The organism is Nostoc sp. (assembly GCF_036917355.1).
GTDB lineage: Bacteria > Cyanobacteriota > Cyanobacteriia > Cyanobacteriales > Nostocaceae > Nostoc.
In genome coordinates this window covers 1-57,671 of record NZ_JBALDP010000045.1, presented here as the reverse complement: position 1 = coordinate 57,671, position 57,671 = coordinate 1, and the positions used below count along the sequence as shown (strand labels likewise).

Annotated in this window: 35 protein-coding genes and 1 pseudogene; 9 read left to right on the top strand and 27 right to left on the bottom strand. The window is 40.8% G+C overall.

The window, feature by feature from the left end; all coding sequences use genetic code 11:
• Nucleotides 1-402: 402 nt before the first annotated feature.
• Both V7K53_RS12970 and recR read left to right on the top strand, forming a co-directional pair.
• Nucleotides 403-1,440, top strand: a complete 1,038-nt coding sequence (locus V7K53_RS12970) for an aldo/keto reductase (RefSeq protein WP_335197993.1) — start codon at nt 403-405, stop codon at nt 1,438-1,440.
• A 210-nt stretch (nt 1,441-1,650) separates the two neighbouring features.
• Nucleotides 1,651-2,208, top strand: a complete 558-nt coding sequence (gene recR, locus V7K53_RS12965; protein WP_292731513.1) for a recombination mediator RecR — start codon at nt 1,651-1,653, stop codon at nt 2,206-2,208.
• 32 nt (nt 2,209-2,240) lie between these two features.
• Here recR and V7K53_RS12960 read toward each other — a convergent pair whose 3' ends face one another.
• From V7K53_RS12960 to V7K53_RS12950, 3 genes are all read right to left on the bottom strand, one after another.
• A complete protein-coding gene (locus V7K53_RS12960) occupies nt 2,241-2,813 on the bottom strand; it encodes a prolyl hydroxylase family protein (RefSeq protein ID WP_335197899.1) in 573 nt (190 codons plus the stop codon).
• Nucleotides 2,814-2,910: 97 nt separating this feature from the next.
• Nucleotides 2,911-6,153, bottom strand: a complete 3,243-nt coding sequence (locus V7K53_RS12955) for a hybrid sensor histidine kinase/response regulator (RefSeq protein ID WP_335197898.1) — start codon at nt 6,151-6,153, stop codon at nt 2,911-2,913.
• A 252-nt stretch (nt 6,154-6,405) separates the two neighbouring features.
• The gene (locus tag V7K53_RS12950) at nt 6,406-8,352 is read right to left on the bottom strand and encodes an amino acid transporter (RefSeq protein WP_335197897.1); all 1,947 of its coding nucleotides are present in this window, start codon (nt 8,350-8,352) and stop codon (nt 6,406-6,408) included.
• Nucleotides 8,353-9,001: 649 nt separating this feature from the next.
• On the opposite strand from V7K53_RS12950, the gene V7K53_RS12945 reads away from it, so the two are divergent.
• The gene (locus V7K53_RS12945; protein WP_335197896.1) at nt 9,002-9,880 is read left to right on the top strand and encodes an Rpn family recombination-promoting nuclease/putative transposase; all 879 of its coding nucleotides are present in this window, start codon (nt 9,002-9,004) and stop codon (nt 9,878-9,880) included.
• 67 nt (nt 9,881-9,947) lie between these two features.
• On the opposite strand, the gene V7K53_RS12940 is transcribed toward V7K53_RS12945, so the two are convergent.
• Entirely contained in the window at nt 9,948-11,024 is a 1,077-nt protein-coding gene (locus V7K53_RS12940; protein ID WP_292775495.1) for a PIN/TRAM domain-containing protein, read from the bottom strand.
• 382 nt (nt 11,025-11,406) lie between these two features.
• Here V7K53_RS12940 and hemW point away from each other — a divergent pair, with 382 nt between their 5' ends.
• Complete coding sequence (gene hemW, locus V7K53_RS12935; protein WP_335197895.1) at nt 11,407-12,588, top strand: radical SAM family heme chaperone HemW; 1,182 nt, start codon at nt 11,407-11,409, stop codon at nt 12,586-12,588.
• Between the two features lie 10 nt (nt 12,589-12,598).
• Nucleotides 12,599-13,486: a UTP--glucose-1-phosphate uridylyltransferase gene (locus V7K53_RS12930; RefSeq protein WP_335197894.1), complete on the top strand. Its 888-nt coding sequence runs from the start codon at nt 12,599-12,601 to the stop codon at nt 13,484-13,486.
• Nucleotides 13,487-13,687: 201 nt separating this feature from the next.
• On the opposite strand, the gene V7K53_RS12925 is transcribed toward V7K53_RS12930, so the two are convergent.
• Complete coding sequence (locus V7K53_RS12925) at nt 13,688-15,085, bottom strand: hypothetical protein (protein WP_335197893.1); 1,398 nt, start codon at nt 15,083-15,085, stop codon at nt 13,688-13,690.
• 604 nt (nt 15,086-15,689) lie between these two features.
• Between V7K53_RS12925 and V7K53_RS12920 the strand changes: the two genes are divergently transcribed.
• A complete protein-coding gene (locus V7K53_RS12920) occupies nt 15,690-16,814 on the top strand; it encodes a THUMP domain-containing class I SAM-dependent RNA methyltransferase (protein ID WP_335197892.1) in 1,125 nt (374 codons plus the stop codon).
• Nucleotides 16,815-17,053: 239 nt separating this feature from the next.
• Nucleotides 17,054-17,320, top strand: coding sequence for a hypothetical protein (locus tag V7K53_RS12915; RefSeq protein WP_069072185.1), 267 nt, complete (start codon nt 17,054-17,056; stop codon nt 17,318-17,320).
• Between the two features lie 293 nt (nt 17,321-17,613).
• Here the strand turns inward: V7K53_RS12915 and V7K53_RS12910 are convergent, their stop codons facing one another.
• The 10 genes from V7K53_RS12910 to V7K53_RS12865 all read right to left on the bottom strand — a co-directional run bounded on the left by V7K53_RS12910 (nt 17,614) and on the right by V7K53_RS12865 (nt 33,615).
• On the bottom strand, nt 17,614-18,840 hold the full coding sequence (locus V7K53_RS12910) for a hybrid sensor histidine kinase/response regulator (RefSeq protein ID WP_335197891.1): 1,227 nt from the start codon (nt 18,838-18,840) through the stop codon (nt 17,614-17,616).
• Nucleotides 18,841-18,899: 59 nt separating this feature from the next.
• Nucleotides 18,900-19,136 (bottom strand): hypothetical protein, encoded by a 237-nt coding sequence (locus V7K53_RS12905; RefSeq protein WP_335197890.1) that lies wholly within the window; start codon nt 19,134-19,136, stop codon nt 18,900-18,902.
• A 101-nt stretch (nt 19,137-19,237) separates the two neighbouring features.
• A complete protein-coding gene (locus V7K53_RS12900; RefSeq protein ID WP_335197889.1) occupies nt 19,238-20,857 on the bottom strand; it encodes an NAD(P)/FAD-dependent oxidoreductase in 1,620 nt (539 codons plus the stop codon).
• Nucleotides 20,858-21,069: 212 nt separating this feature from the next.
• Nucleotides 21,070-22,110, bottom strand: coding sequence for a S66 peptidase family protein (locus V7K53_RS12895; protein WP_335197992.1), 1,041 nt, complete (start codon nt 22,108-22,110; stop codon nt 21,070-21,072).
• 332 nt (nt 22,111-22,442) lie between these two features.
• Nucleotides 22,443-24,440 carry a GAF domain-containing sensor histidine kinase gene (locus V7K53_RS12890; protein ID WP_335197888.1) on the bottom strand — a complete coding sequence of 666 codons (1,998 nt, stop codon included), beginning with the start codon at nt 24,438-24,440 and terminating at the stop codon, nt 22,443-22,445.
• A 200-nt stretch (nt 24,441-24,640) separates the two neighbouring features.
• The gene (locus V7K53_RS12885; protein ID WP_335197887.1) at nt 24,641-27,028 is read right to left on the bottom strand and encodes a dynamin-like GTPase family protein; all 2,388 of its coding nucleotides are present in this window, start codon (nt 27,026-27,028) and stop codon (nt 24,641-24,643) included.
• Between the two features lie 577 nt (nt 27,029-27,605).
• A complete protein-coding gene (locus V7K53_RS12880) occupies nt 27,606-28,589 on the bottom strand; it encodes a polysaccharide deacetylase family protein (protein ID WP_335197886.1) in 984 nt (327 codons plus the stop codon).
• 470 nt (nt 28,590-29,059) lie between these two features.
• Nucleotides 29,060-29,944 carry an aspartoacylase gene (locus tag V7K53_RS12875; RefSeq protein ID WP_335197885.1) on the bottom strand — a complete coding sequence of 295 codons (885 nt, stop codon included), beginning with the start codon at nt 29,942-29,944 and terminating at the stop codon, nt 29,060-29,062.
• A complete protein-coding gene (locus tag V7K53_RS12870; RefSeq protein WP_335197884.1) occupies nt 29,941-30,996 on the bottom strand; it encodes a glutathione S-transferase family protein in 1,056 nt (351 codons plus the stop codon). Before V7K53_RS12870 ends, V7K53_RS12875 begins: the two co-directional genes overlap by 4 nt.
• Before the next feature lie 162 nt (nt 30,997-31,158).
• The gene (locus V7K53_RS12865) at nt 31,159-33,615 is read right to left on the bottom strand and encodes a BsuBI/PstI family type II restriction endonuclease (protein ID WP_335197883.1); all 2,457 of its coding nucleotides are present in this window, start codon (nt 33,613-33,615) and stop codon (nt 31,159-31,161) included.
• Nucleotides 33,616-33,858: 243 nt separating this feature from the next.
• On the opposite strand from V7K53_RS12865, the gene V7K53_RS12860 reads away from it, so the two are divergent.
• On the top strand, nt 33,859-34,836 hold the full coding sequence (locus V7K53_RS12860) for a 2-hydroxyacid dehydrogenase (RefSeq protein WP_335197882.1): 978 nt from the start codon (nt 33,859-33,861) through the stop codon (nt 34,834-34,836).
• A gap of 50 nt (nt 34,837-34,886) precedes the next feature.
• Here V7K53_RS12860 and V7K53_RS12855 read toward each other — a convergent pair whose 3' ends face one another.
• The 3 genes from V7K53_RS12855 to V7K53_RS12845 all read right to left on the bottom strand — a co-directional run bounded on the left by V7K53_RS12855 (nt 34,887) and on the right by V7K53_RS12845 (nt 42,715).
• Nucleotides 34,887-36,614 (bottom strand): ShlB/FhaC/HecB family hemolysin secretion/activation protein, encoded by a 1,728-nt coding sequence (locus tag V7K53_RS12855; protein ID WP_335197881.1) that lies wholly within the window; start codon nt 36,612-36,614, stop codon nt 34,887-34,889.
• 313 nt (nt 36,615-36,927) lie between these two features.
• On the bottom strand, nt 36,928-37,293 hold the full coding sequence (locus V7K53_RS12850; protein ID WP_335197880.1) for a hypothetical protein: 366 nt from the start codon (nt 37,291-37,293) through the stop codon (nt 36,928-36,930).
• Nucleotides 37,294-37,540: 247 nt separating this feature from the next.
• A complete protein-coding gene (locus V7K53_RS12845) occupies nt 37,541-42,715 on the bottom strand; it encodes a two-partner secretion domain-containing protein (protein WP_335197879.1) in 5,175 nt (1,724 codons plus the stop codon).
• Between the two features lie 445 nt (nt 42,716-43,160).
• Here V7K53_RS12845 and V7K53_RS12840 point away from each other — a divergent pair, with 445 nt between their 5' ends.
• Complete coding sequence (locus V7K53_RS12840; protein WP_335197877.1) at nt 43,161-46,061, top strand: CHAT domain-containing protein; 2,901 nt, start codon at nt 43,161-43,163, stop codon at nt 46,059-46,061.
• An 81-nt stretch (nt 46,062-46,142) separates the two neighbouring features.
• On the opposite strand, the gene V7K53_RS12835 is transcribed toward V7K53_RS12840, so the two are convergent.
• The 9 genes and pseudogenes from V7K53_RS12835 to kdpA all read right to left on the bottom strand — a co-directional run bounded on the left by V7K53_RS12835 (nt 46,143) and on the right by kdpA (nt 57,275).
• On the bottom strand, nt 46,143-47,906 hold the full coding sequence (locus tag V7K53_RS12835) for an iron uptake porin (RefSeq protein ID WP_335197876.1): 1,764 nt from the start codon (nt 47,904-47,906) through the stop codon (nt 46,143-46,145).
• 609 nt (nt 47,907-48,515) lie between these two features.
• A pseudogene (locus V7K53_RS12830) lies at nt 48,516-48,998 on the bottom strand (chorismate-binding protein); the annotation flags it as partial.
• Between the two features lie 359 nt (nt 48,999-49,357).
• Nucleotides 49,358-50,818 (bottom strand): hypothetical protein, encoded by a 1,461-nt coding sequence (locus tag V7K53_RS12825; RefSeq protein WP_335197875.1) that lies wholly within the window; start codon nt 50,816-50,818, stop codon nt 49,358-49,360.
• Between the two features lie 108 nt (nt 50,819-50,926).
• Nucleotides 50,927-51,325: a hypothetical protein gene (locus V7K53_RS12820; RefSeq protein ID WP_335197874.1), complete on the bottom strand. Its 399-nt coding sequence runs from the start codon at nt 51,323-51,325 to the stop codon at nt 50,927-50,929.
• 135 nt (nt 51,326-51,460) lie between these two features.
• Entirely contained in the window at nt 51,461-51,826 is a 366-nt protein-coding gene (locus V7K53_RS12815; RefSeq protein ID WP_335197873.1) for a potassium transporter TrkA, read from the bottom strand.
• A gap of 293 nt (nt 51,827-52,119) precedes the next feature.
• Entirely contained in the window at nt 52,120-52,758 is a 639-nt protein-coding gene (gene kdpC, locus V7K53_RS12810) for a K(+)-transporting ATPase subunit C (protein WP_335197871.1), read from the bottom strand.
• Nucleotides 52,758-53,027 (bottom strand): potassium-transporting ATPase subunit F, encoded by a 270-nt coding sequence (locus tag V7K53_RS12805; RefSeq protein ID WP_335197869.1) that lies wholly within the window; start codon nt 53,025-53,027, stop codon nt 52,758-52,760. The genes kdpC and V7K53_RS12805 overlap by 1 nt, the downstream gene beginning before the upstream one ends.
• Nucleotides 53,028-53,033: 6 nt before the next feature.
• Nucleotides 53,034-55,175, bottom strand: a complete 2,142-nt coding sequence (gene kdpB, locus V7K53_RS12800; RefSeq protein WP_335197867.1) for a potassium-transporting ATPase subunit KdpB — start codon at nt 55,173-55,175, stop codon at nt 53,034-53,036.
• 354 nt (nt 55,176-55,529) lie between these two features.
• Nucleotides 55,530-57,275 (bottom strand): potassium-transporting ATPase subunit KdpA, encoded by a 1,746-nt coding sequence (kdpA, locus tag V7K53_RS12795; RefSeq protein ID WP_335197865.1) that lies wholly within the window; start codon nt 57,273-57,275, stop codon nt 55,530-55,532.
• Between the last annotated feature and the right edge of the window lie 396 nt (nt 57,276-57,671).

The window sequence follows — 57,671 nt, the reverse complement described above, 5'->3', positions numbered from 1 at the left end:
AAATAATTCTCAATTAAAACTTCCCTACTAAGGTATTGTGTTTGAGTTGACATTTGAACTACTGAAACAATATCAGGAATACAATTACTAGGAATCATATTTGATTTTTGAAAAAATTCGGTACACTTTAATCTTCTGAAATCCTCTTGCCTATTGCCTATTGCCTACTAAGCCAAGTGATTTCAGTAATCAAACCGGATTCCTATATCAGATTCTTCTTCTGCTACCGATGTCTCCAATGCTTCCTCTGCTCACACAACGATAAAATATTTTTCTATTACCTTCCCTCTATCAAAAATCTATCTCTATCTCACTGCCTTTATCCTTCAACAGTTAGAAGCAACGAATTTTGCTCCATGCAAAGCTATGAAAGTTCTCATACTGTGGTCAAAGGATAAATTTGTGGATATTAGCAGACGTAATTTACTAAAGGTAGTTTCTGCTTCTGGTTTAGGTGGAGCCGGAGTATTTGCTTTACAAGGTTTAACCAAACAAGTTTTAGCGCAAAATCAGTCTACCCCACTCCAGATTAAAAAAGGGGAAATGCTTTACAGGCAACTAGGACGCACCAAAGAACAAATATCTGTAATTGGTCTAGGTGGTCATCATATTGGTAGACCAAAAGATGAACAAGAGGGTATTAATCTGATCCGTACTGCGCTCGATCGCGGGATTAATTTTATGGACAATAGCTGGGATTACCATAATGGAGGTAGCGAAATTCGCATGGGTAAAGCTCTGCAAAATGGTTATCGTCAAAAAGCTTTTCTGATGACTAAAATCGACGGTCGCACAAAGGCGGCTGCTGCTAAACAAATTGATGAATCTTTAAAACGTTTGCAAACAGACCACATTGATTTGTTGCAGCATCATGAAGTCATTCGCATGGAAGACCCAGACCGGATTTTTGCTCCTGGTGGTGCGATGGAAGCAGTGGTGGAAGCACAAAAAGCTGGCAAGATTCGCTACATAGGCTTTACTGGACATAAAGACCCTTTAGTACACCTGAGAATGTTGGAAGTTGCCAATCAAAACAACTTCCGTTTTGATGCAGTGCAGATGCCGTTAAATGTGATGGATGCCCATTTCCGCAGTTTTGAGAGGCAAGTTTTACCCAGACTGGTTCAAGACGGAATTGCTGTACTGGGGATGAAATCAATGGGCGACCAAAACATTCTCAAAAGCAATATAGTCAAACCGATCGAATGTCTGCATTACGCGATGAATCTGCCAACTTCAACGGTGATTACAGGCATTGAAAGTATGCCCATCTTAAACCAGGCTTTCGAGGCAGTACGTACTTTTACACCCATGAGTCAGGAACAAGTTAGAGCATTACTGAATCGGACTCGCCAAGCTGCTCTCAAAGGTCAGTATGAACTGTTTAAAACTACTAACCAATTTGATAGTACAGCCAAAAATCCTGAGTGGTTAGGATGAGTTTTAGCTAGGGCGTGTTTGAAAACTAAGGTTCACAGCAAAGGACACAAAACTGGTAAAGTTGCTGCAAAATCCAGAACTTAGCGATCGCGAGTTAGAAGTGTTGCGCCTGATGGAAGTACTCAAAAAATGTCATCATAGTTAAAGTGAAAACATTCTGGAGACAAGACAACGGTTTACGCACGCCCTTTAGCACGGTTAATTGAACAATTGCAACGCCTACCGGGAGTTGGCCCCAAAAGTGCCCAACGACTGGCTTTGCATATTTTGAAGCGACCAGAAGCAGAAGTAGAAGCTTTGGCGCAAGCTTTAGTTGAGGCAAAAAAACAGATAGGCTTATGTTCTGTTTGCTTTCACTTATCTGCTGAACCTGTTTGTGAAATTTGCCGCAATGCCAACCGTGACAATAGCACTATCTGTGTTGTTGCAGATCCTCGTGATGTAATTGCGTTAGAAAAAACCCGCGAATACAAAGGCAAATATCACGTTTTGGGCGGGGTAATTTCGCCAATTGATGGAATTGGCCCAGATCAGTTGAATATACTAGCTTTACAGCGCCGGGTGAGTCAGCAAAAACCTCAAGAAGTAATTCTCGCAATTAGTCCGAGTGTAGAAGGGGAGACAACAACCCTGTATATCGGTCAGCTATTGAAACCATTTACCAAGGTGACACGGATTGCTTTTGGTTTACCTGTAGGTGGGGATTTGGAGTACGCAGATGAAGTTACTTTGGCGAGGGCGTTGGAAGGCCGTCGGGAGTTAGATTAAATTTTGTTGATTTTACTGGTTAATCATCTCGACTATTGACTGTACATAACATCCGATCGCAAAACGTACTTTCGCCCTTGGATAATAGTAGCGCCCTCATGTACTAGTTCGTGAACAAAACACAAAGCCATACCTGTTACTGGAAGCACAGCTAAATTAAATAAATCTACGTAGTATTCAGGAAGATAAAAACGAGTTTCGCCACCTTCAAACCCTTCATTCAGATAAATCATAAAAGTCAATAAACTTTCCTCACCGTTAGTTCGGCGATAAGGACCATCATGGTGAGGTGCAAACCTCTGACCTGGATCGTAGCGATAGAAACGAAAACGCTCATTCAGCCCAACTGGATGCCATCTACCAATGGTCTTGGGGATATAATTTGACACACGCTGCCATAAATCAAAAGCACGCTCCCCGTCATCTAGCATAACGCGCTGATTATTGCGGATGTCGGGACGCATTTTAAAACCTCGGTGGGTAGTAATAGGAGCATCTGTATAGCCGATATTTTCTGTTAAAGTAATATACTCAGCGCATTCTGCTGGCGAAAGAATATTTTCCAGCGTGAAAATTTGGTTGCGAAGCAAATCTTTCTTGGTCATGGTTAAGCTGATTGAGATTTAAGCCTGATGATAGTGTATTCCTTATAACTCAGTACGGTTCAGTTGAGCCTAAAATCTAATGAGCAGAAATAGAGTTTTAGCGATGATTTTGCCCTAGCAAATCTGCAATTGAGGTGAGTAATTCGGTTGGTTGTACTGGTTTGGCAATGTGTTTCTGAAAACCAGCTGCTAAAACTCGATCGCGATCGCTTTCTCCAGCATAGGCGGTAAGAGCGATCGCCGGAATCTCCCCGCCCTCCTCTTTAGGCATGGCTCTGAGCATCTTAATCAAGCTGTAGCCATCCATTTCTGGCATTCCTAAATCACTGATTAATAAATTAGGTACAGCCTGTGCTATAACCCTTAGCGCCTCTTTTACCGATGCTGCGGCAGTTATCAACGCCCCATTCTGTTGTAGCAAGAAGTGCAGAAACTCTCGTGTGTCAACATCATCATCGACAATTAATACTCGTAGTCCACGCAGAACTGACGAGTTAAATTTCTCCCCTGCTCCTCCTGCTTTCTCTGCACCGTCACTCTCCTTCATCACGGGCAGTCTGACACTAAAAACTGCTCCCTGTCCAATTCCTGGACTGTCTGCTTTTACAGTACCACCATGCAACTCTACTAAGTGACGAACTATTGCCAATCCCAGTCCCAGTCCGCCGAATGTCCTGGTTGTGCTGCTATCGGCTTGACGAAAATATTCAAATACGTGGGGTAGAAACTCAGGGGAAATACCTTGACCTGTATCTTTAACTTGAATTAGTGCAGAGTGGAAAGTTAATTCACGACTCAATGATAAACTGACTTCGACTGAACCACGAGAGGGAGTAAACTTGACTGCGTTTGAGAGTAAATTCCCTACAACTTGCTGTAAGCGATTATAATCGCCTAACACTTTACCAACATTGGGGTCAACCTGTACTTTAATCTGGATAGATTTAGTTTCGGCAATTAATCGGACTGTTTCTAATGCAGCATCAATTACAGCTACTAGGTTAACAGTGGCAAAAGTCAGGTTCAACTTACCGCGAATAATTCGGGAGACATCCAGCAACTCATCAATTAATTGAATCTGCAATTGAGCATTTCTTTCGATGGTTTCTAAAGCACGATTTGTAGTCACTTCATCAAATTTGCGGCTTTTGAGTAGCGATGACCACCCTAAAATCGGGTTGAGGGGCGATCGCAATTCGTGGGAGAGAATAGCGAGAAATTCATCTTTATTCCGGTTTGCCTGTTTAAGTTCCTCTGCTTGTTGCCTGAGTGCCTTTTCTAATTGCTTTCTGGGGGTTAGGTCTAGAATAAAACAGATCCAAGACGCTGGATCTCGCTCCACCAAAGCACCACCAATTAGTATGGGAATGCGGGAACCATCCTTACGAATGTATTCTTTTTCAAAGGGAGTAAATAGCCCAACCGTTAAAAGTTGCTCTATCCCTTGCCGATCGAGAGCGTGATATTCAGGTGGGGTGATGTGTTGTCTGCGTATCTTACCTGCTAATAGTTCCTCTCGCGTATAACCCACCATTTCTAAAAAAGCCTCGTTCGCCTCAGTAATGTAATCAGGAGTGGCGAACATAATGCCAATAATGTTGGAATCAACTAACCGCCTTAATTGAGTTTCGCGCTGGCGCAAATCATTTTCTACCTGTTTGCGTTGGGTAATATCCTGGGTGGTACCCATCATTCGTACTGGCTTACCCTCGGCATCATAAAAGACGCGACCTTTAGCAGCAATCCAATGAATACTACCATCAGACCAAGGGATGCGGTATTCGATGTCACACTCAACATTTTCCTCAAGAGAGCGGGCGATCGCTTCATGAATGCATTGGCGGTCTTCTGGATGTACGCAGTTGAGGAAAATCTCAAAGTCGATTTCGGCTTCTAGGGACACTCCAAATAGCTGGCGACATTTATCTGTCCAAATTACCTCGTTGGTGGTGATATTCCAAAACCACATACCTAGTTCAGCAGCATTAGTGGCCAACCGAATCCGTTCTTCACTCTCGCGCAGATTTGTTTCAATTTTTTGACGTTCCCATAGGGCAGCTTGCTGTTCGGTAATATCAGTACTCGCACCAACTACCCTAACGACTTGAGCATTTTCATCCCGGACTGCAAACCCCTGATCTACCACCCACAAATAGCGGCCATCCTGGTGACGCACTCGATATTCGATGCGATAACGGTTTCCATTGGCCATACTAGCCATGAATTGGTCGTTAACTCTTTGTTGGTCATCGGGATGGATGCGTTCTTGCCACCATTGGAAAGTAGGTTCAGTTTCTTGTTGGGTGTAGCCAAAAACCTGGGTTAGACCTTGAGTTCTTTCCACAGTATTTCTGCCAATCTCCCAATCATAGATTAGGCAATTAACCGCCGCTGCTGCTAGCTCAAACCTTTCATTACTTTGCCGCAAGGAAATTTCTATGTGTCGTCGCTCTGTAATATCAAAAGCGATCCCCAAAAGATATTGCGGCAATCCATCAACAGTTCTGCTGTACACAGTGTCATAGCTACAAAACCAGCGCCACTCTCCATTAGCGTGTAGAATTCGGTATTCAAAGCTGAGAACTTCGCCCTGATGAGTATAATTAAATTTTTCAAGATAGCTAGGGAGTCGAGCCAAATCTTCAGGGTGTAGAAGTTGAGTAAATAACTCCTTTCCCATTGCCTGGATTTCTACTGGTGTGTAGCCCCAACCTTGAGCAATTTCGTAATTAACGTAAGCATTTCGCTGCTCAATTAGGTCATAAATGTAGAGTATTCCCGGAAGAGTGCCAGCAATTTGTTGAAACAGACGTTGACTATCCCACAATATCTGAAATTCATCTGCATCAACTTGTTGAGTATTTTGTTCACAACTACAGTCATCCTCGAACTGAGCGTGCTTAGATGCCGTAATATCCGAAAAAGTTGTCACGATCGCATAGAGATTGCTTGCTTCAGTTTGAAACAGAGGTTGCGAGGACAACAATAGCCAGACTAGCTCACCATTTGGCTTATAAAAGCCACACACCACATTTAAGCAAGGTTTACCTGTATTTTGAGTAACGCTCGCAGGGTGAGCTTTACTGAGTAAAGGAGAGCCATCTTCATGAATAAATTGCCACTTGGGATCGAGCAAGTTTTGCCCCACAAGCTGTTCTGCCGTTAGTCCCAAAATGCGATCGCTAGCGGCACTGCAAGCCTGGATAGTGCCATCAGGCAAATGAAGCACCATTCCTTCTTCTCCACTGGCGACTAGCGAAGATTTTGACTTTTTACTAACTTGCCGATGCAGCAGCTTGTGATTAGCCAGCTGGTTGTGGAACTTTTCCGCGTCTGGCATTCTAAAAAGTTAAATAATTTTAAAGTTAATCTCAGATTGAGCGACTCATATTTACATAAATTTTAAGACAATTTCTTCAAACTTGAGGTAAAAGCTGCGATCGCTACTTCTATCATCGAAACAGTGCTGAGTGCTGAGTAACCAGTGCTGAGTAAAAAAAGTAATAATCGCACTCAGCACTCTTAAATCTTATAGACTTAGGGAACTTACGCAGAAAATTAAACTCAGAACTCAGCACTCAGCACTCCTGAATCAACCCCCAACATGAATACCAGGTCGCATTTCGGGATTCTTTTCAGCCCGCCGCAGTACTTCACGGGTAACTACAGCAATGTCACCTTCGCCAAACAAGATAAAACGCAATAGGTATTGTATGGGATTTCCCTCAACCCAACCGAAGTAAGCATGGGGAATCTTACCCGTTTGGTCGCGAATGTAAAGTAGTAAAGCTGCGATCGCATTCGGTACTGCTGCACTTTCAGCCCGGAGGATGCGATAGTCACCAACTTGTACCCCTTTTACTACGATCACATCCGCAAATTCCGAAGCATCGGATACATGAATTTCTAGAAACAGAATTGGATCGTTGGCTGGAATATGGTTGTCTTCGCGTACCTCTTTCTCTTTCATAAAATACTCTAGGACATCACCCTTATTCAACCGATTTGCAATCAGTCGTATTGTTCCCCGGCTATCTTCAGCAAAGAATTGGCTAGCAAGTTCGTCAACTTCAATTCGCTCTGCTCGAAGTTCCGTTGAACGCCAAACACGAGAAACCAGCGAGGTAAAAATGATCGCACCGATGAAAAACCCAGCAATCCTAATCCCTTCTGGTCTTTCGATGATATTAACAATGGTGGTATATAAAAATAACAGTGTAATGATGCCAAAAACGAATCTGGCCCGCTTCTGTCGGTGACGGTGGGCTGATAAGGTGACGGCAAAGGCAGCTGAGGTGATCAACACCAGCACACCAGTTGCGTAAGCCCCACCTTGGGCTTCTACACTTGCTTTGAAGATAATTGTGACAACAAAAGCGATTGTTGTGTAGACCAACACCAAAGGTCGGGTTACTCGTGCCCAGTTAGGTGCCATGCCATAGCGTGGTAGGTAGCGAGGCACGATATTCAACAGCCCTGCCATTGCAGATGCACCTGCAAACCACAAAATAGAAATAGTACTTAAATCGTAAATTGTGCCAAAGGCATTGCCTAAATACAAATGTGCTAAATAAGCAAGGGCCCGTCCATTGGCTTTGCCCCCCGATGCAAATTCTGCGGTTGGAATCAGTAGAGTGGTTATAAAGCTGGTGGTAAGCAGAAAGAAGCTCATAATCAGAGCAGCAGTGGTGAGCAACTTGCGTGTATTCCGAATCCGCCCTTTAGGATGCTGCGGAGTGCTGTTACTGCTACCTTTAACCAGGGGCATAACGGTAACACCAGTCTCAAAACCTGACAATCCCAGCGCGAGTTTGGGAAAGATAAGGAGAGAGATGCCGATTAGCATCAAAGGGTTAGAATGGCGTGCAAAAAGTGCAGTTTGCCAATTAGCGATCGCTTCTGTGTGAGTTAATATCTGATACACACCGACGCCAACGACAATGAAGTTTAACAGCAGATAAGCTCCCACCAAAACTACTGCAATCCCAATAGCTTCTCGGAAACCTCTCAAGAAAACTGCACCTAGTAATGCAACTAATATCAGGGTAACTGCGATCGTTTGATTGTGAAGCCAAATTGGTGTCAGCGGATTTTCGATGATATGGGCTGTGGCATCAGCTGCTGACAAGGTAATGGTAATAATAAAGTCAGTTGCCACAAAGCCAAGTAAGCACAGTACAAGTAATTTGCCTTGCCACCAGGGAAGTAAACGCTCTAACATTGCGATCGACCCTTCACCATGAGGGCTTTCGGCAGCAATGCGCCGATAAATTGGCAGCGCTCCAAAAAGTGTCAGCAAAACCAGAATCAGGGTAGCTATAGGAGAAAGAGCGCCAGCTGCCAGTGCTGCAATCCCTGGTTGATAGCCAAGGGTCGAGAAATAATCTACACCAGTCAAGCACATCACCTGCCACCAAGAATGTTGGCGATGTACTTCTTCTTTGCGGTAAGGCCCTTTTTTTTCTCGTCGGTCTTCTTCAAGCAACCAGTGGATTAACTGACTGCCGAGCCGTTTTGTTGAAACAATTGATTTAGCCATCAAATACGGTTGTGTTGCAAAAGTCGGCTTTGTGATTTTTTTAAGCCTTCGTGGTTTATTAAAATTTTTAACTACAAAGGCATAGCACTATTATTGTATGTTAAGCATCCTGTCCGATTTACAAAATATATAGTAGCTGTTCGTAGTCGTCTACCATATCGAGATCGGTTGCAGGTTTTGGTATAGGAATAATCAGTACTGCAACCGTATATTTTGGTATTAACACTTTTGCACTCTTAGTACCTTTAAGCCGTATAAATTCTAAAAAAAACGACGCTGCGAAACTTGGTATGTACGCAATCAACAAATCAGCCCTAAAATAAAAGTCACTTTTAGTTATATGATGTTTGTGTAAATGACCATAAAATAATTAGCCTGCTAATCTATAACTCTGTTTGTGTAGCCATAGACTTTAGTTTGATGGAATTATGGACATATAGTCCTACACAATATACTTCTTGGCATTTGTCGGGTAAAGGGTAAAGGGTAAGGGGGAAAGGAATAACAAAAAACCTTTAACCTTTAACCTTTCCCCTTTACCCACGAGAGTGCAAAAGTTACTTTTGCCAAGAGGTCTAATATACAAACAATGTATTAGATAGGTTTCCAGCATTATGCGAACCCATCTGCACCAACTACACTAATTCAGATGTTTGACAATATCTGCAAATTCTTAGTTGAGAACTTCTCCAGTGACTTCGCTACATGGTTATTAGGCGAATCTATTAATTTAACAGAACTAAGTCCAAAAGAATTATCTCTCGAACCCATTCGGGCTGATGCTCTAATTCTGTTGCAGTCGGAGCAAAGCATATTGCATTTGGAATTTCAAACCCAAGTCGATGCGGAAATTCCTTTTCGGATGATTGACTATCGATTGCGAGTATATCGCCGCTTTCCAGACAAAGCAATGCATCAAGTCGTAATTTACCTCAAGCAGACAAATTCAAATTTGGTGCAACAAAATACATTTACAATTGCTGGGACACGACATGAATTTGCAGTTATCAGACTTTGGGAACAACCTACAGAATTATTTTTGAGAACACCTGGACTTTTACCATTAGCTGTGTTAAGCAGTACAATCGATCCAGAAGTTATACTTAACGAAGTGGCACGGGAAATTAACGGTATTACAGAATTAAGAACTCAAAGTAATATTGCTGCTTCTACAGCGATTTTAGCTGGTTTAGTATTAGATAAAGAGGTTATTAAACGAGTTTTGAGGTCAGATATTATGCGGGAGTCAGCGATTTATCAGGACATTCTAGAAGAAGGCAAGGCTGAAGGCAAGGCTGAAGGTAAGGCCGAAGGTAAGGCCGAAGGTAAGGCCGAAGGTAAGGCCGAAGGTAAGGCCGAAGGTAAGGCCGAAGGTAAGGCCGAAGGTAAGGCTGAAGCGTTACTCGAAGTGGCAAGAAATCTATTTAGTACTGGTATGCCATTAGAACAGATCGGCAGAGTCACAGGGTTATCAATTGAGCAGTTACAGTATTTACAGGTAAGTGAGTCTCGTGAGTCCAATCAATAAATAATCGGTGCAGTCAACCTGCACCGATTAGCAAGTGTCACTCGAATTGAACAAACATCCCATTGTTTCACGCCAATGCTGAAGCTTGGGGTTTGGCAAAAATCATTCTTCCTGCTGTAGTTTGTAAAGCACTGGTAACTACTACTCGCAGTTCACCACCCACATAACTGCTACCTTCTTCAACAACTACCATTGTGCCGTCATCTAGATAGCCAATGCCTTGACTGGGTTCTTTGCCTTCCTTGAGGATTTTTAAATCCAGGTTGTCGCCTGGTAAATAACTGGGACGGACGGCATTCACTAAATCGTTCACATTCAAAACAGGTACTTTCTGAACACTGGCAACTTTAGACAAGTTGTAGTCGTTGGTTAGCAGTGTACCGCTGATTTCTTGTGCAAAGCGTACTAACTTGGCATCCACCGTGGGAATATCTTCGTAGTCAACTGCATTAATCAGGATGCGATCGGGATAATCTTCCTTAATACGGTTGAGAATTTCTAGTCCTCGTCTTCCCCGTACCCGCTTTTGGTCTTTGCTAGCATCCGCGACTTGTTGGAGTTCTTGCAATACAAATTGCGGTACGAGAATTTGCCCTTCTAAAAACCCTGTTTCTAGTAAGGCTTCAATACGACCATCAATAATACAGCTAGTATCTAAAACTTTGGTATTAGCTGGTTTTAATGTTCCTTCCACTACCATTGATTCAACGGTGTTGGGATTAATGAACCGCAATAAACCTCGCCCGTGGGTGTCTGCCAAATTCATGCCAGTAACGGAGAGGATAATACTACCAACAACTGCCACCAATGGCTTAATAAATCCAAAATCTGCCGGGATCGGGAGCAAAAATAGTGGGGCTAGCATCAGGTTGGCTAGTAATAGCCCAATCACTAAGCCGATCGCACGAGTTAAAATCACTTCTAGAGGCATTTCTTTGACTTGTGATTCTAGGCGACGATATGTCGTCTGGAAACTCAGCCCGATCGCACCACCAATAATAGCGGCAAAGACGGCAACAACTAAGCGTAAAGCTTCTAGATTCGTTACCTGATCTAGCGCCCCATTGGGTAGTAGTTCAATGCTGTAGAACCCTATTCCCGACGCTGCTAAGATAAATGAGAAAATAATAATGGCGTCAAGCATGGTTGTCTTGTTTTCCTGCAACTGTGTTAACCGATAAAGTTAAGTATTTTTTATTTCATCGGTAAGATAAACTAATCAATATTGACTTACACTAAGGGTTTAGGCTGACAATATCTGCAATTATTATAACTAAAGGCTTTTATCTTAATATTTTTCATTGTTTTGTTGTAAAAAGACAAAAACTTGTAAATAAACTAATTATTTTGTAAGAATTCAGAATCCAGAATTAAGAAGACTTTGATACCTAAGTTTAATAAAATCAAGAAGTTATTACACGCTTGATTTTACAATTATTCTGGCTCCTGACTCCTGACTCCTAAATTCTTAACTCATTTTCATTGCCTCTAATTCGCAGTTGCATTAACTTAAAACTTTTCTCAAAATGAGTCAAACATTTAGTATTTCTGGAATTGCGAGTTCTGCTTATGTGCATATTCCCTTTTGCAGGCGGCGATGTTTTTATTGTGATTTCCCGGTATCTGTTGTGGGCGATCGCTTGCGGGGCGAAACATCTGGTACTATCTCCCAATATGTTGAGGTGCTATGTCAAGAAATTGCCATTACACCAGCATTAGGTCAACCTCTGAAGACAATTTTCTTCGGTGGTGGTACTCCTTCGTTGCTCTCAATAGAGCAGCTACAACGGATAGTAACAGAACTACAGAAGCATTTTGGGATTGCGTCTGGGGCAGAGATTTCTATGGAAATTGACCCAGGCACCTTTGATTTAGCCCACATAGCAGGCTATCGCAGTGCAGGCACAAACCGGGTAAGTTTGGGCGTACAAGCCTTTCAATCAGAATTATTGCAAAGGGCGGGGCGATCGCACTCAGTTGAAGATATTTTTGCAGCTGTGGAACTAATCCACCAAGTCGAGATTCCCGTATTTAGCTTAGACTTAATTTCTGGATTGCCGCATCAGTCTTTGGATCAATGGCAAGATTCCTTAGAAAAGACGGTGGCGATCGCACCCACTCACATTTCCATTTACGATCTTACCATCGAACCAGGTACAGCCTTTGGTCGTTACTACAAACCTGGCGATACTCCTTTGCCCACGGATGAAGCCACAGTCAAAATGTACCAGATGGGGCAGCAAGTTTTAACTAGTGCTGGTTATGAGCATTATGAAATTTCTAATTATGCTCAACCTGGTCATCAATGTCAGCATAATCGAGTGTATTGGGAAAACCGCCCTTATTATGGTTTTGGTATGGGTGCGGCGAGTTATGTTGAGGGGAAACGATTCACCCGTCCGCGTAAAACTAAAGAGTATTACCAGTGGGTACAAGCTGGCGGTGTAATTGATTGTGATGTAACTCCCCCAAAGGAAGTATTGTTAGAAACGTTAATGTTGGGGTTGCGTTTGGCGGAGGGTTTGAGTTTGGCGGCGTTGGCGGAAGCATTTGGCGAAGAAAAGGTAGAGGCGATTTGTGGGTGTTTGCAATTGTATTTTGAGAAAGGTTGGGTGGAAATTGCAGAGGGAAGGTTGCGTTTGATTGATCCCCAAGGATTTTTGTTTTCTAATGTGGTGTTGGCGGAATTGTTTGAGAAATTGGGGTGACGAACTGCTTATGCAAAAAAATAAAGTTAGAAAAGCTGTGATTCCGGTAGCTGGTTTCGGTACTCGTTTGTTTCCAGCTACTAAAGTTGTCAAAAAAGAACTTTTCCCGATTATCGATCGAGATGGTAGGGCAAAACCTGTGATTCTCGCAATTATTGAAGAGGCAATTAGTGCTGGAATTACAGAAGTCGGGATTGTGGTGCAGCCAGATGACAAAGAAATATTTGCAGATTTCTTGAAAAACCCACCCAAAAAAGAACTTTTAGAGAAACTTTCACCACAAAATCAAGAATATAGCCGATATCTCGAAGATTTAGGTAATAGAATTACCATTTTGTTACAAGAGGAGCAATTAGGCTACGGTCATGCGGTATTTTGTGCCAAGGATTGGGTACAAAATGAGCCATTTTTGCTCATGTTGGGCGACCACATTTATGCATCTGACATTGAAAAATCTTGTGCGCGTCAAGTTTTAGATGTTTACGAACAAGTTAATCAAAACGTTATTGGCTTAACTACAATGCCAGCAGAAATTATTCATAAAGCTGGATGTATAACAGGAGTTTGGCAAGAGCTAAACTCGATTTTGTCAGTTACTCAACTCCATGAAAAACCGACTATTGAGTATGCACAACAGCATTTACGTGTAGAGGGAATGTCAGAAAATGATTTTTTAGGTATATTTGGCTTATATTTACTAACGCCGAAAATTTTTGACTTTATAGCAGAGCATATCAACCAAAATTTCCGAGAACGAGGTGAATTTCAGTTAACATCTTGTCTGGAAAAATTGCGTGAGGAAGAGGGAATGACAGGATATGTTGTTAAAGGCAAGTGTTTTGATACAGGTTTGCCAGATGCTTATCGGCAGACAATGATTGATTTTAGAAAAATATAGATTAATCTCAGTTCAATTCGTTTGTCTGGGAGGCTCTCGCTTTTTAAAATGGTTCAAATAGATAGTAGTCTATTGAGGTAAGCAGAGGCATCTTGAAACTATACCGTTTAATTTGCTCCTGGCGATCGCCTCCTTTTTTTGTGAAAGCAGTTTTTAGGTAGATGAGTTACAAAATGCAGGACTCTAAATCAGACACAAACCTTAAAAAACTACCTCAAAACTAGCGGTAGTTAGAGCAGGAAAAGAGGTAGCATCCAATTGTGCAAATTTACCCCCGGAATTAATCTCAGCAAAGTTATCCGCCGAACCATTAGGGTTATAAAAGAGACTACCATTTGCGCTATTATAAACGATCGCTGCACTACTACTTGCAGCTAAAGTATCGTTCGTCACTGTGGCAAAGTCTGCGGAATTTAATTTAGTCGGAAAGACTGAGTTACTTAGAGCAGTAAAGGTAGATTTAGATAGTAGGATCTTGTCTTGCTTAGGAGTGAAGTCACTAATAATATCAACTCCGAGTTCCCTAATATCAAACTTTGATCCTGTTGCAAATGCAAACTTATCTGAACCAGCGCCTCCTTTTAAGAAGTCGTCCCCACTATCTCCCTGTAGATAATCGTTGCCTTTGTTCCCGATCAGAATATCTTTTCCACTACTGCCAAAAAGAATATCATTACCCTTACCCCCTAGAAGGTTGTCGTCACCACTACCCCCATCTATTGTATCTGCACCATCTCCACCAATCAGGATGTCAGAACCTGCCCCCCCATCAATGTAATGATTACCAATAACACAAGAAAGTGAAATACTGTCATCACCATTCCCAGCAAAAACAACCTTGTCGCCAGCCGAAAAATTCCTCGAACTAAAGGTATCGTCTCCATTGGTTGTAACGACATTAGTACCGATCGCATTTCTGGATCGAGCAACTGCCTCTTTTATGAGATCAGCAAGATTCTCACTTTTAGAACCAAGAGTCAGTACACCACCTCGACCAAGCTGCGTAACTAGTGTCTTGTAATCGACTGAAAGATTACTAGTAGTTAGAAAAATTGGAATAATGTTATTTGCTTCTAGCGCAGTTTTTACTTGTCCGATCTCTGGATAATCTTCATTAGGATCGATTACACCATCTCCATTATTGGCAATAGTATCACTTGGAATAACCGCTGCGCGATCGCCGGCAACGTGATAAGTACTATCGGTGGCTATTATAACAACACGAAACGAACCTACTCTGTAACCAAGACTGCCACCGCTATCTAAAGCTGTGTACAAGAGTGCATCTAATTGTGATTCTGACCCATCATTGCCACCAAAAGCTTCAAAGTCAAAGATTTTGTCTTTAATTGTTGTGACATTATTTGTCAAAGCTACTTCTGGTTTATATACATAGTCAGCGTAACCTCCAAAAGGCGGTATTGGCTTATCTTTGAAGGAAGCAATACCAAATTTAAGGTCATCACCAAATATCTTTGCTAACTTCGGGTTGCTTAAGCGATTTACCGTCACAGGAAGTACGGCTTTAAGCTGGACTAATTCCTCATTGGATGATGATGTTAAGTCTTGTAGCAGAACAATATCAGATACTAAACTCATAGTTTTTCCCTCTGACTACTTTTATTAATGGGTTGTATTGGAAAGTGGCTGAATACTATTTAAGCTTGATATTAGCAAGGTTAATTGATTTAAGATAGTACTTAAACTGAAGAAAATATAATCTCTTTCAAAAAATATTTACTGCGTCCTGACTCAGGCTTGATTTAGTTTTTATGGGGCTTGTAGTGAGTTACCGAAGAAAGGCAGGAGGAAGAAAATATATTTTTTACCCTCTGCCACTTTCTTTTAGAGCAAGTAAATTTATTTATGTTTGTGTAGGGTGTGGTATACAAAAAAGAAGAAAATATGTATTTTGAGGTGCGTAGCAAATAGACATCTCCAGAAATTAAATATGCGTTACCCAGAAACCTTGTAGAGACGTAGCAGTGCTACGTCTCTACGTTCTATTTTCGGAGATGTCTAATATTTACTGCCTCCTTATTGAAACGAAAATTTAAGGGGTTTACCTCCTGCCTAATGCCCCCTGTCTCTACCCTACTTAAGGTTATAATCGCAGACTTAACGAGAGAGAATGTCACAAGATATGAGTTAAGCTAAAGTGCGTCAATGGGTGAGCAGTGAAGATAATGCTTTGGATTAGAGGATGAATCAGTATTTTGCAACGGTTGCTCGCGGATTAGAAACCCTTGCGGCTCAGGAGTTAGAGCAACTGGGTGCCCATTCCGTAGAGCCGGGGTTTTGCGGTGTAGCCTTTGAGGGCGATCGCACTTTACTTTATCGCGTCAATCTTTGGGCTAGGCTGCCGTTCCGAATCTTGGTGAATATCAATGAGTTTCCATGCCTTGATGCCAAGGATCTCTATCGCGGTATCCAGACTATCGATTGGCAAAACTATCTGACGCCAGATATGACGCTGGCGGTGAATGTCACGGGCAAAAACCAGCACCTCAACCACAGCCACTTCACATCTCTTCAGGTCAAAAATGCGATCGTCGATCAGCAGCAAGAAAATCTGGGCGAGCGTTCAAATGTAGAGCTTCATGACCCAGATGTGCGGGTTAATGTTCATATTGAACGCGACTTTTGTACCGTCAAACTCGACAGTTCTGGAAATAGTCTGCATCGCCGAGGCTACCGTCCTGCGGTGGGAGTAGCCCCCCTGAAGGAATCTCTGGCTGCTGCCCTGATTCAACTTTCGGGTTGGCAACCAAACCAGATGTTCTACGATCCTCTGTGTGGATCTGGCACTTTACCCCTGGAAGCTAGCTTAAAGGCACTGAATATCGCACCAGGGCTGTTTCGCGATAGCTTTGGATTTGAAAATTGGCTCGATTTTGATCTGCCCCTTTTAGAAAAGCTGCTCCAAGAAGCTAAGGACAGTCAACTAGATACCCTGACTGCACCTATTTGGGGAAGCGATCGCGATGAAAATATAATTGAGCAAGCGATTAACAATGCTCAAAACTGCGGCGTTGATAACCATGTATGGTTTTCTCAAATGGAGCTTGCTGATGTTGTCGCCCCTGCAGACAGTGGGATTTTATTCTGCAATCCACCCTATGGCGAACGACTGGGGCGAGATAGCGATCTAGGTGCATTTTACAAACTTTTGGGCGATGTATTGAAACAACGCTTCAAAGGCTGGACTGCATTTGTACTCAGTGGCAACAAGGAACTGTCTCAATCGATTGGACTAAAATCGTCCCAGCGAATTGCCGTGTACAACGGAGCGCTGCCTTGTCAGTTAATGAAATATGAGTTGTATTAAGACAAAGACGCGATAAATCGTTGTCTCTACAAAAGACCGATTATTTGTAGAGACGGCGATTCATCGCGTCTTACCTGTGATATTTTTAATACTCTTTAACAAATTTAAATTTAGCCAAAAAAAGCTTGAAACCAATTATTAGTCTATATTCTGGCAGTTATGATGACAACGTTTAAAAAAAGTGGCAGTATAATCGGTGACTGACAACCTGCAATTTATTTATAGCTAAGGGGCTATTTATGTCAGATCAATTCACGTTTACTGTTACCAATGACACCGAACAGGCAATTACAGAGTTGTGGGTATCTCTCGATGATGAAGATTGGGCTTCATTTACCTTGAGTGATTCAGGGATTCCATCGGGTGAAACAGTAACAATTGCTTGGGCTGAATATACGAACGATTCGCCCTGTGAATGGTATATCTCTGCTGTCTTTGAAGATGAATCAGAAAGTGAGTCAGCCCTATTTAACTTCTGCGAAGAACCAGCTTTAACGTTCGGCTAAATTTCCCATTGCGATCGCCTATGGCGGGCGTTTACGCCATCGCGCTTAATACATGATTGCATATCGATTCCAGCCATAAAAACAAAAGCCCTACCTCGAAATGTATCTAGGTGGGGCTTGATATTAGAATTGATATTGGCATGAATAACACACAGAATGAAATAGAATAAAGCTGAAAGAAAGGTATAAAACGTATTTTACTCCTGAATTCTTCTGTATAAGACTAGGCTTTTCCAGGTGACTTGTAAAATCTATTTGCTTTCTCTGCGCGTGGAGAGCAATATAATGTTTGCTTAAGATGATAAATCTGACAGGCTTAACGGTAATAAGACAGTGAATCTTGTGCAATCTTCAATATTGGTAACTTCTATTGTGCCTTGGAGACATTCTATAAGCTTCTTAACTAATGTCAAGCCCAATCCTGTCCCGCCAATTTTCCAGAAATCGTTGTAAGGAATTCGGTAAAATGGCTCAAATATTCGAGATTGCTCTTTTTTAGGGATTATTACGCCAGAGTTGCTAATTGTAATTTGAAAGAAGGGTACTTGAGAATTAATTGTCATACCAGATAGATCGTCTTTATCGATTGCATTTTTTGTCATGTAGATAGTCTGGACGGTTAATCTAATCTCTTCATCAGGAGGAGAATATTTGCAGGCATTGTTGAGTAATTCGGAGATAATTTTGCTAACAACACCTAAGTCTGAAACCATAGGTGGTAAATCTTGAGGAATATTAACCTGGAAAATCTGTTTTTGAGAACGAGCAAGTTCTCGAAAATACAAGGTTAGATGAGGAAGCCAGTCTTGAAGTTGAAATGAAGTTAATTCTAATGGATATGCATCTGTATCAATCATTTGCAAAGACAGCAAAGTGTTGACCAAATCTAGCCCTTTTTCACACTGTTGATGTAGAATAGTTACGTAGCCAGCTACAGACTCAAATGGAGAAAGTAGCTCTGAATTTAAAATGCCCTCTCGCTCCAGAATATTTTCTAGCACGGAGATTGTCATTTTGATATTCGATAAGGGCATTCGCATTTCATGAGAGGCGGTTGCTAGAAAATTATTTTTCAACTGGTTGAGCCGTTGAGATTGTGACAATTGCTCCCGTTGATAGCGATTGAGTGCTGTTTGAATAGCAACATAAAGTTGTTGTTCCTTGACAGGTTTGAGGATGTAACCAAAAGCAAATGTCATGTTAGCTCGTTCCACAGTGCTTTTGTCAGAATGTCCGGTAATATAAACGACAGGGACTTGAAAACGATTCCAGATTAGCTCCGCCGCCTGAATACCGTCCATCTCACCCCGCAACTGGATATCCATTAAAACCAAGTTTGGGAGCAGTTCACCAGCTTTCTCAATGGCCGTTTCTGCCGTATCGATAATATCTAAAACAGTGTATCCCAGCAGTTCTAAAGTTTCTTGTAAATTCATTGACAGGATATACTCATCTTCAACAACCAGAATCCGAACTTTTTCTGTTATCTGGGTGTTTGATAAAATGCTGCTAATATTCATAAAGCTACTTTTTATAAAAGAAATTTTGAAGCGTTTGCAAGTAATAAACTGAATTGATTTTATGTATGGCAAGTGTAAACATCATCAGGATTAATTACCACGATATAATCCACAGATATTGAATAAAGTTTCTGTTTTGAACTAAGTAAGGCTGTTCTTTGATTGATGATTCCCAGGGTTAAAGTTTCATGAGTATAGCGAGAAGATGAAACAAGAACATTTGTGGCGTGAAGTATTTCGAGACTACCAGGCTGTGAAACGTTCCAGAATTTAGTTTTTCCTACACCTATTGTCATCAATTCACAGCAAATAAATTTTGTATGTCAAATGGATGTTGTTTCTTAAGATGCGATCGCCTTTCCCCTTTTAGAAACAACCATCCATAAAACGTATCTTCTCAGATTTTGTGATTTACGGTTTGCAATATACTTAAAGCCACCGCCTCCGCTACCTTGATACCATCGATACCAGCCGAGAGGATTCCCCCGGCGTATCCCGCGCCTTCACCAGCTGGATAAAGACCGATTGTATTTAAACTCTGATAATCTTCTTTGCGTTTAATCCGAATCGGTGATGATGTGCGGGTTTCTACCCCAGTCAACACGGCATCATCCATTGCAAATCCTTTAATTTGTTTGTCAAAAGCGGGAAGTGCTTCACGGATGGCTGCGATCGCATAATCTGGTAAACTCTCACTCAAATCGCCCAAGTGTACCCCAGGTGTATAAGACGGTTTAACAGTGCCCAATGCTGTCGAGGGGCGATGGTTGAGAAAGTCTCCCACCAACTGTCCTGGAGCTTCATAAGTCCCGCCGCCCAATTCAAAAGCCCGTTCTTCCAAGCGCCGTTGGAAGTCGATTCCTGCCAAGGCATTGCCCGGATAATCTTCGGGGGTGATGCCCACAACGATCGCACTGTTGGCATTGCGCTCATTGCGAGAGTATTGGCTCATCCCATTGGTGACAAGTCGCCCCGGTTCTGATGCAGCGGCAACTACCAAACCTCCCGGACACATACAAAAACTATAGACAGAACGACCATTTTGGCAGTGGTGAACCAGTTTGTAATCGGCAGCACCTAAAAGCTTATGACCAGCTTGAGCGCCAAAACGACATTGGTCGATGAGAGTCTGGGGATGTTCGATCCGAAAGCCGATGGAAAAAGGTTTCGGCTCTATGTAAACCCCGCGTTCAAATAGCATTTGGAAGGTATCGCGGGCGCTGTGCCCTACCGCCAGAACTACATAATCGCTGGCGATATATTCCCCACTAGCGAGGGTGACTCCCCGCACCTGTCCATTTTCGATGTTAATATCTTCCACTAGGCTTTGAAAGCGAATTTCGCCACCGAGGGATTCGATTTTGGCACGCATACTTTGGACGATTCCGACTAGTTTAAAAGTGCCGATATGCGGTTTGTTGATATAGAGAATTTCTGGTGAGGCTCCCGCATTGACAAGTTCGGTTAGTACCTTGCGCCCATAGTGCTGAGGATCTTTGACTTGACTGTAGAGTTTGCCATCGGAAAATGTACCCGCCCCACCTTCGCCAAACTGGGCATTGGATTCTGGGTTGAAGTCTGATTTTTTCTTCCAAAAACCAAAAGTATCAGCAGTGCGATCGCGAACTTTTTTGCCACGTTCTAAAATGATGGGGCGGAAACCCATTTGTGCCAGCATCAAACCTGTAAACAAGCCACAAGGCCCAGTACCAATGACGATGGGGCGAATTGTCAAATTACTCGGTGCTTTTGCCACTGGGCGATAACTCATGTCTGGCGTAGCCATTACATGAGGATCTTTTTTCAGGCGCTTGAGTAGATGGCTTTCCTGAGTCGTTTCTACATCCAGAATATAAACAAGAGCGATCTCTCCTTTCTTACGGGCATCGTAGCTACGCTTGAAGATGGAATAACCGATCAATTCTTCGTCTGAAATTTGCAGCTTTTTGAGGATGGCAGCCTCGATCTCATCTTCAGGATGATCGAGCGGGAGCTTTATTTCTGTTAGGCGTAACATAGCGAGGAGAAATGCATACTGTCTATCAAAATTTTAATCAAAATCAGTGAATTTGAGATTTTAGATTTTAGATCGAAGATTCAAAATCCAAAAGTTAAAAAGGTCTAAAGGCGAATTTATCTCTAAGAGTTGCGCCCAAATTGATACTCGCTCTGCAATAAGCAAGCTACGCAAAATTAATCTAAAATCTAAAACTATTTGACTTTTGACTTTTAACTTTTGACTTCCCCAAAGGGGCTGACTGCCGCTTCTAACATTCGTATTGTCCCAAGTTCAGCATCTATTTCCACTTCTACACCGATTGGCAAGGTAAATTTATCCTTAATATGACCAATCATTGAACCGTACCAAGCAGGAATACCTAAAGGAAGTATGTGTTGTTGCAATACTTGCATTAACGTAAATGACGGTTCATCTCCAAGACTACATTTAGTGCATTGTCCAAAGATAAAGCCAGTAATTTGATTCAGTATGCCAGCAGTTTTTAACTGCGTTAGCATCCTATCTATACGATAAACATCCTCGCCAACTTCTTCCACAAACAGAATGCTTTTGTTCCAGGAAGGTAGGTAAGGTGAACCTACCATTGCTGATAGTACTGATAAGTTTCCACCCACAAGTTTACCTCTCGCCTTTCCCGGTGCTATTATCTCCAACCGTACTTCGCTAGGGTTGAGATTTTGCATAGTCACAACTTCACCATCAAATAGGATGCGCTTGAAGTAATCCACTGTAAACTGATTCCAGGTAGACGTAGCAACTGGCCCATGAAAAGTAACCATTTGACTACGGGCATTAATTGCCAACAACAGGGTAGTAATATCGCTATACCCGATGATAATTTTTGGATGGGAACGGATCAGCGAATAGTTGAGTAAGGGTAAAATGCGATTGCAGCCCCAACCACCACGCATAGGAATAATTGCTTTTATGGTGCGATCGCTAAACATCAAGTTTATATCATCAGCGCGATCGTCGTCTTTTCCCGCTAAATAGCCGTAACGATCTAATATATGTTTCCCCAGCTTGACTTTTAACCCTAACTGTGAAATTGATTTCTGCGCTGCTTCGATGTCTTTAGCGTCAACGATACCCGCAGGGGCTATCAATCCTACGGTATCACCAGGTTGCAGGCGGGGCGGCTTGCGGATGGTGTTTAGGGATGGCTTACCTTGGACGGTAAGTGTTGGTATCTGGGTAGCTAAGGTGGCAAGTCCACAGGTTGTAAGAAATTCTCGACGTTTGATAGTCATAACCATAAACTAATACCATTTTGGATTTTAGACTTCGGCTACGCTCAGTCGAACGATTTTAGATTTTGGATTATGAAACATCCATTGGACAAGTGTTTCAGTTTTCCATCTGTCGCAATCATTTTTCAAATTGGTATAACCACTCTAGACGCAAAAAAGACAGGGCGAAGAGAAATAGAGAAGATTTTTGCTTCAGTTTTCGGATATTTTTTTATTTGGAATTCCATAATACCCAGTATCTAGTTTTGTTGTACAGAGTCGTTATGGTAAGTTTAAATCATTAGTCTTCTTGCATAAATCAAAAGTCAGAACCCCAAAGAGCCAAAGCGATGTTATTGCTGACTACTTAAAATCTGAATAGGAATTTCAATTTGGAATTCCGTTCCCTGACCTAATGCAGAGAAACAACTGAGCTTACCCTGGTGCTTTTCAACAACAATCTGATAACTGATTGATAAACCTAAACCAGTTCCTCGACCAACAGGTTTAGTAGTGAAGAAAGGATCGAAAATATGTTCCTGAATTTCTGAATTCATCCCAAAACCATTATCTTTGATACTAATCAAAACCATCTCTTTGTCTATGAGTGAAGTTTTAATTTGAATAGTTGGTGTCTGATTTGTAGACTGCCAATGTTTCAGATTCTCCTTTAAGGCATAAATCGCGTTATTGAGAATATTCATAAAAACCTGATTTAGCTGGTTGGCATAACACTTAGCTTTCGGGAGTTTACCATACTCTTTAACTATCTGGATATCAGGTAAATTATTAGGTAGTGTCAACTGATGATTCAGAATCATTAATGTATTATCTATACCTTCATGAATATCTACAGACTTCATTTTTGCTTCATCTAGTCGTGAGAAGTTTCGTAAGCCAAGAACAATTTCTGTGATTCGCTCACTACCTACAGTCATAGATGCCATTAGCTTAGGTAGATCGTCACACAAGTACTCTAAATCAATAGTTTTTATTTTGGCTGCTATGGTGGGATTTAACTGGGGATATTGCTCTTGATAAACTGCAATTAAATCTAGTAAATCATTGATATATCGATTTGCATATTCGAGATTACCAGCAATAAAACTAATGGGATTATTAATTTCATGGGCAACACCTGCTACCATTTGTCCTAAACTCGACATTTTTTCACTGTGAACTAGTTGAGCTTGTGTCTGTTGTAAGTCAAGTAAAGCTTTTCTTAATTCAGATGTTCGTTCTGCAACTTTTCGTTCTAACTCGTTGTTAGCCATTTGCAAAGCTTCTGCGGCTCTGACGGTTTCTGTTGCAATACTGGCAATATGGGTGGCTGTTTTGAGAATTTCTAAATGATGCGGAGTAGGATGACAAGGAAATTTATGAGATATAGCAAATGTTCCTAAAACTTCACCAGTTTGTGAAGTAAAAGGTGATGACCAACAAGCTCTAATATTGTAACTTAGAGCAAAATCTCGAAAATCAGCCCATAAAACATCATTGGCAATATCAGTTGCAAATACTGAATCTCCTCTATAAGCAGCAGTACCACAAGAACCACAACATTCACCAATCATCAAACCATCAACACCTTTAGCATATTCTTGGGGTAAAGTTGGTGCCGCTCCTCCCCGCAGTCGGTGATTTTCTCGATCTACAACTAAAATTGAGCAATATGCTTCTGGTAATTCTTGCTCTAGCAAAATACAAAGGTTATTAAAAATTTCATATAGGTTAACCCCAAATGTCACTTGTTCTAAAATTTGGCTTTGGGTGTACATTAACGCTTCTGAACGCTTGCGTTCAATCGCTGTTGCTAAAATATGAGTTATGGATTGTAAAAAATGAATATCGTCTGGAGAAAAATTCCTCGCCTCGGTAGCATATACTTCTAGCAAACCTAAAGGTTTACTCGCACCAGGAATTAGCACACTCAATCCAGCAACACTATCTGAAGGAGAAGGAATAGTTAATTCATCTATTTGACAATAGGATGTGTTGATCTGAATAATTGGCTGAGTATTCTCCAATAACTTCTGTACTTGCTGATTAGTTATGATATTAATCTCAGAAGAGTCTGTTTGTAACGAGTTCTCTCCAATGCTAGCTACTTTACGTAAAGAATGACTATCTGAAAGTACTTGCCAAATTCGACTATATTTTATATCTAATATTTGAGCTACTAAAACAACTGTATCTTGGAACAAATATGACAATTCAATCCCTGATAGTGCTTTTTGTCCTAGTGCATTCACTGCGGATTGATAGCTGAAATTCATTGATAAATTATCGGCTTTATACCAGTTCTTGTTTGATTCAGTTGTTTTACTTGATGCCTCTAAATGTAAGTTCATAAACAAAAATAATTTTATATGTGTATCTAATACTCTCCTAAAAAAGGTTTAAATTCAACTCGATATTAATAAATTTAAGAAAATAGAATTTTTATAAATCAAAGATAAAGTAGGGGGGTAGATAAAATATATTTAAATTGTTAAATATATTTCCCCCTACGTATTTACTCGTAATTTATTTCCAGAATTAAGCTGGATTTCTATATAAAATCTGTATTACCAATTACAGGCAAAAGATTGTCATATAATTGCATCGCCTGTAAACAAGTATTAATACTAGATGCTGCTGAATTATATGCTGCAATATTTTCTTCAACAATATTTAATAATTGCCGATTATTCGCAATTTTTTCTTTAGCTTCTTGTTCTAATGTTTTCTCCAAATAAGCACGCGCCTGTGGGTATTGCTGCAAAATCTCATCTGATTGCTGATTTGCCATTGGTATCAATTGAGTTTTCAATGTTTGATTAATGGTTTGACGGAAAGATTTACGAATAGTATGAGAAACTTTTGGTTCAAAATCTAACTTCAATAACTGCCTAATTGCTGGTTCTGCTTCCACGATACTTTCAGCGTCGTAACCTTGAGAAGTTTGTGATAAAGTTTGGCGAAATTGATATATAGAAAAAGTGCCTTCATCGTAAAATCTAGGGCTTTCTCGCACAAAGCGATCGCACTCTACACTAGCTGCACTTACTAATGCTTGAGTAACTACTTTTTCTAAATTCCCGATCTCTTGTTCAATGCCACCATCATTATCTAATAAACGATACAGTTGGCGATAATATTCTGACTTGCGAATCTTTTCAATCAACCGCTGGAAATAATTTGCAACTACTTGCTGAGAAGATTCAATCAAAATATCTTCTAATTGATTTGCTAAGTAATAAAATGCCTCTACTAAAATAGCAATCAAAGGTGCGGTAGCATTTCGAGGATGGCTAATGGTTGCACGTCGATAAGCATAAGCTACAGAAAAAGTATCTAGCAATTCATCTAAGCGGCGAATCATTCGTGATTGCAATTGCTTAAAATCTGCTTCAAAAGCATCACAAGAATTATTAATTACATGGTTAACTTCTTCTGTGATATGCTCGCTAAATTCTCTCCCAATTTGCTGGAGTTGCTGATTTAGGCGTTGTAACTCTTGCGCCTTCATCGTCTCAATTTCTTGGGGCTGACTATCTAAATCGCGTTGGATACTCTGATAATGTTTTTTGAGCTTAATACAAACATCTTCCAAATCATCAGCAAGATTTTTAAATAATTGTGGACGCTTTTCTTCGGTAAGATAACGAGTAATAGCTGTGCGAAATTCTTCAGTTCCACTATCTTGAATTAACTGTTCTATCAGTTCATTTCCCCACTCTCCCAGAATCCGCACATAATTTTGATTTGGAGTTTCAAAGCCGTTCACAGAGACACGGAATTTACTGGAAGATAGCTTTCCTGAATTTACACAGTAGTTGTTAAACGCATAGACAAATTGTGGAGTTTCTTCTTTACCATCTAAACCTTTAATACTTTCTGCAAAAACTGAATCTAAACCAAATCTATCTTGTGAGCTTGTCTGTTTAATCTGACTGCCATAAAATCCTAATAATCCACTGGTTTTATAAACCTTCCTGGAATTGGCAAATTGCCCACTAATTAAATCGTCTAATCGTTGCCGTAGCTGAGTATTATACCAAGTTTCATCGATCCGGTTGAAGACATAGAAAACGCGATCGCGTACTCCTCCATTCTCCCGCATTAATTCCAAAAGTTCGGTTTCTTCTTTTGTCATATCACCCGCTGAAGCAGGTTTTAGCACGCACACCACCGCCGAAGTATCAGGATGTTGAATTTTGGCATAAGTTAGTTGGGCATCTTTCTCTACTGGCGCATCTATACCAGGTGTGTCAATAATTACATTACCATCTTGTAGCAAAGGATGATTGCAGTAATATTCTATTCGCTTCAACACGGCACTATTACTACCACGACGGGCATATCCAGCTGCTTCCTTAAGATTGGAAAAGTTAAATTGCTCCATTGAATATGTAGCATTGTTAACCGTGTTGATGCGATCGCTATTTGCTATATATCCCTCTAGCAACAACATTAACGCCTTCGCCTGTTTTGCACGTTCTGATTTACTCTCACCACCCTCCTGTTGAATAATCGCTTCAGAACCTTGACGTAGCAGGTTAATTACCTCAGCTTGGTTAATATTAGTGACTGTCTGAAATCCTAGTTGCTGACACAAAGAAACTGCTTGTTCTCGAATCTCTGCTTCACTTAAAAACGTCAAAACAACACGTTCTTTATCTACTTCTGCATACTCGATTTTGCATTCCGTACCTGTAGCGTGTCCCTCTGCACTGTAGAGTAATTCCCTTTCTAATAGTGCATTAATTAGCATTGATTTCCCAGCACTAAAAGCACCTGCAAAGACAATTTCAAACTTCGGAGAAATCGCTTTAATTAAAGAAGTTCGTACAGGTGTAATATCTTGGGAACGTAGCGTTGGTTCTTGTTGTAAAAGTTGTAATATAAATTCAACCCGATCTTTCAAATCTTGGCACTGAAGCGGTAAATCTGACATATTCAGCATCCTGACAATATTTCTCTATATATTAGTAATATTTATTGTCTTGATGGTTCAGTAAATTTCCTGAGAATTATATGTGGTTTATCCCTGAAGATTTATAATATAATACGGTTTTGTTAAATATTATTGGTGTAGATAATTTGTTTTTCAAGACGCGATAAATCGCGTCTCTACATGAGGGTTTTGTTGCTCGTTAGGAACTGTATCGATTTATAATAATTTCATTATCTATTCTATTAGCTTGTCAGATACTGTGCTTAAACCAAATATGGATGGACAAGTTAGTATCTAGGCAGAAATAAATGTAAAGTTTGTAGTAAGGACTTTAGTCCTGATAATCCTTGCTCTGAGCGATAAATCGCTCACTACAAACTAAGAGTTTATTTTATATTTAATTATGTCTACTTACTTTCTAGCTATTACCTTAACTGCTTATGGCGATAGCTAGAATCGTATTCGTGCTTTGGAAGCGGGTTTTTAGACTCATTTATTGAAACCAGTCTCAAGAGCAAAACTAGTTGAATTTGCCGCTAATTTATTTGCTGCTTGTAATTGGTAATAAATTGTATTTTTACCTCTTTTGAGGCACTAACACAGGCAGTTTACGTTCATCGGCTGCAAATTTAGCGTGTTGTCCAACAGTCAAAACATTAAACTGACTGGATATAATTTCTAAACTTTTGTTCACTATTGCCAGCTTTTTGTAGGTGGGAACACTCATACCAGGAAAAAATGAGAGTTCTGGCACATCTTCTTGACTTACAAAGTCTGTAGGATGGAGTAGCAAAGAAGGCTGGACGCGTGTAACTTTACACAGCCACAGAGCTATTCGCAGATACAGTAACGCCACTTCCGAAGAAAATGTACTCAGAAACATTATGTAACTGAAGTGAATTGGCACTTTAAAAATTGGCATGGTGGTAACGGGAATCTCAGTCAGCCTATCCTTATCTAGTTGCCACTTGTAAGGTTTTAGAGGTTGCAAACCCTCTTTAAAACCACCAAACAGCGCTTCCCGTTTTTTACGTTCTTCCTTGCTCAATTTACAAGTTATTAAATAATATGCTCGTGCTATGGGGCCCAAAAATGTGGGAAAAGTTGAAGCATCATATTCGTATCCCCGTCGTGCTAAAACTTTCAATACTGCTGGAGAAAAACTGTATCCTGGCCCCCGGAAGCCGATAGGATGTTGATGAGTGACGCGCTTGATATGTTCTTCGGCAAGGGCCACCTCTTCTTCAATCTCATTCTCTGAATACAGATGTAGCCAAGGATCGTGATAGAATGAATGGTTGCCAATTTCGTGACCGGCGCTAGCGATCGCTTGTATTGCTTTGGTATTCTTTTCTAGTGCTGCATCCTGACCGACAATGAATACTGTGATTGTCAAATCCCATTGCTTGAGAATATCTAAGAAACGAGGTACTGCGATATCCAGGTAAGAAGGATAAGTCTCCCAACCCGGAGCGCCCTGATTTTTTAAATAAGACCAAATATTATCCAAATCTAAAGAAAGACTGGCTATTGGTTTGTTTCCTTTTTGCTTTGTTTTCATTATGAGTTAAATTATTTGAACAATTTTAAGCGTCAATTATAGTCTAAGGTTTGGACTTTATTGGTCATGCTCTGACTGGTTCCCAGCCTCCAGGCTGGGAACAAGACGACACAAGCCTTTGGGCTTTTCTCATACCAATTTTCTATGAAGATGCGCTAAACCATCTTTAAGTAGAAGAAAGAAGAAAGAAAAACGAACCGCATACTCCTACGGAGAAGCAAGCTACGCGTTAGCGTCTCCCCTTGGGAGAAGGACGCAAAGAAATAAAGAAAGAAGTTAAAAGGGTTTGGCGCAGCCTCACAAAGAAATAGTATTAGTCCCATTCCTTCATAACACAAGTACTTTCGTTCGCAACACAAGTCTGTTTTGAGCCTTTGAGGAAATAAAAAACAGCTTTTTTTTTTCGAGAGGGGTTGGGGGGATTAAAAGTCTGTGGAGCCACTCTAAAAGACTTGTGTTTGATCCACATTTTAGATGTTGATTTGCTGCCTTTGGGTTAAACACATGGCAATTCCCTTTTCGTAGTAAGCTGCCTCATTAATAAAAATTGGCCAAACAGTAGATGCACCTTCATAAACAATTGTTTTATCGTCAAAAGTTATAAAGATTGGATCTCCTGGGTTCAAGGCTTGATAATCCTTATCCTGAAGCTCTGGATGAATCATCCCAAAGATTGTACCATCAGATTTTTTTGGGTAGTCTACAACTGATAAATGGTCATAGAGAATCAAGGTTTCATTTTTTGATGGAATTTTACCCTGGTTAAACTGTTCTAAGTAGTCCAGAAGGGCGCGAACAAGTTCCTCTGTTTGTTGGAACAGCGTTGCTTTTAAGATACCTTGGGCAATTGGGCCAACCTCGAACGCAAAACCTAATTCGCACAGAGAATTTACAAATGGGTTTTCTGCAATTGATTTAAAAGAACAGCGATAAACCCTAACTAAAGGATTAATCTGGCTCAGATAAGCAGCCAATTTTAAATTTAAGGGATGACTATTATCAAGAATAATTGTCAGACCCATATTAGCTGTACTGCTGTGCAAGTCTAAGATGAAATCGGCTTGTTTATCCCCATTTGATGCTAGAGTATCCTGAATTAATTTAGCTTGCAAATCTTCGTAACTATTCAAAGTCGGATCTTGTAAATCTTGCTTGAGAAAACAGCGATTTAAATCTTTCTCTACATATCGTCTCCCGGCGGCAAAAGCATGAGGATTTGCTAACAGGGTGACTGTCTCAAAACTCGATTTAGTAATTAAATCGGGAAACTGGGCAAATTTTTGGACTAGGTAGGCTCCTGTAAATTCATTGCCATGAGTTCCACCGACAATTGCAACTCGATTAATCTGGTTCATGAAGCATTCACTTTGCCAATGCGATCGCGATCGTGTGGTTGATTAAGATAAGACATATCAGGGCCATTGGGAATAATTCCGCCGGGATTGAGTGGAAATAGGTTTCCGTAGTAGTCCCGCTTCACAGTTTCTACGTCGCAAGTGTCAGCCACACCCGGAAGCTGATACAAATCGCGTAGATAAGCTCCGAGATTTTGATAGTCTCGAATTCGCTGCCGATTGCATTTAAACAGCCCATAGTAGGCACTATCAAACCGGAATAATGTCGTGAATAACCGCACATCTGCAAGTGTCAGATGTTTACCGCAGAGATAGCGATTAGTCTGCAATGCAAGCTCAATCTCATCGAGAGTTGCGAACAGTTCATTACAAGCTTGATTGTATGCTTCCTGAGTCTGGGCAAAGCCACAGCGATACACACCGTTATTTACCGCGTGATAAATCTTTTCATTCCACCAGTCAATTTTCTCTTTAAGTTCTTCTGGGTAAAGATTTAGCGTCGGATTGTTGGCGAACTCGTTAAACTCAGAATTCAGCATGACGATAATCTCTGAACTCTCATTATTGACGATCGCTTTTGTTTGGTTATCCCATAGTACTGGCACTGTAGAGCGTCCACTGTAGCCGGGTTCTGCCTTTTGATAAAATTCAGCCAGTGTGCAACAACCTTCTTCTTCTTCGTTGAATATCCAACCACCTTCAACGGGAGAAGGAGATACTATACAAACTGATATTACCGCGTCGAGTTTTTTTAGCGATCGCACTACCAAAGTTCGATGCGCCCAAGGACAGCCCAGCCCAACATAGAGTTTGTAGCGCCCCGTTGCTGGTGGGTATGGATTCCCTTCTTCTGTACCAATGAACTTGCGAAACTGGCTATTAGGACGAATATATGCTCCCGACTGATTGCGAGGAGCAAGATTTGACATCATTATCTGCCACAGAGTCGTCCAAACAAACTTTCCTAGCCAGATAAGCAGTTTGGGAGGAAGCGACTTACCTTTCTTCTTGGGGAGCTTTTTCTCGTCATCCATTAGAGTTGAGTTAGTCATGGCGACAATTTTGCTTTGGGAGCGATCGACGTACCTTCAGATTTCTTACTTTAACTCTACTACGCTTTGCATGAACTATTGGATCTATATGACAATATTGTGATACCGATATTGCTTTAAAGACAACTTATAAGCTAGCGATCGCTTATTTTCAATAATAGTTTATTCAGTATCAGAATCTCTATCTACTTGGTAAGCCTGTAATAAATATTCTCCATTGAAGTGAATGAGATGAGTAGAATCTTCCGCAACCCAAACATCAGTTTCCCAAGCAATCTCAGCCAAATACTCCACCATCGCTTTTCTACTTAAAAAAGTTGTCACCATTACAAGAGGGATTTTTATATCAGTAAAGATAACTTCAAGTTCTTTCTTCCGTTTAGGGTTAATTGGCCCATGAGAAGTTACAGCTTCAATTAAAACTAACCAATCATTTTTTAGATGATGAATAATCACATCAGGCATTTTACCATGAGAATCGATAGTAACACCTAAATCTCTCAATGCCACTTCATTAAAATGCGCGAATTTTTCATCTGTATCACCAACATAAATCAGTTTTCCTCCAGGTATAAAACGTTCTGCAAACTCCTTAATAATCTTTTCGATCAGAATATTCTGTCCACCTGGCGATAGAGTTTTCACCTCTCCTTCAATCACTATCGGAATACGTGATAGTTCCCGCTCCTGAGCATATCGTTTTTTCAAAGTTTCAACTGAAGCCAAGTAAGTATGAATGCTCTTTTTCCATTCAGTAGTTCCATAAGTACGTAATAGTTCAAGCGCACTTTCTTCAATCTGATATACTGTTTTCGGACTGTTAACAGGGCGTTCAGGTGCATCTGGATTTACAATTATCAAAGCTGCATCTAAGAATTGATGGACTGTTTGGCGGCGAACAGTTTCCCGTGTATTAGGTTTATATGTTTTGCCATAGTGCAGTGCCATAAATTCCATCGTTGGCGTAATTCCCATTAGGGGAGATGCAGCAGTTTCCCAAGGATCTGTTGGCTTTAAGTTAAGTAGAGCCAGCAGGGTTAAGGCTGAACGCTCATTAAGTTGTGCCCGTGGAAGCCCAAGTTCAATTAAAATTTGTAGTGCTTCATCAATACGGGTTTTAATTATTAAGGGGTTGTTTTCAGACTGATTGCTCATACTCAGTAACTCTTTTTGCAGAAGTTCATCAATTTCTTTCTGTGATGGAAAATGCTCAGTAATATATAGCCCTACAGTCATTAGTTGTGCTATGGTCGGATATTTTAAATTTCGTAAATCGGTTGCATTAACCTGAGTATGTCCATTAAACAACCGAAAAAATGCGTCAACGAGGCTAGAGTTAAGATAAGCAGCAAGACCACGTGCTAGGGTAAGATTAATTCCTCTTCCATTGTTGTGAAAATAATTCAGGTGATTTTCAAAACCTACCCAAGAACAATTAATTTGGTTGGCATCATATACAACGGCAACAACTCGTTTTTTTTCCTCTTTTGAGGAGAATCTTTTAGTCAAAACATAATGTTCATTGGGTACTAAAAGAGATACAGTTTCTTCTGCATATACCAGAGCTTGGTGTTTTTTCGTTACTTTGGGATACTCAACGTATCCTTCTGCAAAATTCAATGGATAAATCAAGGGAACAGTGTCTTCTTTTGGCATTAAACACAGATATTCTTTAGCACGAAAATCTACAACCCTTCCAGTTGATACAGTTAATTCTAAGTCTCTTAATGTGCAGGTAAAATTAGCCATTTTTTTAATGACCTGCTGACTTAGTGTATCGGGGATAATGTGGATAAATTGTTGCGAGTCGTTGGGAAGAACTATCTCTGTATAAGCTAAGGAATTGGACAGAATGAAATCATCATCAGCATTTGAACTTGTACTGATGATTACATTGTCAAATTTTAGTTTTTGTTTAACAGCATGAATAATAATTGTTTCCTGCAAAACTTCATCATCACTAAAAGCTTCCTGTCTGGATTCAAAAAGATGTATCTGGTCTAAAGCCATGATTTCCAAAAACATTCTGCGGAAGTCTCTAAAATATGGCCCATTACAGAAACTACGCGGCGAAATAGCTACAAGCTCTCCTCTTGATTCAAGAAGCTGAACGGTAGCAGCGATAAAACCTGTATATAGATTGCTGGTTTCCAATCCTATAGAACGTAACAAATTACGAACTTTAGAATGAGCGTTAATTTTGAAATATGGGGGATTGAGAATAGCGTGGGTAAATCTGCAAGTGTCAGGATTATCGAACAAACTAGGGCCAATAAGTCTGACTGCATCCTCAATAAAATCCGTATCTCGGATCTCATAGTTTAAAGAGATGCCAGCTATTTGACATTCTCGATCGCATAATTTCAATGTCTGATGCAAATACCCAATCAGAAAAGGATCGATTTCATAGGCAACAATATCTAAATTAGCTGGACGTTTTTGGCTGTGACAAAGTTTAGCTACAAAGGCTGCAAGTAATGAGCCAACTCCTGCTCCAGCATCAAGTAAAGATATTTGAGGAAGATCGAGTTTGCCAAACATCCCAACCATTAATTCTGCTACTGGAGCAGGTGTCAAAAATTGGCCCAGTTTTCCTTTTTGCTTTTGATCCTGTTTCAAGCTTGCAGCAATCCTCAGAAGGTCTACTTCACCGAGTAAGTTTCTGGCAGAACATTTTGACAAGCTTTTGAATTCCAACGGCTTGTGATGATTGTCTCTAGACTCTCTAGTGCTTGATTGGAAAATCACGGCTCATTTTCACAGAATAAAAACCAACTTTATCAGGTTTTGAATTTACGCCATGATATTTTAAGGAGAACTGATGCAAGAAGCGTCCCTTTATCCAAAAATCATTTTAAAACTATGCTTCAGGCTAAAGTCTTCGTCACTCGTCGCCTACCCATCGAATTAGAGCAACTGCGATCGCTCGCTACTGTCGAAGTTTGGCCAGAACGCCAACCCCCTCCATACGAAATTTTACTAGAAAAAGTCAAGGAAATAGATGGATTGCTATGTCTGCTGACTGACCAAATCGATCGCCAACTCATTGAGTCAGGGAAACTCAAAGTCATCAGTCAAATGGCGGTGGGTTACGATAACATTGACATTGCCGCCGCTACAGCACGACAAATTCCCGTCGGTAATACTCCTGGGGTGTTAACCAATGCTACCGCAGATTTCGCCTGGGCATTACTAATGGCAGCTGCACGGCGCGTAGTGGAGGCAGATCGGTTTACCCGTGCAGGTTTGTGGCAGACTTGGGAACCAGATTTGTTATTGGGGCCAAATGTTACGGGTGCAACCTTGGGAATTGTTGGGTTCGGGCGAATTGGTCAAGCGATCGCTCGTCGTGCCAAAGGGTTTGAAATGCGGATTTTGTATACGAGTAGGCAACGATGCAGCTCGGAATTAGAACAATCTTTAGGTGTGGAGTTTGCTACGTTAGAACACTTACTACAAGAATCAGATTTTGTGACACTGCACACACCATCGGCTGATGATACTTATCATTTAATTAGCGATCGCCAATTTGAATTGATGAAGCGATCGGCTGTTTTGATTAACACGGCGCGGGGAACTATTGTAGATCCAGATTCTCTGTACCGTGCCCTTGCAAGTGGTCAAATTGCTGCTGCGGCTATCGATGTCACCGAACCAGAACCGATTCCTAGTAACAGCCTGTTGTTAACCTTAGAAAATCTAATTATTGCACCTCATATCGGCAGTGCCAGCCGTCAAACGCGCTCAAAAATGGCAACAATGGCGATCGCTAACTTAATCGCGGGATTGAGGGGCGATCGTTTGGCTAATTGTGTCAATCCTGAAATTTATAATTCATAAATTCACGCCTGATGTGAATTATAAACGCCCTTAATCTAGAAATGTCGCTTTTAAAAAGGCTGATATCGCACTGAAAAATTAAAGCCATTCTCTTGCAGCGAACTACCGCGATCGCTTGTGCCCATTAATGGTATACCATAGTCTGCACGCAATACCAAACCGTTAAAAGGTTGCCAGTTCAAGCCCAACCCCAAGCTAGCAATGGTTTGTGGGTCGGCATTAATACCGCGATTATTCCAAGCTGTACCGATGTCAAAAAATGGAATTAGCTGTAATGTCTCCACATTTGAAGCCAGGGGAATCCGAACTTCCACACCTCCAACTACCCCATTGTCAGCCACAATTTGATTTTGATCGTAACCGCGCACTGTATCAACTCCGCCAATGCTAATTTTTTCCAACGAAAGTAAGGAATCAGGAGTAAGTTGAGTGTTAACTTTGGCTAACATCAAGATGCGGGGAGATAGGCGTTGTACCCATTGAAATTGTCCCACCCAGGAGAAAAAGCGCCCATCAGTACCACTATCGTTAACGGTTGCGTCAATTGCATCAATCCCAAAACTAAATTGCGATCGCGCCGCTAGAACACTGTTAGCATTACGTTGTAACCAATCTTGAGAAAAGCGGATTACCGTAACTCTTGATTCCCCATCTTCGGGCCCTTCTGTAAAGGAGAAGGGGATATCATTCAGGATGTAGGTTTGACTGCGCCGTAAATCGAATGCTAAACCCAAAGCAAATTCTCTGTTTGGCGTGTGGATTAGCGGTTGACGGACGTTAAAAGAAAGGGTTTCGGCTTCGCTACGGATATTTAAGTCACGAAATTCGCTTTCAATAATGCGGCTAGCGCTGTTGCTGTAGCGGACACCAATGGTTCCATCTAAGGCGTTAAAGGGAATAGAATAATTGATATTGTAAATATCTAAACCTTCGCTACCAGCATATTCAGCACTAAATTTATCCCCAAATCCTAATAAATTATCGTGAGCAAGAAAAACACTCCCTTGTTCTGAGCCGACGCTAGTTGATTGGTTATTTGCAAAAGTAACTCCAAGGTGGAATGGTGGCGATTCGGTAATAGTCACCTGTAAAATATTATTTCCGGGAGTGCTACCTGCGGTTAATTCAGCATTAACTCGTTGAATTACCGGGTCAAGTTGTAATAATTGTAGTGCTTGTTCGAGGCTTTTTTGATTTAAAGGCTTACCTGCAAGCCGTTTAATCCGGGAACGCACATACCCAGGCTGCAATCTTTGTAACCCTAAAATGGAAATTCCTTCGAGTTCGCCTTCCACAACTTGAATTTGCACGACACCGCTAGCGACATTTTGATTGTTAGAAATAAATGCACCACTGGTGATGTAGCCATTATCAACATAGAGTTTAGTGATTTGCGATCGCAGTTGCAATAACTGCTCAAAGGTGATGTTTTTATTTTCTAAAGGCTGTTTTAACTTAATGATTTCATCTTTTAAAACAGAATAGCCTGTGACTTGAATTTCTTTAACAAAGAACTTTTCACCGCTAGGAAAGATGGTATCGGGTAGATTTTCCTGTGGGGGTGATGGGAGTATGGGAACAGTTGGTGTCGGTGGTGTCGGCGGAAAAGTTGGTGTTGGTGATGGTTGGGGTTGAGTTTCTTCAACTTTCCCCGGTGTATCGGGGGGAATTATGACTCCTGGTGGGGGTGTCGATTGTGCAAATACTGCAAGTGGAGTGATGCTGATGCAGGTAAGTAATATGAAAAAAAGCTTTGGAAACCGAAAGTATGAACTCATTGTTGATATATGATATGTAAAATTTGTAAAAGATAAGGTCTAAATTTTTGCAAGTCACTATAGAGTATCTGAGAGGATAAAATACCCAGATATCCAACTTATGTTTAATAATTAATCAAGCAGACATGATGCTATATCATGTCTATATCAATAATTAATCAAGCAGACATGATGTTAGTATATTCTCTAAAATTGTGTTCCCAGGCTGAAATCTGGGACAGGATATTATTATTTAATTAAAATACCATAATAGTTTTCTTGATGATTGCATAAAAGTGCAAATCATCAAGAAACGATTTGGAAATCTTTAAGATTATTGATGGTCGCCTCCATGACCATAAAAAGTTATTCCATAGGTACTGCAAAGATCGGCCTGACGCATGACATCATAAGTACCATCGCTATAAATGGCTTTGACATCATAGGTACAATGATTACTCTTATTGCCAAAAGTAACGGTGTCAGATGAACCGTTAACAATATCTGAATTGAGAATATTGCTACCCCAATATTTGGATTTTGTTGAGGATACATACAATTGAGTTATTTCTAATTCATTGTTGTTGTAAACTAAAAAATCGCGCTCGTCTGCAAGAGCATTTTGGCTAGTTAATGGTACTATTGGTAATGCCAAAGTTGTTGCTAAAAGTGTGTTGCGAAATAGTTTGGAAAACATCATAAACCTCTGAATCTGAGTGAATAAAAATTACGAGATTTTTATCAGCAACGGTTAATCAATGATGGTTTTGGTTGTTTTTCGATTCATTAACCGTTTCTTTAATACTCAGATTAAGGGATATGACGAGGTAATGCATTCACCATTTATGCATATATAGTTGCATAATTTGGATGGTGCGATCGCATGATTGTGCGTCCCATTTGGCAGAAAACTGTGTATGCGATTTTTCCAATATGTGCATTTATATTCACGAACAACTTCGACTCAAGATTAATTGCCCGTTGGGTAATCGATACAATCCTTGTGGTTCAATTATTGGGTCGCCTTTTTTCCAGGGACGGGGTGTTGGTTCCACACTACGCACATTACCAGTTGTGTAGGCTGAAGTGAACACATCTCCCGGAGTATAGCGTAAAGCACCAGAACCTGTAATGTTAAAAGAGTTTTCTTGTCGTTTAGTGCCACGTGAAATGCAGCTATTAGCGATGAGTGCATTAGTATCGATGACATTTGGTGATAATCCGGTGAAGCTGTTTTGAATCGAACTGTTATCGGGTGTATTGATATTTGTTACACCGGAAACGCCTAATTCTGAACTGGCGGTAATATCACTTTTTTCGGTTAGTTTTGGACGTGACTCGATACCGAAGATACCTTGCGAGTTGATTTGGATGTTTCCACCAGATCCAGTGAAGGCGTTGGCTGTGATGTCGCTATTTTCATCAGGGACGGCGACGATGAAGGGTGTATTAATGGTGATGTTACCGCCATTGCCCCCTGCTTGAGCAGTGCCTGCGGTAGTGGAAATTTGGCTGCCATTGCGTAAGAGTAAGTATTGGGAAAGATTTAAATTGATGTTGCCACCATCAGTAGAGGCTGTTCGAGCAGTGATTTGACCGTTATTGAGGCGGGCAATATTACCATTAATATTAATATCGCCTGCTGTACCTTTTCCCTGGCTGCTACTGCTAATAATTCCACCATCTGCGACGTTCAACAGTGGCGTTTCAATTGTTAAACTTCCACCATTACCTGTACTTCTTTGAGATGCACCAGTAGTAATTTCGCTAGTTCTTTGTCTTTCAAGCGAGCCTTTTGATACACCTGTAACATTTACAGATTCGCTAGCACGGATGAATAATTTTCCTGCATCACCATCTCCTTGAGTTTGAACAAAAACTTCAGCACCGTCTCTTACACTTAATTTTCTAGTTTCAATCGTCAAATTTCCACCTTGTCCTTTAGATGGCCTGCCGTTTCGAGAATCTATAATACCTGCATCAACTCTTCCATCTGTTTGAACGCCAGCAAAAATACCTGTATTGAAAAAGTTAGGTTTCTCTGTTTCAAATAAATCAATTTCATCGGCACGAATAAAAACATTACCTGCGTCACCATCACCAAATGTAGCAGCTTGGATTTTGCTCCCATCACTGACAATCAATCGCCTAGTTTCGAGAGTTAAGTTACCTGCTCGACCTTTACCAAGTATATCTACTTGAGCGAAGAGACCGCCTGGAAAACCAACCGAACCTACTTGACTCGTATCACCTTCACGTCTATTAATTTGCCCGCTCAATTCCACAGAGTCGGAAGCAAGAATTGTAAAATTTCCTGCATTCCCTTCACCAAGAACACTAGTACCAGTTTGTGAATTTCTAACGATTAACCTTCCTGTTTTAATTGTTATATCTCCAGCATTCCCTCTAGCACCTTCTTGAACATCAGAATCTAAGTTACTATCATTCAATATTTCTACTAAATCTTTAGCCTCAACTGTAATATTTCCTGCGTGTCCTTTCCCATAAGTGCTGGAATTGATTGCACCACCATCTTTAATAAATAAGTTTCCAGCTTGAATATTGACATCTCCACTTTTTCCTACTGCACCAGCACCTAAAAATGCATCAATACCACTATCTGTCCCAGAAATTGTGAATGCATCACGCACGTTGATATTTATATTACCGCCAATACCTTGCCCACCTGGAAGTTCTTCAGAGGCTCTATCAACGCTAACTCCTAATATTCCACTATTAATTAAAGACAATGAGCCAGATGTAATATTTATACTTCCACCATTCCCAACAGCACCAGTTTCTACACTACTAAACGAACCAGTGTATTCATCACTATCTAACCCATCAAAAGTGACTACATCTCTTGCTTGAATCGTGATATTTCCTGCATTTCCTCGTCCGCGAGTAAAGGAATTAATTTGAGCGCCATTGGTTACGGAAAGCGAACCAGTTGTAATGTCGATATTGCCAGCATTACCTTCAGCATCACTAGTTAAAACATTGTTGTAAATTCCTACTGTGTCTAAAGAAGTTGTATCACGAACTGCAATTGTAATGTTACCAGAATCGCCTTTTCCAGAAGTATTAGAGTTTATTCCTTCTGCGTTATTGTTAATAAACAAGTTCCCAGCTTGAACATTAATATCTCCACTACGACCTACAGCATCAGCGCCGAGGTTAGCAAATATGCCGCTATTTGTTCCAGATATTGTGAATGCATCACGGGCGGTGATAGAAATATTACCAGAGTTACCTATGCCATAGGTACTAGAATTGATTTCACTAGCATTTTGAATAAACAAGTTTCCAGTTTTAATATTAATATCACCACCGCGCCCTTCAGCGCCAAAACCTAAAAATGAACTGATTTCTCCAGTATCTTGAATAAAAAGATTTCCAGCTTTGATATTGACATCACCACCACGCCCTACAACACCAGACCCTATACTTGCAAATATACCACTCCCTTCTCCTGAAATTGTAAATACATCACTCACGTTAATATTTGCCGTACCACCAAAACTTTTTTTACCTTGAAGCCCATCTGATGTATTGCTAACATAAACCCCTAACATTCCACCATTATTTAGGGTTAAAGAGCTAGATGTGATATTAACAGTGCCTCCATTGCCAATAGCATCAGCACCAACAACACTAAATGAACCACTTCGATTACCGTTATTATCTTTCCCATCAAAACTGACTGCATCTCTTGCTTGAATCGTTATATTTCCGGCATTACCTAGTCCGCGAGTCAAGGAATTAATTCGAGCGCCATTAGTTACAGAAAGTGAACCAGTTGTGATGTCGATTTTTCCAGCATTCCCTTCAGCACGGCTCTCAACATTGTTATAAATATATGATGCAGCATCTAGAGAAATTGCATTACTGGCTGTGATGAAAATATTACCTGAATCACCTTTACCAGAAGTGCTAGAACCTATTTCTCCACCATTTTGGAGGCTTAAACTTATGGTTTCAATTCTCAAATCTCCACCGTTTCCTTGAGGTAGCTTGACTGTACGAGGATCAAGTTGAACACCAGCAAAAATACCTGTGGAATAGAAGTTTGGTTTTTCAGTCTCAAAAACATCTATATCATCAGCACGGATAAATAAATTACCTGCATCGCCTTGACCAAAGGTTGCAGCTTGTACCTTACTACCATCACTTACGCTTAAGCGTTTAGTTTCAATATAAAGATTGCCTCCTTTTCCTTTACCAGTTACATCTAATTGGGCAAGTATGCCTCCAGGAAATCCATTTTCATTACCAGGGATTTCTCCACTTAATTCTACAGAATCGGAAGCAATAATTTTAAAATTACCTGCATTGCCCTCACCATGTACAACAGAGCCTAATTGGGAATCTCTGACAATTAGATTTCTGGTATTAATGGTTATATCTCCTGTGTCTCCTTTGCCGTAGGTTTCCGAAGCTATAGTCCCACTATTTTCGACAGCAATCTCTCCAGCTTTAATAGTGATGTCTCCACCACGACCTACAGCACCAGTACCTAAATTCCCAAAGATGCCGCTATTTGTTCCAGATATTGTGAATGCATCACGCACATTGATATCTACAGCACCACCTCTACCTTCACCAGCAGAATTTGTATCAGAAGCTTCGTCCACACCAACGTCTAATTTCCCATTGTTAGTCAGGGATAATGAACCAGCAGTGATATTAATCTTGCCACCATTGCCCACTCCACTAGCTAGTACACTACTAAATGAAGCGCTGGGAAATCCATCGCTATCTTTTCCATCAAAAGTAACTTCATCCTTAGCTTGAATCGTGATATTTCCTGCATTCCCTCGTCCGCGAGTAAAGGAATTAATTTGAGCGCCATTAGTTACGGAAAGCGAACCAGTAGTGATGTCGATATTGCCAGCATTACCTTCAGCATCATTACTCTGAACATTGTTGACAATATATGCACCATCTAAAGAAATTACATCACGGGCTGTAATGGAAATATTACCCGAATCACCTTTACCAAAAGTACTAGAAGTTATTTCCCCGCCATCTGTTACTTCAAGGGAGCCAGTTTTAATAGTGATATTACCTGCATTACCCACTGATTGAGATTGTACTGAGTTGAAAATTAGGCTATTTGCCCCTGCAAGCTTGATTTCCCCAGTAGCATCAACTGTAATATTTCCTGCTTGAGTGTTAGCTGTCCCTAATCCTGACCCTATCCCAGCAAAAAATTGACTACCTGCTAAAATATCTAGATTTCGAGCATTTGCTGCAATACTACCGCCACCACCAGCAATAACACCAACTACAGCCTTGTTAGTAAGTGATATGTCTCCTCGTTGTACCCCATCGGGAAAACTTAAACTGAAATTATTCCCATTACTTTGAATTCTAATGCTTCCGGCTTCTGTCAATCCTCCTAACTCAACTCTTCCACCATTAGCTACCAACCATCCTCCATCCATGTTGACATTACCGCCAACAAGCAACAAACTTTTACCATCTGGAACACGCAAACCAAATACATCAACCCCCGCAGGGTCCTTTCCTGCTGGTGCAATTGAGTTATTTTGAATTCCTGCATCTTGATTAATCTGATTAAAGAACAACGCCGAAGGATTTACCGTCAACAATGGTGGTGCTTGGGGATTGGTTGCACTGAAAATACCCTGATTGCCAAACTGCACTCCATTGGCTGTTGTTCCGACAAAACTCCCCTGCACATCTAACTGCGCATTCTGCCCAAACAAAATTCCATTGGGATTAATCAAAAACAAATTTGCTGCACCATCAACTCCCAATGTCCCGAAAATATTTGACGCATTCCCACCTGTTACCCGCGTCAATATCTTTTCTATTCCAGTGGGGTTAGCAAAATACACTCGTTGCCCATCTTCGATATTAAACTCGCTGAAACTATGAAAAAGATTGCTGCCGCGTATTGCACCGCCATCAATTTTGTCGCTTACTGCGCCATTAATGATTAGATTTTGCTTGAGTTGAGAAGCTTCTGTACCCAGAGTATTATCGGGTGTGATTTGTGCATGGGCTGGCAAAGCTTGGCTGAATGCAGTGGATATTAGGCATAAAGAAAGAATGCTTTTAATACTGGCTTTTTGAGGATGATATGGTTGATTCATAAATAATTTACCTTGGATAAATTAGATAAAATCCACAATCAGGTAAACAGCAAGGTAATGCATTTACCTTTTATGCAAATATAATTACATGATTCTGTATGGTGCGATCGCACAATTTATGCTTGCATATAATGCATCTAAAATGTGCTAAATACCTGTATATACCGTTAGTCTGAGGCTAAGACAACTAAGCCTAACCCAAAATAAAGTATTTTAAGTTTTGTCTATTTAGCTTGCACTTCCAGTCACCAAATGCAAGGAAAATTGCATAAAACTGCACACTTTCCCAAAACTCAGTTTTCGATTCCTATTTCTGGTAATTTAAAAATAAAATGCATACAAGTATTTCCTCTATCAATTGATTGTGAGCAAATAAGCTGTATAAAAGATAACTTGATAACTTGTTTAAATCAAATACCAGATGCAGACATTGCTGAATTAAAATATGAAATCCCCAAAAAAATATCTTAAACTCTTATTCTCTAAACCTTTACGACCACCATTTGCCTTTCGCTTCTCCCAAGGAAAGAAGTTTCGAGCAGCAGATTCCGCCACTCGATTTGTTTTATCTGCAAGGCGAATTCGTCTCTTCACCCAGCAATACAAAAAACTAAATCGTCATCGATTGATTAAAGTATTATTTTTGGCAAGTCTCGTAATTTGTTTATTGTGTGGACAAGTTGTATCTGCACAAACTCCAAATGTCACTGCACTAGTTGAACAAGGAATTAAAGACTATAATACCGGAGACTTTTGGAATGCCATAAAAAATTGGCAAGAGGCATTAAATCAGGATAAAAATAATCCGTCAGTTACAGCGGTTGTGAATGAAAATTTGGCGCGTGCTTACCAAAAAATAGGAGAAAATAAAGCAGCAATTACATCCTTGTCGGCGGCAATTAATGACTATGAGAAGATAGAAAATTTCCAGCAAGTCGGACGCATGAAGTCAGAACTTGCCCAAGTTTACAGCAATTTAGGACAGCCTCACAAAGCGATCGCACTTTTGTGTGGCAAACTAGTAGCTAAGTCGAAAAGCTCCGAAAATCAACCAATTCAGGCAGAAAAATGCACTCCAGAAAGTGCCGAACAAATCGCCACTAAATATAACGACAAACGAGGTCATGTTGCGGCTTTGGGTATTCTCGGTGAAGCATATCGCTTAATCGGAAGTTACGACCAAGCAATTAAATATTTAAACACAGCCCAACAAGTTAGTCCAGAATCTAAGTTTTTGGTGTTTAATAGTTTGGGCAATGCTTACAAAAGTCGCGGTCAATTGCGAGAGTTACAAGCCGATTCGGCAAATAAAGCTGGTATTCTTAGTAAAGAACAAGAATTTACGCAAAAGTCACAAGAAGACTACGACAGAGCTTATCAATATTTTCAAAATAGTATAAAATTCGCCCGCAACGAAAAAGAACATTTAGCAGAAATGCGGGGATTATTAAATTTAATTCAGTTGGCTTCCCAGACAAATAAGAGCAAATTTATTAATGATGAGGAGTTTAACAAAGCCCTGAAGGATGCTTTAAAAGTTCTCGAAAATTTGCCCGATTCAGCGACAAAAGTCTATGGCGCGATTGATTTAGCATACTTGCAACGCGATACTCAAGGAACTTCACCTTTTACCTACTGTCCAACTCAACTAGTTTTATCTGGTGACAACCAAGCATTAAATTTGCTCGAAAAATCAGTATTAACAAGTAAACATTTACAAGATAATCGCCTAATTTCTTATGCTAATGGTGCTTTGGGCCATTTCTGGGAATGTAGCCCAGATAACGACAAAGCATTAAAAAATCAAAAAACATTAAATAATGAAAAGGCATTAAAATATACCCAAGCTGCTCTCATCGCAGCAGACAGCAAGTTAAGTGCAAAAGATAGCTTGTATTTGTGGGAGTGGCAAGCCGGACGGATTTTAGATGAACAGCAGCGAAAAGAAGAAGCGATCGCATCTTATCAACGAGCATTTGATACCTTAGAAGATATCCGCCAGGATATTTTGACTGCCGAACGAGATGTACAATTTGACTTCCGCGATGTTGTTCGCCCACTATACCGAACATTGGCACAGTCACGGCTCGATTTGCTTGGAGTTGGGGCAATTGCAGACGAAGGACGTGCGAAGGAACTATCAAAAGTAGTTAACACCATCGATGCGTTGAAACTCGCAGAATTACAGAATTATTTTGGCAATGATTGCATTTTGAGTGGGTTGAATCCCAAACAGGTGGGCGAACTCCTTGAAGATAATAGTGTAGCGTTTAAAAATACTGGCTTTTTGAGTTCAATAATTTTAGATGGCAAAACCGGGATATTATTGCAGTTACCCAATCAAGCAACTAAATTTAAGTGGATTGAAGACCCCAATCAACAAGGTGACAAAGTAGTTAGTAGCAATACTTTACAGAAAAAAATTGCCGAGTTTCGCACCGGACTAGTTAAAAGAGAAGAAATTAACTACGATACAACAATTGCATCACAGCTTTATGATTGGATAATTCGCCCCTTTGCTGAAGATATCAAACCGGAGAAAATCAAAACTCTGGTATTTATTCAGGATGGGTTTTTGCGTAGCGTTCCAATGGCGGCACTTTATGACAGCAAACTCAATAAATATTTAGTTGAAACCTACGCGGTTGCCACAACTCCCAGTTTACGACTTAACACACCTAAACTACGCGATCGCAGTACGCAAAAGGCGTTAATTTTGGGTTTGACAAAAGAAGCCACCATCGACGGCAAGACTTTTGAACAGCTTTTTGCAGTTCCCGATGAAGTCAGTGCAGTTGAAAGTATATTCCCCAATCATACCCCCCTGATTGACGATAATTTTCTCGCCGAAAGTTTTCAGCAAACACTTGACAAAACCACATATCCCATTATTCACATAGCTAGTCACGCTCAATTTGGGATTATTCCTGAAGACACCTTCATTGTCACCGGGAAAAACCAAAAGCTTACCATTAGCCAATTAGAAAAATCACTGCGAAACCTCAACAGCAAATCAGATAGCGTCGAACTACTCACACTCACTGCCTGTGAAACCGCAGTTGGCGATGACCGTGCCACATTAGGATTAGCTGGAGTTGCATTGCAAGTTGGGGTTAAAAGTGCGATCGCATCTTTGTGGAGTGTTACCGATCAATCGACATCCGAACTAGTAAAAACATTTTACACCAACTATCGCAACACTGGCATGAGTATTGCAGAGGCTTTGCAAACGGCTCAAATCAGAATGATTCATGCTAAGAAATTACCGCCATCTGAAGGTGTCAATACTATGTACGATCATCCAGCATATTGGGCACCAATGGTTGCGATCGGTAATTGGCTTTGAAAAAAAGATCCCCAGTATCACAAGGCGGAAGTCAAAAGGGACGCATAGTTATGCGTCCCTAAAGCAAATTGCTGTAAACCTTTAGAAAGTGAAAGTTGTTCTCAGCGTACCGATAATTGCATCATCGTTATTGCTGTTTTGACCAGGAGAGGTCAACCAGATTACGCCAGGGGTGATTGAGATATTATCTGACACGCGATACTTGTAAAAGCCTTCAAAGTGATAAGGTATATCATTACCAGTACCAGCAAAAGCTCCGCCTCGGTTAAAGGCATAAGGTTCAGCACCTGCAAAAATCCCTAAAACGTTACCCTTTTTACCGAAGTCAGGTAAGGCTAGCCCAAGACCGTAGCTCCAAGCTTCATAATCATCACCAGCACCAAAGCCTGTGATATCGTGGTAAGAAACGAAGCCACTGACTGACAGTTTGTCGCTGGGTCTGAAAGCTGCTTCTATACCGTAAGAATTACTGGAAGATCCGTTTAGGGTAGTTAGAGTGTTAGCTTGACCAGTACCTACGACGCGGTTAGTACTACCCAAACCACCACCTAGATCGAATAAATTACCACCCCCAGCACCATGATAACCGTGAACGTAGGTAGCAGCTATAGATAAGCGATCGCCAACACTAAAGTTCAATTGTCCCAAGGCTGCATAGTTACCCTCTAACAAACCTTGATTTGTCCCAGGATTATTAGCATTTGATGCCAAGTAGCCTATAGTCAGTGAACTTGGTTTGAAAAAATTGCCACCCTTACCAAAGGGTAAAGTCAGTGCCGCACCTGCACCACCACCAATGCGATAAATCGGACTTTCAGAAGCAAAGGTAGACAAAGCACCATTACCGCCATCAAAGTCCTCAAAATAAGGGTTGTTAGTGGCAACATAATCGCTATGAATACCTCCGGTGCCCGCAAAGTAGACTTGGGCTGGACCTATGGGTACGTAATAAGCTAGCCAGTCGATAATGACACTGTTGTTACTAGTGCTGCCGAGTTGAAATGTTTGCGTACCTTCAGCAGTATCGATAGCACCACCACCATTCCCTACTTGAGTAAAGGCTAGTGCATTCCCGGCTGCAAGACGGGTGTGTAAAACATCTTTACCCGTGAAACTGGTTTGCAAGTCTAAACGTACCCTATCTTGGAAGACAGTATTATTGGCATCACCACTATTATTGCCAAATATATCAGTAACGACAAAAATGGCTTCACCCACCAATTTTGTGGTAGTGGAAAACTGATTAGCTTCAAGTTCAGCAGTCCGTGCTTCTACAGAATCTACTCGACCACGCAGAGTTGCCAGTTCTGCCGAGAATTCCTCTTGCAAACGCTGGAGAGTCGCCAAATCCTGTTTTGTTACCAAGTCAGCAGTTGCTGTCGCAATCAGTTCATTAACTCGATCTAAACAAGCATTCAAACCTGCGGCAAACTCATAACGAGTCAGTGCCCGATTGCCACGGTAAGTAGAATTTGGGTATCCTGCAATACAACCGTACCGCTCAACTAAGGATTGCAAAGCTTGGAATGCCCAATCAGTCGGCTGTACATCAGAAAATTGAGAAACTGATGTGACTTGAGACAGTGAATTCTGGTTCTTGCCTTCGTTGCTGTAGCGATTAACCTCTTCTAAAACCTTATTTTCATCAGTCTTTTGGGCAACCAATTGCTGATTAACTTTTGGTTGCTCTGTTTGAATGAATATTGAAGCATTAGCAGCTATTGGCTTTGTATCTTCAGAAGAACTTGCTACTTCAGCAGCAGCCATAGCCTTAGCGGAAACCAACACCGTCACTCCCAAAACTACTGGACTTAGTACCAGAGTTTTCCACAATAGATGAGACATTTTTATTTTCCTTTTCCAAAAAATAACCAAAATCAGTTGGTTCAAGAAAAAGAGAACAAGTGATTATTCTACTTGTTGGGAATCTTATCAGATTGCTGTTACCTAAGCTATATATCTAAGAAAATTTTTCCAGATCGGGAATTGTCAAGTTTTGCAGATATCTTCTTTGCCAAAGGTTGAGTTTATAATAAGGGAATTTAGGTCGTTTTTGTGCTATTTATGGACTTTAGCTTCTTGTTTTTAACCCTGATTTGCGTTTGTTGCTTTTTATCTTTAAATTTATTCCTGAATCAAGGAAGTGTATTTCTATATAGGGTTTTGCTTATAAATTAGTAATTATTGATTATTAATTATTTTGAACCTCCAACCTGCCGAATGTTGGATAAATCAATACTGTTCAGTTAAGCCAAAAATCCTTAGTAAAGACACAAAATTTTACTTCTTACCGCTGCACTAACGCGTCTCTACAGGTTGAAAATCAGTACCAAAAATCTTTATCCAAGGGGATTTTGATATAAATTTTAGTGTAAATAATCTTTAATAGTAGCCAATTTTGTGTCGGGATAGGCTACCCTCAAACATATCTCCATCCTTATTTAAGCCCCTGATTTAAGCAGATAATTTTTCATAACTATCAGCAGTTGTTGCTTCTAATCCCAGAATGGGATACACATCTGGTTCAGATGTTCCGTGTATCGTCAGAAGCAGAGCGTCGATTAATGCTTTGGCTTTAAGCAGCGTTTCCTGAAACTCCATCTCTGGCTCCGAAAGGGCTATGATTCCGCCACCGATACCAATGGAGGTTTGATTGGGAGTCAAAACAGCAGTCCGAATCAAAATATTCAAATCAGCTGAACCATTCAACCTCAAAAAGCTTATTGCACCTGAATAGACTCCCCGCGCCTCTTGTTCTAAGCGATCGATAATTTGCATGGTGTGGATTTTCGGCGCACCAGTCATCGATCCTCCAGGAAATGCAGCTCGCACGCAATCCACAGCTTGTAAATCCGAACGTAACCGCCCCCGTACTGTTGTCACCAACTGATGTACTGTTGGCTATGTTTCCACATCCATTAATTTTGGTACGTTGATGCAACAAATAAATTATCTAATCCTGTAGGGTGGGCAGTATTCGACTCAGCGCTCACGTCGAATTCCTGCTCACCCTGAATATGAGATGGGTAAGGACACCCATATCACAAGAAAATTTGGGATATTTTTTTTTGGAAGTCCCTAAATCTCGAAAGAATGTGCTAAGTACAGCTTTGCCTAAGTTCGTAGCGAATGAACTCAAACAAACTTTGCGCTCCTCTGCGCTATACTCTGCGTCCCTCTGCGTTAAAACTTAAACCCTGAATTGGTAACGAATTTACGAAACTATGTACTAAGAGAATTTCCCTGGATGAAGAATCATAAAATCTTACAGATTGCTTATTTGCCAAAGGTCATATTTATACAAGAATTTCGCTCGATTTTGTGCCATTTCTAGACTTAATTTTCTTGTTTTTTACCCTAATTTGTGGTAAATCTTTTTTGTCTTTGTAAAAGTAACATATTTCTACTAGAGTTGGCCATATTTCTAGAGAGCCATGAAATTGGCTAATAACATCATCGATAATTCTGGAAACATTTTGCTGAAAAAAGTCTGGTTCAAATCCATAAAAGACTCTCGATAAATTTTCAGCAAATAATTGAAGTGACTGCTTGCGTTCTTCATTCTGAGTAGAAATTGAAGCTTTGACTACCTGTCTGTGGATAGCAGAGATTTTTTCCAAAATTTCCTCAGAATCTTGTAAAGTGACTTCGCCTGAGTAATCAAACTTGATTCCCAAATCGTCAAGATGATAAACACTACTTTTAATCTTCTTTTTCAGCAAGCTACATATTTCTTCATTAAATAGTTCGCTAGCTAAAGGATTACGCATATAGTTATTTCTAATGTGGTTTTGGACAGCATCAACGTGTGCAGATGCAATCCCTTCTTGCTGTATCCAAATCCTGTAGATATAATCTTCAAATCTGAGCCGAGTGGGAAAAAATGGTGGTAAACCTAGCTGATTATCATATCCAGCGACTCCACAATCCATTCTCCAGTTTTTGTTAGTAATAACGGGTCTAAAGTTGGTAAGAATATAAAAATCATTCAGGTCATTGGGACTTATTTGGTTTTCATCATTAAGATACATGTGAATAAAATCAAGGGTATCGATATCATTAGTTCCTGTGCGAAAAGTTTGAGCAATCTTAACGATCGCATTATTCAAGACTCTCCCCTGTTGTAATAAAAGGCTGTTTTCTCGAAAGTAACCTTTAGTTGTATTGGTTTCTAAATCCATTGCTGTATCAAGCACCAATTCTCCAGCCTCGAAGTTTTCTGGTACATGGCTGGCTTTTTGACCTAAAACATCACCAAAAGCAGTGAGTAAGTCAAAAGATTTATGGACATAGCCGCCTTGTTGGCTAGACTTGATTAATTTTCCTCGGCATATTTCATCACCAGATAAAGATTCTGGGCTAGTTTCAATTAATGCATCTGGCCGCATATCGTCATCTGCACTAACCATTAAATGTCCAAGGGTATACATGAGTGTAAAGTTGCGATTTCCTCCATAACTAGGTCGGAATAAGTTTTTTACTAGTGATTCTAGCTTGCGATCGCGCAGTCTTTCGTTTAAAAATGTAATAAATTCCTCTTTTTGTTGTGGACCAACATAAAACACGTCATTGACTGTCTTAGTCTGCTCTAAAAGTGGATAATATTTCTCGTGGTTGGCAATGCTGGAATCGTCAAAGACGATAATTTTTAAAGCATGACCATTAACCCAGAAATTCTCATCATACTTTTCGATGGTCTGTGCTACATCTCTTAGTCGATGAGTCGGAATAACAAATACTGTTTCTTTTTGTTTCATAAAATTTGTCTGTTTTTTTTCAAATGAAGTTTTCAGCCTTCAAACTTTGTTTAAAGGTTCTCAGCCTAACATGGCATCACTCTTATTACAGCTACATCAGGATCTCACCTATTTCGGGCTGTAGTCAGAACAATTGAGTGCTTGTTTTGTTAGAGCAGTAGTAGGATGTACTGCACACTTTAGAAAATAGTTATTGTTAAAAAATTGGCATTTTTTACAGGTATGTTCCTCTAAATATTTGATGCTTACTATTTCGTCTTTATCTTGTGCTGCATTTTCTGGAGGATCTTCTAGTGCCTTGCAGACAGATGAAACGAGAAAAACAACAATTGCCCAAACAAACATGAAGGAAATGTGAGCTAAAAACACTGCTAAAAAGGGAATGTCTCCGTCATGTGGTTTAGTGTCATTATGTGTTGCCTTAGACAGGTTAGCTTCAATCAGGGTAGACTGATGAACACTTTTTTGGGCGGATACATAAAGTCGGAAAAACTCCGAAGTATGCATATTAAAAACCTTTAGTTAGTCGAACTCAGATTCAGTAAAGTTAGGGAGGCAGGAGGCAGGAGGTAAAAATATATTTTATTTGTATTGCTGCAAAGTCGACCTTTTTCTACTTTTCCTCGGGAAATTTTCATCTTTCTAAGAATATGTGGAATTGAAAGTAGTTGCTAGGTCTGAGTCATCTGAATTAACAGATTGACTATCTGCTGGTCGAGCTTCTAATAAGCAACTGTTGAGGGAATAGTAAACAGAATGGATTTTTTTAAGAGTAACTTTGAGAACGGGAATCATCATAGGATGGGTTGCTATTGCCAAAATGTAATCTCTGGCAAAAATACTAAGATTATCTGTTGCTGAAATGACTTGATTTTCTCTTAAAACCCCTAGAAAAACGCATTTATCCGGTAACTTAATATCACTTAAATAAATGCCACAGTAAACGCTATTATCTTCGATAAAGACACCAACCAGACTTGGTTCTAAAGCTTTTTTGTTTTTCAACACAAAATGTTTTTTAACTCTAATAGTATTGTGCAATACTTTTCATAAAAAATATGCTGTTCTTAGGATATATTTTGAAGATATATAGAATGTATTAATTAAATAAAATATATATTTATTAATTAGACAAACAGGTATATATTTAGAGATATAGATTTTATTTATCAATACTAAAAACAAGATTCTCGATTTATTTAATAAATCGAGAATCTAAGATTTTCAATTATAAGTAATCATTAAAGATTACTATAGATAACTATTCCGAATAGGAGACATATTCACTATTTCCCAAGCCCTTATCCCTTAATTTTATCCAGAGCTAAATTCAGCTTTAACACATTAACTCCAGGTTCGCCAAAGATGCCGAGAAAGCGACCATCGGTGTTTTGAGTAATTAAAGTTTCGAGTTGGTTCGATTGAACTCCCCGCGCCTTGGCTACTCGTGCAACTTGTGCGATCGCAGCTTCCGGGGTAATGTGGGGGTCAAGGCTGGAACCAGAGGTGTAAACTAAATCGCCAGTCGGCTGCACACCTGCTTTTTTCAGACGATTGAAGTCACCTTCAATTTTTTTGCTAGGGTCTGGGTCATCTTTACCTTTGATGCGTTCCATTAATGCGGGATTACTGGGAGCCAAGTTACTAGCGCCGGAAACCCCAGTTTGCAAAACTCCCGCATCATCTTTTTTGGGATCGGCGCTACTGTAACTCGTGGTACTGGGACGGCTGTTAAAATAGCGATCGCTACTAAAAGGTTGACCAATCAAAGCAGAACCGACAACTTGACCTGTGCTATTTTTCAGGAGACTACCGTTAGCTTGAAAGGGAAACACAATCTGCCCAATGGCAATCATCGCAAAAGGATAAATAATCGCTCCAATAACCCAGAGTACCAAGGTAGAACGAACAGCTCTACTAGCTTCGCGTGCAAAACTCATTAGAATTTCTCCGGTACAAACATTACAAAAAATAAATAGATGGAAAGCCCTAGTGTCACCAGTCCTAACAATCCCAATCCCCAAGATTGACTGCGGGAAAGTTGTTCGCCAGTAGCGGCATAGACTAGAGGTGCAACCACTAGGTTTAAACACATCGCCAAGAACAAATACAGTGGTAGCTTTTGTCTACGCCATTGACACCAGATTTCAGTTATTTCTTCTAATACTTGGGATGCAAGAATAGTGCGGCGGATCTGAATAGGTTTCATAGTAAATTAAGACAAAGGTAGGATAATATCTATCAGTTTGATGGCAATGAACGGAGCAACGATACCGCCCAGACCAAAGATAAAGATGTTACGACGTAGCAGTTGATCTGCTGTTAAAGGTAAAAACTTCACCCCTCTGAGTGCTAGCGGAATTAGTGCCGGAATAATTAAGGCATTGTAAATCAGCGCCGAGACGATCGCAGATTGGGCACTTTTTAATCCCATAATATTAAGTGCGCCGATTCCAGCGGCGGCAAAGATTGTGGGAATGATCGCAAAATACTTGGCAATATCGTTAGCGATGGAGAATGTTGTCAAGGCTCCACGAGTAATTAGCAACTGTTTACCTATGGTTACTAAATCAATCAACTTCGTGGGATCTGAGTCTAAGTCCACCATGTTAGCAGCTTCTTTGGCTGCTTGCGTCCCCGAATTCATCGCCACACCCACATTTGCTTGGGCGAGAGCAGGTGCATCGTTCGTACCATCCCCAGTCATTGCCACCAATTTACCCTGAGATTGTTCCGAGCGAATCACCTCAATTTTGTCTTCTGGAGTCGCTTCAGCAATGAAATCATCCACCCCAGCTTCCTCGGCAATCACCGAAGCCGTAATCCGATTATCACCTGTGAGCATGATGGTGCGAACACCCATGCGCCGGAGTTGGTCAAATCGTTCCCGCAGACCAGGTTTGACAATATCTTTGAGATAGATGACACCATAAATTTTGTCATCTTGGCAAACAGCCAAGGGTGTACCGCCTAATCGGGAAACTCGCTCATAAGCTGCGTCTATATCATCAGGAACGTTACCACCACGTGAACGGACAAATCCCTTAATGGCATCCACTGCACCTTTGCGAATTTGTTTACCATCGGGTAAATTCGTGCCACTCATCCGGGTTTTGGCGGAAAATTCTACACCTTCGGCTTTATCGATATTGAAGTCTACCCCAGCCTGGGACTTTTCTGCTAAAATCACAATCGATTTGCCCTCTGGTGTTTCGTCAAACAAGCTAGCAGCTAGGGAGACTCGTGCCACATCTATTATTGAGTGGTTATCCAGGGGAATAAACTCGTCAGCCATCCGATTTCCCAAGGTGATCGTGCCTGTCTTATCCAGCACCAAGGTGTTGATGTCGCCGCAAGCTTCTACTGCTCGACCAGAGGTTGCAATGACGTTAAACTGAGCAACTCTATCCATGCCAGCAATCCCGATCGCACTGAGTAAACCACCGATAGTTGTGGGAATTAATGCTACCAATAACGAGATAAGAATAGCAACGCTAGCACCCGCCCGCAAACTGTTTCCCGCCTCAACTCCAAAGGCTGTGCTGATAAAGCTAGCGATGTAACCGACAAATGGGGGCATTGTCGCTACCACAATCAAGAACACCTGCGTTAACACTGCCAACAATACCGTCAAAGCAATCTCGTTGGGAGTTTTGCTGCGTTCTGCTCCTTCTACCAAGGCAATCATGCGATCGATAAAGCCTTGACCAGGATCGGCACTAATGCGAATTGTCAACTCATCGGAGAGTAAGCGTGTACCGCCTGTCACCGAACTGGCAATATCTGTACCTGGTTGCTTCAATACCGGGGCAGATTCCCCAGTGATTGCCGACTCATCCACTGAGCCAATGCCTTTAATTACATCCCCATCGGCGGGAATCATATTATTGGCACTGACTTTTACCAAATCGCCCCGTCGCAGTTCTGTAGAATTGACTTTTACTATAGAACCATCAGGGAGGATTTTGTTGGCAACAGTATCCGATCGCGTCGAGCGCAGTGAATCAGCTTGTGCTTTACCGCGTCCTTCAGCTACGGCTTCGGCAAAGTTGGCAAAAACGAGGGTGAAAAAGAGAATAAAGGTAATCAACCCATTTAAAACGCGTTGTTGGTTAACATCTGCCTGGATTGTGCCAAACAGATTTGGGTTTAGGGTAACAAGCAAGGTAACAATTGTCCCTACCCAAACAACAAACATAACTGGGTTTTTGACAGTAATTCGCGGATCGAGCTTAATAAATGACTCACGAATTGCTCTTTGGTAAAGTCCCCGCATATCTGTTTTGGGGGTGTGTTTGCGCGAGTCACGAGTTCCAGATGGAATACGGGGGGAGGGAGAATCAGTAGTAATTGGCATACATTAAATTTTGAGCATGAGTCTTTGAAGTCGATGAACGGAGTTCTGAAGTCGATGAATGGAGTTCCAATGTCGGCAAACGGAGTTCCAAGGTCGACAAACGGAGTTCCAAGGTCGATGAATGAAGTTCTGAGGTCGATGAACGGAGTTCCGAAGACGATAAATGGAGTTCTGAGGTCGATGAATGGAGTTCCGAAAACGATAAATGGAGTTCTGAGGTCGATGAACGGAGTTCCGAGGTCGATGAATGGAGTTCCGAGGTCGATGAATGGTGTTCCGAGGTCGATGAATGGTGTTCTAACTCTCCTCTGCTCCCCTGCTCCCCTGCACCTCCGCACCTCCGCTCCCCAATCCCTAGCCGATACCTTTGGCAATAAAGAAAGCTTCACCAATTGGGCCTAATGCCAGCACTGGGAAAAATGTAAGTGCGCCCAGGATTAAAATCACGCCTGCGGTAACGCCTGTAAATAGTCCGGTATCCGTTCGCAATGTACCAGTTGTGTAAGGAACCGCTTGCTTACGAGACATACTATCTGCCAAAAACAGCAAACCGATGATGGGAATATAGCGTCCAGCAATTAAACTGAAGCAGGCACTTAGATTCCACCACAGGGCAGTTGCAGTGGTTTTTGCGCCTGTAGCGATCGCCAAAGGTGAAGGTTGTGAATCTCCCAAACCTTCAAAGCCAGAACCATTGTTAGCAGCAGCCGAGGCGTATTCATAGATGACTTGAGCAAAGCCGTGAAAGCCGGGATTGCTAATTCCTGATAATTGATCGGGAAACGCCAAGGCGATACCTGCGGGAATCATAATTGCGATCGGGTGAACCAGCAGAATCAGGAAACTAGCAAGTACAACCTCGCGCTTCTCAATCTTGCGTCCCAAAAATTCTGGTGTGCGTCCTACCATCAACCCTGTAGCGAACACAGCCAGAATCAAGTAAGCAAACAAATATGCAGTTCCAGTACCCTGTCCACCCCAGATAATTTGCAGGAACATATTAGAAAGAGTAATAAAACCGCCGTTGGGCATGAAGGAGTCGTGTAAACTGTTGACTGCGCCGCACATAGTACCAGTTGTACTCGTTGCAAATAGTGCAGATTGTGCCCAACCAAACCGGACTTCTTTGCCCTCCAAGTTCGGTTGCTGACTACCCAGCAGTGAATTCACAGCCGGATTGCCATTGTATTCACCAATGGCAGTGACGATGATAAATACTAAATAGAGAATGCCTACCATACCGTAGACTAACCAAGCTTGCTTAGTATTATTCGCAAACAACCCATAAGTGTAGATTAGGGAAGTTGGAATCGAAAGCATGGCGACAATCTGAATCAAGTTTGAAAATCCATTGGGATTTTCAAAGGGGTGTGCGGAGTTGATGGCGAAAAAGCCACCGCCGTTTTCTCCTAATTGTTTGATAATTTCAAAATGGGCAACAGGACCACGAGCGATCGCCTGACTGATATTCGCATCTTCCAAGGTGGGGAATACAACTGCACCCCCCAGTGTTTCGGGAACGCCAGCTGCCATTAAGACAATGCCACCGACAAGACAAATAGGCAGTAAAATTCGGGTAATCGAGCGAATTAAATCTACATAAAAGTTGCCCAACGATCTACCCGTCAATCCCCGAATAAAGGCAATCCCCACCGCTAAACCAGTAGCAGCAGAGGTGAACATGTGATAACCAAGTCCCCACATTTGGCTGCCATAGCTCATGTAGGTTTCACCAGAATAGTGCTGCTGGTTAGTATTAGTAATAAAAGAAATAGTCGTATGCAGCACTGTATCCCAAGTTGGGGCATCAATCTTGGTTGGGTTTAATGGCAGCCATCCTTGATTCATAATAATCAAGAAAATCAGCAGCCCCATTGCGACGTTACTGTATAAGATTGCCCGCCCATACTGCCAGCCAGTCATATTTTCTTTGGTTTTAACGCCAACCAAAGCATAAAGTACTCGCTCAACGGGATTCAAAATCGGATCGAGAAAAGTACTTTGCTCTAGGTATACCCGCGCCATATAGCGCCCAAAAACAGGAGTAATTGCTACTACAATTAGTAGCGTTAATATAATTTGAATCCATCCTTCTAGCATGAGTTAATCAAACTCCAATCTAAGTAAATTTGAGATAAATATCAGATATTTTCTTGTTATGAATTGGAAATATTTATGAAGTATATCGGCATCCTTCTTGACTAACCAACCTATAGTTATGGTTTTTCTAAATCAATCATGGAGCTTTTTTTGAAAGAACACAAGGTATAAATTGATATTTAAACTAGGCTATATAAGAAATATATGTTTCTATGTATAAGAGTGTTGATCTCGATATATATCTGCAAATATAGAAGGACGGCTAAATACTAAACAAATAGCTATTTGACACTAAAACTAGCTGATACCAATTTAATATGAAGCTGCATAGAATAAAGCTTCCAGGATAAAGTTGTAAGAAGAGACAGAAATTACCTGCTCAAATGTAAGTTGGTC

Coding starts and splice junctions, on each gene's coding strand:
- V7K53_RS12820 (WP_335197874.1), bottom strand. CDS start 51,325: ATGCATACTTCGGAGTTTTTCCGACTTTATGTATCCGCCCAAAAAAGT.
- V7K53_RS12905 (WP_335197890.1), bottom strand. CDS start 19,136: ATGACAATAGGTGTAGGAAAAACTAAATTCTGGAACGTTTCACAGCCT.
- V7K53_RS12885 (WP_335197887.1), bottom strand. CDS start 27,028: ATGTCAGATTTACCGCTTCAGTGCCAAGATTTGAAAGATCGGGTTGAA.
- kdpA (WP_335197865.1), bottom strand. CDS start 57,275: ATGCTAGAAGGATGGATTCAAATTATATTAACGCTACTAATTGTAGTA.
- V7K53_RS12825 (WP_335197875.1), bottom strand. CDS start 50,818: ATGAAACAAAAAGAAACAGTATTTGTTATTCCGACTCATCGACTAAGA.
- V7K53_RS12845 (WP_335197879.1), bottom strand. CDS start 42,715: ATGAATCAACCATATCATCCTCAAAAAGCCAGTATTAAAAGCATTCTT.
- V7K53_RS12910 (WP_335197891.1), bottom strand. CDS start 18,840: ATGAATATTAGCAGCATTTTATCAAACACCCAGATAACAGAAAAAGTT.
- V7K53_RS12950 (WP_335197897.1), bottom strand. CDS start 8,352: ATGGCTAAATCAATTGTTTCAACAAAACGGCTCGGCAGTCAGTTAATC.
- V7K53_RS12840 (WP_335197877.1), top strand. CDS start 43,161: ATGAAATCCCCAAAAAAATATCTTAAACTCTTATTCTCTAAACCTTTA.
- V7K53_RS12895 (WP_335197992.1), bottom strand. CDS start 22,110: ATGACTATCAAACGTCGAGAATTTCTTACAACCTGTGGACTTGCCACC.
- V7K53_RS12940 (WP_292775495.1), bottom strand. CDS start 11,024: ATGCTTGACGCCATTATTATTTTCTCATTTATCTTAGCAGCGTCGGGA.
- hemW (WP_335197895.1), top strand. CDS start 11,407: ATGAGTCAAACATTTAGTATTTCTGGAATTGCGAGTTCTGCTTATGTG.
- V7K53_RS12870 (WP_335197884.1), bottom strand. CDS start 30,996: ATGACTAACTCAACTCTAATGGATGACGAGAAAAAGCTCCCCAAGAAG.
- V7K53_RS12835 (WP_335197876.1), bottom strand. CDS start 47,906: ATGTCTCATCTATTGTGGAAAACTCTGGTACTAAGTCCAGTAGTTTTG.
- kdpC (WP_335197871.1), bottom strand. CDS start 52,758: ATGAGTTTTGCACGCGAAGCTAGTAGAGCTGTTCGTTCTACCTTGGTA.
- V7K53_RS12855 (WP_335197881.1), bottom strand. CDS start 36,614: ATGAGTTCATACTTTCGGTTTCCAAAGCTTTTTTTCATATTACTTACC.
- V7K53_RS12945 (WP_335197896.1), top strand. CDS start 9,002: ATGTTTGACAATATCTGCAAATTCTTAGTTGAGAACTTCTCCAGTGAC.
- V7K53_RS12860 (WP_335197882.1), top strand. CDS start 33,859: ATGCTTCAGGCTAAAGTCTTCGTCACTCGTCGCCTACCCATCGAATTA.
- V7K53_RS12960 (WP_335197899.1), bottom strand. CDS start 2,813: ATGACCAAGAAAGATTTGCTTCGCAACCAAATTTTCACGCTGGAAAAT.
- V7K53_RS12925 (WP_335197893.1), bottom strand. CDS start 15,085: ATGAGTTTAGTATCTGATATTGTTCTGCTACAAGACTTAACATCATCA.
- V7K53_RS12805 (WP_335197869.1), bottom strand. CDS start 53,027: ATGAAACCTATTCAGATCCGCCGCACTATTCTTGCATCCCAAGTATTA.
- V7K53_RS12920 (WP_335197892.1), top strand. CDS start 15,690: ATGAATCAGTATTTTGCAACGGTTGCTCGCGGATTAGAAACCCTTGCG.
- V7K53_RS12850 (WP_335197880.1), bottom strand. CDS start 37,293: ATGATGTTTTCCAAACTATTTCGCAACACACTTTTAGCAACAACTTTG.
- V7K53_RS12880 (WP_335197886.1), bottom strand. CDS start 28,589: ATGAAAACAAAGCAAAAAGGAAACAAACCAATAGCCAGTCTTTCTTTA.
- V7K53_RS12915 (WP_069072185.1), top strand. CDS start 17,054: ATGTCAGATCAATTCACGTTTACTGTTACCAATGACACCGAACAGGCA.
- kdpB (WP_335197867.1), bottom strand. CDS start 55,175: ATGCCAATTACTACTGATTCTCCCTCCCCCCGTATTCCATCTGGAACT.
- V7K53_RS12955 (WP_335197898.1), bottom strand. CDS start 6,153: ATGCCAGACGCGGAAAAGTTCCACAACCAGCTGGCTAATCACAAGCTG.
- V7K53_RS12930 (WP_335197894.1), top strand. CDS start 12,599: ATGCAAAAAAATAAAGTTAGAAAAGCTGTGATTCCGGTAGCTGGTTTC.
- V7K53_RS12875 (WP_335197885.1), bottom strand. CDS start 29,944: ATGAACCAGATTAATCGAGTTGCAATTGTCGGTGGAACTCATGGCAAT.
- V7K53_RS12900 (WP_335197889.1), bottom strand. CDS start 20,857: ATGTTACGCCTAACAGAAATAAAGCTCCCGCTCGATCATCCTGAAGAT.
- V7K53_RS12890 (WP_335197888.1), bottom strand. CDS start 24,440: ATGAACTTACATTTAGAGGCATCAAGTAAAACAACTGAATCAAACAAG.